Raw genomic sequence first — 57,671 nt, forward strand, 5'->3', positions numbered from 1 at the left:
TCCTGGGATGGTGTGGCAGCCGCGCGCCGCGCGGCCAGCAGCTTCACCGCGCGCAGCAGTTGGCGGGTGCGGATGCGCGGGGCGACGAAGTCCCACAGCAGCACGACCACGAACACGAGGTAGGCGGCCAGCACGTAACTTCCGTAGGTCATCGCGGCGCCTCCACCAGTTTGCGCACCCAGTCCTTGCCGGCCTCGCGGTGCAGGTTGTCGGCGCGCGCGCGCGCCAACAGCGAGCCGACGAACCACAGCTTGGTGCCGACCAGCATCCAGATCAACGGCGGCAGCATGCTGGCGTCCATCGACGACTCGCCGATCACGCGGATGGTCTGGCCCTGGTGCAGCGAGTTCCACCACACCACCGAATAGCGGATCACCGGCAGCAGCGCCACGCCGACGATCGCCAGCAGCCCGGCGGCGCGCGCGGCGGCGCGGCGATCATCGATCGCGCCGTAGAGGCCGATCACGCCCAGGTACAGGAACAGCAGGATCAGCTCCGTGGTCAGGCGCGGGTCCCAGTCCCACCAGGTGCCCCACATCGGCTTGCCCCAGATGCTGCCGGTGGCCAGGGTGATCACGGTGAAGGCGGCGCCGATCGGCGCGCAGGCCATCGCCAGGATCTCGCACAGCTTGATCCGCCAGACCAGGGCGATGGCGGCGTACAGCGCCATCAGCGCATACACCGCCAGGCTCATCCAGGCGCTCGGTACGTGGATGTAGAGGATCCGGAAGCTGTCGCCCTGCTGGTAGTCGGCCGGCACCACGAACAAGGCGCCGTAGGCGCCCCAGGCCATGGCCAGCAGGCCCAGCGCATAGGACCACGGCGCCCAGCGCGCGGCGAAGCGGTCGAAGGTGGGCGGCGAGCCGAGTTGGTGGAACCAGCGGAGGACGGGATTCATTCGTTTCTGTTCCCTCCGCCGCGCGGGCGAGGGTGGTTAGGGTCAGTTGAGGGCGATCCGGATCGCCGCCGCGGCGGCTGCCGGCGCCAGTACCAGCGCCAGCGCGAGGCCGGCGGCGAGCATCAGCAGGCCGCCGCCGGGGTCCTGTCCCTGCGCGGCGAGCGCGACGCTGCCGGCGCCGAACACCAGCACCGGCACGTACAGCGGCAACGCCAGCAGGGCCAACAGGATACCGGAGCGGCGCATGCCGACGGTTAATGCGGCCACCACGGCGCCGAGCAGGCTGAGCAGCGGCGTGCCCAGCGCCAGCCCCGCCAGCAGTGTCGGCAGCTGCGCCCGTGGCAATTGCAGCAGTTCGGCCAGCAGCGGCGTGGCCAGCAGCAGCGGCAGCGCGGTGGTGGCCCAGTGCAGTGCGGTGCGCACCAGCACCAGCCATGCCAGCGGTACCGGCGCCAGCATCCACTGCTCCAGCGAGCCGTCCTCGGCGTCGCCGCGGAACAGGGTGTCCAGCGCCAGCAGCCCGGACAGCAGTACCGCGACCCACAGCACCCCGGCGGCCACCCCGGCCAGGGTGTTGGCGTCGCCGCCCAGCGCCAGCGCGAACAGCACGATCACCAGCAGCGCGAACAGCGCCGGTTGCAGGGCGTCGCCGCGGCGGCGCCAGAGCAGGCGCAGGTCGCGGGCCGCCAGTGCGGCCGCGGCGCCGAGCAGCCCGGGGAGTATTCGGTCGTTCATGCGTAGGCCCCATGGCGGCGATCCGCGACCTCGATCCGGACTGCTGCTCTCCCCCCTTTGAAAAAGGGGGGCAGGGGAGATTTGTGCAGTGCCCGGCCAGGGCGAATGCCGGAGCAAATCGCTGCGCGATTCCCGGCCCCCGCGCAGCGCGCGGGGGCGCTCAAGCCGCCGCAAGCCTGCGGCTTGCAAGCGACGGCTTTCGCCCCCCTCAATCCCCCTTTTTCAAAGGGGGAAGCTGAAGCTTCGTCTCTGCGGCGTTTGCTGCCAGGCGGCCGCATGCCCACGTACGGGGCGCGCGTCATTGCGAATTCCCCAGCACCAGTTCCCGCGTCCGCACCGGCGGAGCGGCGTACGCCCCGTGGGTGGTCACCAGCGCGGCGCCGCCGGTGCCCAGGTGCGCCTGCACCATGCGGTTGACCAGTTCGATGCCCTCCAGATCGAGATTGGCGTAGGGCTCGTCCAGCAGCCACAGCGGCATCGGCGACAGCCACAGCCGCGCCAGCGACAGGCGCTTCCTCTGTCCCGCCGAGAGTTGCCGCGCCAGCGTGTCCTCGTAGCCGGCCAGGCCGACGCTGGCCAGCGCCTGCTCCGGCCGCCGTTCCTGGCGACGACCGTGCAGTCCGCACAGGAAGTTCAGGTTCTCCAGCGCGCTCAGGTCGGCCTTGAACGCGGGCAAGTGCCCGAGATAGGCGATCGCGCGCGCGCGCAGGGCGGTGCCGGTGCGGCGGCCGTCGATCTCCACCTCGCCGGCATCCGCGCGCAGCAGCCCGGCCAGCACCCGCAGCAGCGTGGTCTTGCCGGCGCCGTTGTCACCGCGTACCAGCAGCGCCTCGCCGGCCTCGACCGCGAAGTCCAGCGGACCGAACACGGCCGCGTCGTTGCGCGAGAAGCACAGGCCACGTGCGGCCAGCAGCGGCGGGGGGGCGGAAGCGGCGACGGGCATCTGAGGGTTGGAAGTGAGTGGAGAGGAGTGAGAAACGAGTAAGAGCAAGCGCTTCCCTCGGTCGCTCTTGACGGGGAAACACTCGTTTCTCACTCCTCCACACTCGTTTCTCGCCCTATTGTATCCAGTCGACGTACGGGTGCGGCGGCAACGAAGCCGGCCGCGTCGCGTCCATCCGCAGCCGCACCGGTTCGCCGCGCGGCCAGTGCAGCGTGCCGAGCTGGCCGAAGCGCCGCGCCAGCGCGTCGAGCGCGGGGACGTCGATGTCGAGCACGATCCAGCTCGGTTCGCGCCAGCTGCGGTCCGGCGCCGAGGCGAACGCGTGCACGCCTTTCCAGCCCTCAGCGTGGATCGCGGCGTACAAGCGTTCGTCGTCGGCGCGATTGACCTCCTCGGCGCGCGGCGCGGAATGCGGATTCCAGGCCGACAGCAGGCCGAAGCGTCGCGCCAGCGGGAATGCGCGTTCGATCTCCGGTGCCGGTTCGCCGATGTGGATCGCGTGCCAATGGCCGCGTAGCCGCCAGCGATAGATGGCGGCAAGATAGCTGCGCTGCAGTTCGGACAGCGTGTCGTCGTCGAGTGTCACGGCGGCGGTTAAACTCCGGATGGCTCCCCCCTTTGCAGGTTAGCGAAACGCGATGAAACCCGATACCAAGCTGCCGAAGGTCGGCACCACGATCTTCACGGTGATGTCGCAGCTGGCGGCCGAGCACGAAGCGGTCAACCTCGGCCAGGGGTTTCCCGACTTTCCGGTGCCGGCGCGGCTGGTGGAGGAACTCGACCGCGCCACGCGCGCGGGCCACAACCAATACGCGCCGATGACCGGAATTCCCGCCCTGCGCCAGGCGATCGCGGCCAAGACCGCGCGCGTGTACGGGGTGCGGCCCGATCCGGACGCCGAGATCACCGTCACCAGCGGCGCGACCGAGGCGATCTTCAACGCCGTGCAGGCGGTGGTGCGCGCCGGCGACGAGGTGATCGTGCTCGATCCGGCCTACGACAGCTACGAGCCGGCGATCGAGCTGGCCGGCGCGCGCGCGGTGCACGTGCCGCTGGATCCGCAGACGTTCGCGCCGGACTGGCAGCGCATCGGCGATGCGATCGGGCCCAAGACCAGCATGCTGATGATCAATTCACCGCACAATCCCTCCGGTGCGATGCTGTCGGCCGAAGACATGGACACGCTGGCCGACTTGCTGCGCGACAGCGGCGTCTGGCTGCTTTCGGACGAGGTCTACGAACACATCGTCTTCGACGGCGCGCGCCACGAGTCGGTACTGCGCCATCCGGAACTGCGCGCGCGCGCGTTCGTGGTGTCGAGCTTCGGCAAGACCTACCACTGCACCGGCTGGAAGCTGGGCTACTGCATCGCGCCGCCGGCGCTGTCGGCCGAGTTCCGCAAGGTGCACCAGTACAACGTGTTCTGCACCTTCGCCCCGGCCCAGCATGCGTTCGCGGCGATGCTGGAGGCGGAACCGGAGCACTACGAGCAACTGGGCGCGTTCTACCAGGCCAAGCGCGACCGCTTCCGCGAGCAGCTGCTGACCACGAAGCTGCGACCGTTGCCGGTCCCGGGCGGTTACTTCCAGTTGGTCGACTATTCCGCCGTCAGCGATCTCGACGATGCCGCCTTCTGCCGCTGGCTGACGCGCGAGCGGGGCGTGGCGGCGATCCCGCTGTCGCCGTTCTACGAAACGCCGCCGGCCGGCCAGCGCCTGGCGCGGCTGTGCTTCGCCAAGAACGCCGCGACCCTGGATGCCGCGATCGAGCGGTTGCAGCGGCTTTGACGGGATTGGTGATTCGTGATTCGTGATTTGTGATTCGCAAAAGCAATAATCTTGCCCTGCGGCGCTTACCAATCACCGGCCACCGATCGCCAACACCAATCACCAATCACCAATCACGAACCTTCACGGCTCTCCAATGAACAACCTGCGCATCTCCCTGGTCCAGGGCATCACCCGCTGGCGCGATCCGGCCGGTAACCGCGACTACTACGGCGACCTCATCGGTCCGCTGCACGGGATCACCGACGTGGTGATCCTGCCGGAAACCTTCACCAGCGGCTTCTCCAACGACGCCATCGACGAGGCCGAGACCATGGACGGGCCGACCGTTGCATGGATGCGTGAGCAGTCGGTCGCGCTGGACGCCGCGGTCACCGGCAGCGTGCAGCTGCGCACCGATGCCGGCGTGTTCAACCGCATGCTGTGGGCGACGCCGGACGGCGACCTGCAGTGCTACGACAAGCGCCACCTGTTCCGCTACGCGCGCGAGCACGAGCGCTACAGCGCCGGCCGCGAACGGCTCACGGTGGAATGGAAGGGCTGGCGGATCTGTCCGCTGGTCTGCTACGACCTGCGTTTCCCGGCGTTCGCACGCAATCGCTACGACGTCGAGCGCGCGGGTGCGCTCGACTACGACCTGCAGATCTATGTCGCCAACTGGCCGGCGGCGCGTGCCTACGCCTGGAAGACCCTGCTGCGCGCGCGCGCGATCGAGAACCTGTGCTACGTCGCCGGGCTCAACCGCGTGGGCCGCGACGGCAACGACATCGACTACGCCGGCGACAGCGCGGTGATCGACTTCCTCGGCCATGCGGTCAGTGAATCGACCGACGAGGAGGTCGTGACCACGACCACGCTGCTGGCGCAGGAACTCGCCGCATACCGTGAGCGCTTCCCGGCGATGCTCGACGGTGACGCGTTCGAGCTGAAGTAGGCGAAAGCGCCGCCCGGGCTACGGGTGTTTTCGCCGTTCTTCCAAACGACGACGGTGGGCTGAAGCCCACCCTGTGCCTATGCCTGGTATTCGCAATAGGGTGGGCCTTGGCCCACCGTTAGGCGTGCGCATCGCGATTCCGCCGTACAGACGGGGTAAGCCCGCAGGCACGTCTTGCCACCGTTTTTACGGAACATGCGGTTCACTGACGCTCCGGACGGATCGCGTCGCCCCATCGGGGGATGGGCATGACATTGAACGCACGGGCGTGCTGCCTGCTCCTGCTGCTCGGGCTGGCATCGGCGCTGTTTGCCGCGCAACGGGAGGCCCCGCCGCCTGCCAACGGTGGCGTGCTGCTGATCGACATCAAGGGCGGGATCGGCCCGGCCACCAGTGACCATGTGCGGCGCGGGCTGGAGCAGGCGGCAGAGGAAGGCGCGGGCGCATTGGTATTGCGCATCGACACCCCGGGCGGGCTCGATGCCGCCACCCGCGACATCAACCAGGCGATCCTGGCGGCCGAGGTGCCGGTGATTGCCTGGGTGGCACCGTCCGGCGCACGCGCCGCCAGCGCCGGCACCTACATCGTCTACGCCAGCCATCTCGCGGCCATGGCGCCGGCCACCGCGCTGGGCGCGGCGACGCCGGTCGCGCTGGGCGGAGGCGCGCCGCCGGGCGGCGCCGAGGACGACGGGGCGAAGCCCGACGACGGCCAGGAAGACGAGGGCCGGAACGAGGACGATGGGCCACAGGAGGACGCGCAGGAGCGCGCGCGTGGCGCCGGCTCCGCTTCCGAGCGCAAGGCCATCAACGACTCGGTAGCCTACCTGCGCAGTCTGGCCGAACTGCGCGGCCGCGACGTCGATTTCGCCGAGGAGGCGGTGCGCGATGCCGCCACCCTGACCGCGCGCCAGGCGCGCGCGCGCGGCGTCGTCGAGATCGTCGCCGCCGATCTCGACGCATTGCTCGCGCAGGCAGACGGCCGTGAAGTCGCGCTCGCCGGCGGCGCTGTCACGCTAGCGGTCGCCGGGGCATCCGTCACCGAAATCACGCCGGACTGGCGCGTCAAGCTGCTGTCGGTGCTCACCGAGCCCACGGTCGCCTACCTGCTGTTGCTGGTCGGTCTGTACGGACTGCTGTTCGAAGGCTACAGCCCCGGCGCGATCGTGCCCGGCGTGATCGGCGGCATCAGCCTGCTGTTGGGGCTGTATGCGCTGCAGGTGCTGCCGGTGAACTACGCTGGCGTCGCGCTGATCGTGCTCGGCGTGGCGCTGATGACCGCGGAACTGGCGGTGCCAAGTTTCGGCGCGCTTGGCATCGGCGGCTTGGCGGCGCTGATGGTGGGCTCGGTGATCCTGTTCGAGGACGCGCCCGGTTTCGGCGTGCCGGGCCGGTTGATCGCCTCGATCGGCGTCACCAGCGGCTTGGCGTTCATGGGCGTGCTGTGGCTGGCGGTGCGTGCGCGCCGCAGGCCGGTGGTCAGCGGCCGCGAGGAACTGGTCGGCCACGAGGCCGTCGCCGCCGATGATTTCTCCGGCCGCGGGCGGGTGCGCATCCGCGGCGAACTGTGGCAGGCCGATGCCGCCGGACCGGTACGCGCGGGACAGCGCGTGCGCGTGCTGGCGATCGACGGCCTGGTGTTGCGTGTCGCTCCGCTCGACGGCGGCGACGGACCAGACGAACGACTTTCCGAACCGAGCGAGGCCGCGTCATGAACCTGATCGCCCTGTTTCCCGTCATCCTGATCGTGGTGGTCGCGCTGTTCAGCGCGATCAAGATCCTGCGCGAGTACGAGCGCGGGGTGGTGTTCCAGCTCGGACGCTTCTGGAAGGTCAAGGGACCGGGCCTGATCATCCTGATCCCGGTGGTGCAGACGATGGAGCGGATCGACCTGCGCACCATCGTGATGGACGTGCCGTCGCAGGACCTGATCACGCGCGACAACGTCTCGGTGAAGGTCAACGCCGTGGTGTACTTCCGCGTGGTGGACCCGCAGAAGGCGATCATCAACGTCGAGCACTTCTACGACGCCATCAGCCAGCTCGCGCAGACCACGCTGCGCTCGGTGCTGGGCCAGCACGACCTGGACGAGTTGCTGTCCGAGCGCGACAAGCTCAACAACGACATCCAGACCATCCTCGACCAGCAGACCGACGCCTGGGGCGTGAAGGTCGCCAACGTCGAGATCAAGCACGTCGACATCAACGAGACCATGGTGCGGGCGATGGCGCGCCAGGCCGAGGCCGAGCGCCAGCGCCGCGCCAAGGTGATCCACGCCGAGGGCGAGCAGCAGGCCGCGCAGAAACTGGTCGAGGCGGCCAAGCTGTTGGGTGCGGACCCGCGCGCGATCCAGCTACGCTACCTGTCGACGTTGACCGACATCGCCGGCGACAAGAACTCGACGATCGTGTTCCCGCTGCCGATTGACTTCATCGAAACGCTGATCAAGCGTGGCGACGCTTCCTGATCCGGACGCGGAGGAACTTTCATGGGACAGTTCGCCGAGCAGGTCTATACCCGGCAGGAAGACATCGCGCGGATCGAAGCCAGCGCCACACAGCTGCACGACGAGGCCTGGGTGGCGCTGACGCTGGAAGACGGCGGCACCGTCGAGGGCGTGGTGGCGGTGCGGCCGGTCGTGCAGACCTTTCGCGACCCGCAGGGTCGGGAGGGGATCAATGCCGTGGTGCGCATCGACGACGCCGGGGATCAGGCCGTGGCGCATTACATCTGGCTCGATCGCATCCGCGAGATCCGGCACCTCGGAAGTTCCTAGGTGGTGGGCCGAGGCCCACCCTGTGCCCGGTATTCGCGACGGTGGCCCGAGGCCCACCCTATGGCCGGTATTCGCGACGGTGGGCCAAGGCCCACCCTATGGCTGGTATTCACGATACGGTTGGCCTTGGTCCGCCGTATGCGCATACGTGAGAGGGAGGTCGATAGACATGGTCGAGACGCAAGCGATCCTTCGCAAGTGGTCGGGGCGCATCCGGACAACCGATCGGCAGGCGTATGTCGCCTATGTCGTGGACACGGGAGCGGGGGACTACGAAAAGACACCCGGCAACCTCGGTTACCAGATCCTGCTCAGGGATCTGGGCAACGGGACCACGGAGGTGACGACGCTGAGCTGGTGGGAATCAATGGACGCGATCCGCCACTTCGCGGGTCCCGAGCCCGGGATTGCGCGCTACTACCCGGACGACGACCGGTTCCTGCTCGATCGCCCGGAGCATGTCGAGCACCACACTGTGGTTGCAGGGCAGGTCCACGCGGTGCGCGCGGCATCCTGAAGGCGGTGGATGTACTTCGAGGAGAGGTGTGCCGCTTACGAGCCATAGGCCCGCGCACGCATGAACGCCTCGGTGGGCCTTGGCCCACCGCACGGGGTTGCTTGGGAGAAATCAGCGGTTGCCGCTGCCACCGCCACCGCCGCGTGGCCCACGCGGTCCACGTGGGCCGGGACCGGCGCCGGCACCGGGACGGCGGTTGCCGCCGCTGCGCGGGCCGCGCGAACGGTCCCCTGCGGGCTTGCCCGCTCCCGGAGTGGCATGGTCGGAAGGGAAGTTCGGCGCGCTGTCGGGATGGCCATAGGGCTTGGCGGCCCGCGGATTGCGCTTCTTCCCGGGACCGCCCCCGGGGCCTCCGGGGCCGCGTCCCGGCCCCTGACCCTGGCCGGCCCCTTGCCCCGGTGGACGCTTCTTGCCGTAGGGCTTCTTCGGCCCGCGGCCGTCGGCGTTGCGATGGCCGCTCGGGCCGGTGTCCACGCCCTCGGGCACGTACCAGCTGCGGAACGCGGCCGGGTTGCCGTCCGGCAACGGCTTCGGTCCTTTTTGCGTCCGCTGCTTGAACGGCTTCTGCGACTGCTTGGCGGCCGACTCGCCGCTGACGGTCAGCCCGCCGTGCGGCTTGGCGCGCCCGCGGCCACGGCCGCGATCCTCGCGCACGTGGTCGAAGCGGCGCAGCTCGCGGCCTTCGTCCGCGCTGTCGTGGCCGTTGACGTAGGCGTTGCCGCGCGACTCCCGCGAGATATGCACGGTCGACTTGGCGGCCTTGCGCTGGCCGATGACCGGCTGCAGCGTCAGCGCCGGCGGCGGCCCCGCTTCGAGCTTCAGTTCGCGGCGCAGCGCTTCCACGCGCGTGGCGGGAAGCTCCTGCGACTGCCCGCGCAACAGCGGCTGCGGCAGCGTCACCGAACCGTAGCGCACGCGCTTGAGGCGGCTGACCTGGCAACCCTGCGATTCCCACAGCCGGCGCACCTCGCGGTTGCGGCCTTCCTTCACCAGCACCCGGAACCAGTCGTGCGAATCGGTGCCGCCGATGCGTTCGATCTCGTCGAACTTGGCAGGGCCGTCTTCCAGCGCCACGCCGCGGCTCAGGCGGTCGACGGTTTTCTCCGAGACGATCTCCTCGCCCTCCGGTGCACGCACGCGGCACACGTATTCGCGATCGAGTTCGTGCGAGGGATGCATCATCGCGTTGGCCAGCTCACCGTCGGTGGTCAGCAGCAACAGCCCGGTGGTATTGATGTCGAGGCGGCCGATGGCGATCCAGCGCGCGCCCTTGAGCGCGGGCAGCGATTCGAAGATCGTCGGCCGGCCCTCGGGATCCTCGCGGGTGGTCACTTCGCCCTCGGGCTTGTTGTAGAGCAGCACGCGTGCCGGCTCGGTCAGCGCGGTGGCGACGAAGCTGCGGCCATCGATCTCGATGCGGTCGCCGCTGCCCACGCTCATGCCGACCTGGGCGGTCTCGCCGTTGACCTTGACCAGGCCTTCGGCGATGCGCTGTTCCAGCGCGCGGCGCGAGCCGAGGCCGGCCTGCGCCAGCACCTTGTGGAGGCGTTCTTCCAGGCGCGCGGTGGTCGCGGCGCCATCGCCCTCGCGCTTGAGCGAAAGCTTGCGGCTGCCGCCCTTGTCTTTGCCGCCTTTGTCGTTGTGCTTGGGCTGTTCTTTCATCGTGTACTCCGTTCGCTGTCGCCGTCTTCGGCGAGGGCGGTGTCATTCGTATCGTTGTCGTGGGGGAGATGTAGCTCGTCGCCGGGTTCGGCGTCGGCGGCTGCGGTATCGGTCGCGTCGGGATCGGGGTCGGGAGCGGCCGCTTGCTCGGGTTCGGGATCGTCTTCGGTGTCGTCGCCGCTATCGCGGTCGGCATCGGCGTCGGCAGGTGCGTCCGGCACGGCTGCGGCTTCGGGTGCCGCAGCCGCATCGGCATCGACGGGCGCAGCGGCGTCGGGCGAAGCGTCGCTGTCGTTCGCGCCGTCGGTGCCATCGGCGTCCGCGCCATCCGCCCCGGTCGCGACGTCACCGACCGGCAGCGTCCCGTCGGCCGGCGCGGTGTCGGGATCGAACTTGAACTGCGGCTCCAGTTCGCCGAAGTCCTTCAGCTCCGACAGCGGCGGCAGTTCGTCGAGCCGCTTGAGCCCGAAATAGTCGAGGAACGCCTTGGTGGTGCCCAGCAGCTCCGGGCGGCCGGGGATGTCGCGATGGCCGACCACGCGGATCCACTCGCGCTCCTCCAGGGCCTTGATGATGTTGCTGTTGGTGGCCACGCCGCGCACCTGCTCGATCTCGCCGCGAGTGATCGGCTGGCGGTAGGCGATCAGCGCCAGCGTCTCCAGCGTGGCGCGGGTGTACTTGGTCTGGCGCTCGGTCCACAGGCGCGCGACCCAGGCATGCACGTCGGCCTTGACCTGGAAGCGCCAGCCGGAGGCGACCTCCACCAGCTCGACGCCGCGTTCGGTGCAATCGGCCTGCAGGGCTTCCAGGGCCTTCTCGACGCCGCCCTCGGGGGCCGGCTGGTCGAGCGGGAACAGGCCGCGCAGCTGCACCAGGGTGAGCGGCTGGCTGGACGCCAGCAGGGCGGCCTCGACGATGCGGTTGATCAGTGGTTGGTCCATGGAGACTCGTCAGGCACGGGTTCTAAGTTGTGGGTGGTGTTGCTGTCACGCGGTCCGCCGGATGTCCTTTCCCTTCCGCCGCTTCCAGCAAGTCGCCGCCGCGGCGGCGGGACATGGCGCCGGTCAGGGCGTGTCCGCGGCTTGCGGACCGGTCACGTCGTCTTCGTCGTCGAACTCGCTGGACAGCTCGACCGTGTCGTCGCCGCCGCTGTCGCGCGTGGCCAGCGACTTGACGTAGATCGGCGGCAGCGGCGGCCGCTCGCCGGGGCGGGGCGGCTCGGCCTGCTCCTGCACGATTTCGAGCAGGCGCTCCTTGGCCAGTTCCAGCAGCGAGAGCAGGGTGACCACCACGCCGAGCTTGCCTTCGCGCGGCTCGAACAGCGACTCGAAGCTGTGGAAGGCGCCGTCCTCCAGCCGGGTCAGCACCTCGCCCATGCGCTGGCGCACGCTGAGGGCGTCGCGCTTGATGGCATGGCCGGTGAACAGCTCGGCGCGCTTGAGCACGTCGTGCAGGGCCATCAGCATCTCGCGCAGTTCCACCGGCGGCGGCTCCCGCACCGCGGTGCGATCCGGCAGTGCGGCCGCGACCGGGCTGGTGTCGCGATCCATCCGCGGCAGTGCGTCGACGTCTTCGGCGGCCTGCTTGAAGCGTTCGTACTCCTGCAGCCGGCGCACCAGCTCGGCGCGCGGGTCGTCTTCCTCGCCTTCCTCGCTGGGCGGCCGCGGCAGCAGCATCCGCGACTTGATCTCGGCCAGGATCGCGGCCATCACCAGGTACTCGGCCGCCAGCTCGAAGCGCAGGTCCTGCATCACCCCGATGTAGTCGACGTACTGGCGCGTGATCTCGGCGACCGGGATGTCGAGGATGTCGAGGTTCTGCCGCCGTATCAGGTATAGCAGCAGGTCGAGCGGGCCTTCGAAGGCCTCGAGGATGATTTCCAGCGCATCCGGCGGGATGTACAGGTCCTGCGGGATCTGCAGCACCGGCTGCCCGTGCACGACCGCCAGCGGCATTTCCTGCTGCTGCGGGTGCGGCGGCATCGGCTGGGCGTCTTCCGCAACGGGCACGGCGTCGGGAGCGTCGGATATGGCTTGTATCATTCGCGGTGCGGCCCCCTCCGGGCCTGCAGGAACTGCGGATGGCACACGAACGTCGCGTGCCGGATCTTGCCTGTTCACGGTGCCGGGCGGCGCTGCGTCCGTTCCGTATCTCCGGATCGGGGCCATCACGACATCGGCCGGATACCACATGCGACGGCCGCCGCGGCGTGTTGCGGCGATGACGGCGGAAAAGGCATCGGGCGGGCCGGGCGGGGGCAGCGATTCGGGCGTCGGCGTCGACGGCCGCTGCATTCCGGCCTGTAACTGCCAGTTAGGTTACGGGCTTGCTCGGCGGCTGTCCAGCGGCCGCGCACCGCGGGCCCGCTACAATTCATCCTTCTTCCGGATCGAGGACGCGCGGGCATGTGGTACGCAATCGAGGGCCATGACGGCGACGACGTGCTGGCGCTGCGCCGGCAGGCCCGGGCACGGCACCTGGCACGGCTGGAGGCGCTGCGCGACGCCGGGCGGCTGCTATTGGCCGGCCCGTGCCCGCGTACCGACGCCGAGGACCCGGGCCCGGCTGGTTTCAGCGGCAGCATCGTGATCGCCGAGTTCGCCTCGCTCGACGAGGCCCGCTGCTGGGCCGATGCCGACCCCTACGTCGAGGCCGGCGTCTACACCCGGGTCGACGTGCGGCCGTTCCGACCGGTGCTGCCGTGAGCGGCCCGGCCGGCGCCTTGCCGCGCGAGCAGCGCGCACCCGCCATCCGCGCCGCGCTCGAGGCGGCGTTCGCGCCCGACCGGCTCGAGATCCGCGACGACAGCCACCGCCATGCCGGCCATGTCGGCGCACAGGACGGGCGCGGGCACTTCCACGTCGAGATCGTCAGTGCCGCCTTTGCCGGCATGACGTCGATCCAGCGCCATCGCGCGGTCTATGCCGCGCTGGGGCCGCTGATGACCACCGACATCCACGCATTGCAGATCCGCGCGCTGGCGCCGACAGAACCGGAATAGGCCGGTCGGCGCACCTGCCATCCGGCGCATCCCACCGGAATACCCCGGTCCGGCGGTGTCTTCCCTCCCGTGGTTCCGTGACCCATTCCGCCGCGGCCTGCATTCGCCGCTGAAAACGATTACATTCTCGCTTCGAACCGCCGAGCCGTGGAGGGCAGTGGAGGTGACGGCATGATGAGACATTCCGCGATCGAATACGGGCTGGCGTTGCTGTTCGCCGCGGCCTTCGTCCTGACCACGGGACCCGCGGCCGCGCAGCGCAAGGCGCCGCCGCGCAACGTGGTCTTCATCCTCAGCGACGACCACCGCTACGACTTCATGGGTTTCATGGACGGCGCGCCCGAATGGCTGGAGACGCCGGCGCTGGACCGCATGGCCGCGGGCGGCGCGCACGTCGAAAACGCATTCGTCACCACCTCGCTGTGCTCGCCGAGCCGCGGCTCGATCCTGACCGGCCAGTACGCGCATCGGCACGAGATCGTCGACAACACCTCGCCGATCCCTGAGGGCACGCGGTTCTTCCCGGAATTTCTGCAGGACGCCGGCTACCGCACCGCCTACGTCGGCAAATGGCACATGGGCGAAGTGGACGATGCGCCGCAGCCGGGCTTCGACCATTGGGTCAGCTTCCAGGGGCAGGGCGTCTATTACGACCCGGTGCTGAACATCAACGGCAAGCGCGCACGGGAGCAGGGCTACACCACCGACCTGCTGACCGAACATGCGCTCGACTGGCTGAAACGGCACCAGGCGCAGGAGCCGGACACGCCGTTCTTCCTGTACCTGTCGCACAAGGCGGTGCACGCGGAGTTTTCACCTGCGCAGCGCCACCAGGGCCGCTACAAGGACCAGCCGATCCCATATCCGCCGACCATGGCCGAGAGCGAGAACCGCGACAAGCCCGACTGGGTGCGCGCGCAGCGCAACAGCTGGCACGGTGTCGATTACATGTACCACGGCGACATGGAGTTCGACGGGTTCTACCGCGCCTACACGGAAACCCTGCTGGCGCTGGACGAGAGCGTCGGCCAGGTGCTCGATTACCTGGAGGAAGCCGGCCTGGCGGACTCGACCCTGGTGGTCTACATGGGCGACAACGGCTTCCTGCTCGGCGAGCATGGCCTGATCGACAAGCGCAACGCCTACGAGGAGTCGATGCGCGTGCCGATGCTCGCCTGGGCGCCGGGCTTCATCGCGCCCGGATCGACCATCGCGCCGATGGTGCGCAACATCGACATCGCGCCGACCCTCCTGGAACTGGCGAACGCCCGCTCACCGGTCGCGATGGACGGGCGCTCGGTGCTGCCGCTGCTGCGCGGCGAGCCGGTAAGCTGGCCGCTGGAGATGCTGTACGAGTACTACTGGGAAGACGCGTTCCCGCACACGCCGACGGTGTTCGCGCTGCGCGACCAGCGCTACAAGTACGTCTACTACCACGGCGTCTGGGACAGCGACGAGTTGTACGACCTCGAGGCCGATCCGGAGGAGCGCCGCAACCTGATCCGCGATCCGGCCCACCAGGCGCGTGCGGCGGCGATGAAGGACCGCATGTGGGACCTGCTGCAGGAGACCGACGGCATGCGCATCCCGCTGAAGCGGGCGGGCAAGTGGCGGGCCGACCAGCGGAGACCGGAATGAAGCACATGAGCCGACGATTCGATCGATCCGGAGCGAGCGGCGGCATCCCGCGTTCGCAATGGTTGCCGGTGCTGGCCGCGGTTGCGGCGGCGGCGTTCCTGATCGGCTGGCTGGCGACGGCGCGCGGGCCGGACGCGGCCGCGCCGCCGGCCGACGTCGCCGCACCGGAAGGCATGATCTACGTGCCGGGCGGGACGACGCGGATCGGTGCCGAAGACGGTACGCCGGCCGAGCAGCCGGTGTTCGACGCACAGGTCGCGCCGTTCTTCATGGACGTCCATCCGGTGACCGTTGGCGAGTTCCGCGCCTTCGTCGAAGCGACAGGCCACGTGACCGAGGCCGAACGCCTCGGCGATGCCGGCGTCTACGACCCGGACACCGGCGGCTGGCAGCTCCTGCCCGGCGCCGACTGGCGCCGGCCGATGGGACCGGGGGCGTCGCCGGCGCCCGACGATCACCCCGTCACCCAGGTGTCGTGGAACGATGCCGTCGCCTACGCGGAGTGGGCCGGCAAGCGGCTGCCGACCGAGATCGAGTGGGAGCATGCCGCGCGCAACGCGCGCAACGCGGACGGCCCCTACCCCTGGGGCGATGCGCTGGTCGAGGACGGCGAGCATCGCGCGAACACCTGGCAGGGCCCGTTCCCCGGCGGCAACACCGGCGAGGACGGCCACCTGTTCACTTCTCCGGTCGGCGCCTACGGCGCCACCGAGCTGGGCCTGACCGACATGGGCGGCAACGTCTGGGAGTGGACTGCCGACTGGTTCCGCCCCTACGCCGAACGCGACCGGTCGTTCACGCCGGATGCGAGCAGCGAGAAGGCCCAGCGCGGCGGTTCGTTCCTGTGTCACGTCAGCTATTGCCACGGCTATCGCGTGTCCGCGCGCAGCCGTTCCACGCCGGACACGGCGCTGTTCCACGTCGGATTCCGGCTGGTGCAGGACCTGGACGCACGCGCCCCGTAGGAGCGCGTCATGCGCGCGATGCCGCGGGCACTTGCGCCGCCGGCGAATTCCACTGACCGGGGCGCCTGCCGGTCCGGAATCACGGCATCGACCGGATCCTGCCGGCACCCGCGGCATCGCGCGCATGGCGCGCTCCTACGGAGGTGGCCGGCAAAGCAGCGAGATGCGGCGTGATGGTCGCCCGGCGGCATGGACCGAACTCGCGACCCGGCGTCACACGGGTCGAAATACCGGCCGTCGAAGAGTCCGTGCCGTCACAATCAGCCCGTTCTGGCCAACCGCGATAGGTTCGGGGAGCGATTGATCTTGGCCCGAGACTTCTCCCACCGCGTCCTAACTTATGTTGTCCTGCAACATGAAACCGGTTGTGAAAACGATTACAGTCCGGCGCAGGCCGACGTAGCCGTGGAGGGTGGGTGAGCGTCACGATCAAAGATGTCGCACGTGAAGCCAACGTTTCGGTTGCCACTGTCTCGCGGGCGCTCAACGGACACGACAACGTGGCCGAAGAGGTGCGCCAGCGTGTGCTCGGTGTCGCCGATCGCCTGCGCTACAGCCCGCACCACGCCGCCCGCAGCCTCAGCAGCCGCCGTACCCAGACCATCGGCGTGGTGCTGCCGGACCTGTACGGCGAGTTCTTTTCCGAGCTGATGCGCGGCATCGATGTAGTCGCGCGCGAGCGCGGGCTGCACCTGCTGGTCTCCAGCTACCACGGCGATCCGGAGGAGCAGGGCGCCGCGCTGCGCGCCATGCGCGGCCGGGTGGACGGGCTGCTGGTGATGTCGCCGTTCGTCGGCGAGCGCGGCTTCCTCGAACGCAGCCTCACGCCCGTGCTGCCCGCGGTGCTGATCAACAGCGGCGACGCCGAGGACCATCCCGTGATCCGCGTCGACAGCTACGGCGGCGCCCGGGCGATGGTCCGCCACCTGGCCGAGGCCGGCCATCGCCGCATCGCTTTCATCGCAGGCCCGGACGGCAACTTCGACGCCCGCGAACGCCTGCGCGGCTATCGCGACGCCCTGGCCGAGAGGCTGCCCGAAGCTGAGCCTTGGGTGTTGCCCGGCGACTTCGATGAGGCCTCCGGCCATCGCGCCGGGCGTGAACTGCTGGCGGCCGATGCGCGCCCGGATGCGGTGTTCGCGGCCAACGACATGATGGCGCTGGGCTGCCTGTTCGCCTTCAGCCAGGCCGGCGTGCGCGTCCCCGACGACATCGCGCTCGCCGGCTTCGACGACATCCCGCTGGCGCGCTACGTGCATCCGGGCCTCACCACCATGCGGGTGGATATCGCCGAGCTCGGCGGTGCGGCGCTGCGCGCGTTGCTGCAGGGAGACGGCAACGCGAGCGTGACGGCGCTGGTGCCGGAGCTGGTGGTTCGCGAATCCAGCCGGGCGTCGCGTGGCTGACGGCAAGGAGCCGCTTTTTATTTCCGTGCGGATGTAAACGATTTCACGCGACATAGATCTTGCTGACTTGCCGATAACCGAGTGCCTGGGGAGGAACCGATGAACAAGTCCAACGCCACCGTACGCAAATGCAATCGCACGCTGCTCAGTTGCGCGCTGGGCGCGTGCCTGGCCATGGCCGCGCCCGCCGTCCTGGCGCAGTCGACCGCGGCGACACTGCGGGGGCAGGTATCGGTAGATTCGGCGCCGGCCGGCGACGCGCGCATCACCGCGACCAATCTGGCCACCGGCCTCAGTCGCAGCGTCCAGGCCGGTGCCAACGGCAGCTACAACCTGGCCGGCCTGCCGCCCGGGACCTATCGCGTCGACGTGACTGCGGACGGGCAGGCCAGCTCGCGCACGGTGTCCTTGCAGGTGGGCCAGACCGCCACGCTGAACCTCGGCGTGGGCGGCGTTGCCGAGACCGGGCCGCAGGAAGCGACGGACCTGGAAGCGATCACGGTGACCGGAACGCAGCTGTTCGAAACCCGGACTTCCGAAGTCGCCACCTACGTCTCGCAGAAGCAGATCGAGGCGCTGCCGCAGAGCTCGCGCAACTTCCTCGGCTTCGCCGACATCGTGCCGGGAATCGTCGTCAATCGCTCCGGCGTCGATGAGACGGTTTCACTGCGAAGCGGATCCCAGATTTCCAACGCGGTGAACGTGTTCATCGACGGCGTGGGTCAGAAGGATTACGTGCTCAAGGGCGGCGTCACCGGACAGGACTCGACTGCCGGCAATCCATTCCCGCAATTGGCGGTCGCCGAGTACAAGGTCATCACGTCCAACTACAAGGCCGAATACGACCAGCTCAGCAGTGCGGCGATCACCGCGGCCACCAAGTCCGGCACCAACGAGTTTCAGGGCAGCTTCTTCTGGGACTACACCTCGGACGAATGGACGGCTCGTACGCCTGCCGAAATAGAAGACGGCAGCCGGGAGGAAAGGAACGCGGAACAGTATGGCGCTTCGTTCAGTGGTCCGATCATTCGCGACCAACTGCACTTCTTCGTCACCTACGAGGGCAAGGAAATCATGCGCCCGCGCCACCTCGTTCCCGGGCGCGATATTCTGGTCGAGGAACTGCCGGATCAACTCCAAGAGTTGGCGCGCAACACGACCAGTTCGCCGTTCAACGAGGACCTGTGGTTCGGCAAGCTCAGCTGGACGCCGGGCGATGCCCACCTGTTCGAGTTCACCGCCAAGCGGCGCGAGGAAGGGCAGCTGAACGTCCCCGCCAGAGGGGTCTCCGAATACGGTACGACCCGCAATGGCGAAGAAACGCGCCTGGACCTGCGCCACCAGTACAGCGCCGACAACTGGCTCAATGACGCGCACGTCACGTACGAGGATGCGACCTTCGGCCCGCGCCCGGCGACGATCGCGCCAGGTTACAACCTGCGGATTCCGAAGGAAGGGCAGGAGCAAGAGAACAACCCCGAGATGGATGTCGTACTCAATGCCGGCGGCGGCCCCGACCAGCAGGACAAGGGACAGAAGGGCTATGCCTTCCAGAACGACTTCACTTGGTTCGGTTTCGAGGGCCACACCATCAAGGCCGGTATCAAGTACAAGAAGATCGATGTCAGCGCGATCCAGCGCCAGCCGCCCAACCCGCAGTTCCGCTACGACATGAACCAGAGTTTCACGGTGCCGTACGAAGTGGAATTCACCGGCTCAGGGCTAGGGACCGCCGGTCCGGTCGAGTCCGAGAACAGCCAGCTCGGCGTTTACATCCAGGACGACTGGGAGGTCAACGACCATCTGACCCTGAACCTCGGCATCCGTTGGGACTACGAGAAGACGCCGAGCTTCGAGGATCACATTACGCCGCCTGACGTGGTCGAGGCGCTGCGGAATTACGCTCCGATCAACAGCCCCGGTGTCGACTACGACTACAACGACTTCATCAGCACGGGCAACAATCGCAGTGCGTTCAAGGACGCCTGGCAGCCGCGGGTCGGCTTTTCCTATGACATCAACGCCGATCAGCGGCACGTGATCTTCGGCGGTGCCGGCCGTGCCTACAACCGCAACCAGTTCGACTTCATGGCGCGCGAGAGCTACGGGCTGGCGTTCCAGAGCTACACCTACAAATTCAACACGCCGGGCCATGACTGCACTACATCGACACCGGCAACCTGTCTGGAATGGGACCCAGCGTATTTCGATCAGGAGGTGCTGGATGCGCTGGCCGCAGGAAACCCCAATCGTGGCACTCAGGTCGTATTGATCGACAACGAGATCAAGACGCCGTACTCCGACCAGTTCAGCCTCGGCATGCGCAATGCGTTCTCGATGTTCGGGCACGACTGGAACTCGACCACGACCCTGCTGCACGTGCTCAGCCACGACGGCATCATTTTCTCGACCGGAAACCGCCGCGAGGGCGGCGCCTATTTCGAACCGGGCTGGAGCCGCGGCAACCTGCCGCCCGCCGACCTGCCCGGCTTCGGACGCCTGAACATCGGCCGCAATGGTGTCGAGACGCGCTTGAATTCGCTGCTGCTGTCGCTGGAGAAGCCCTACACGCAGGACTCCGGCTGGAGTACCACGATCGCCTACACCTACAGCGACGCCAAGGAGAACCGCGCCGGCCACGACTCGTTCTCGTTCGATTATCCGAGTCTGGACGACGTGGCGTTTACGCGCTCGATCGGTGTGGCGAGACATCGCCTTGTGGCGACCGGCGTCTATGACCTCGGGGCCGGCATCACGCTGTCCGGTAAGTTGACGGCGGAGACACCGAGGGCGATCAATTCCTCCAACTGCATCGAAGTGGACACTCGGAACTGTTTCTTCGACCCGTACTTCCCCAATACCACGATTGGCTTCAAGCAGTTCGACTTGGCCGTGCATAAGAGCTGGGACACCGGGACCAAGCTGTCGCCGTGGGCACGTGTCGATGTGCTCAACGTCTTCAACTGGCGCAACTGGATCAGCTATGAAAGCAACCGCGGCAGCGGCCGCGATCCGACGGATCCGGACAGCGTGGCCAAGCCCAATCCCGACTTCGGCGAACGCAACGGCCTGGCGATCGCCTATCCGACGCGGACGCTGAAGATCTCCATGGGCTTCAACTGGTAAGGGCGTACTCCGCAGGGGGCGGAGGGATGTCCGAGCACGTAGCAGCATGTTCCAGACGACAACAAGAGAACCCCCCTGTAAACGACTGATCGAGGGCATTCCCCCATGAAACATTCCCCCGTTCCATCGAAGAAAATCTCCCGCTCGCTACTCAGCTGCGCGCTGGCAGGTTGCCTGGCGCTCGCCGCCCCTGCTGCCCTGGCGCAGGCCACCTCCGCGACCCTGCGCGGTCGCGTCCTGACCGACTCCGAGCCGGCCGCGGGCGCGCAGGTCACCGCGACCAACGTCAACACCGGCCTCAGCCGGAGCGTGCAATCGACCGCCGCGGGCGGCTACAACCTCGCCGGCCTGCCGCCGGGTACCTATCGCGTGCAGGTGACCGCAAACGGGCAGGCCACGACCGAGACCGTGACCCTGCAGGTCGGCCAAACCGCCACCCTGAACCTCGGCGTCGGCGGTGTCGAAGAGGCCGCCCCGGCCCCCGAGGCCACCGAACTGGAGACGGTGACGGTGACCGGCACCATGCTGGCCGAGACCCGGACGTCCGAGATCGCGACCTACGTGTCGCCCAAGCAGATCGAGGCATTGCCGCAGGGCACGCGCAACTTCCTGGCCTTCGCCGATACCGTGCCCGGCGTGCAGTTCGTGCAGGACGCGAACGGCAATACCCGGCTGCGGTCCGGCACGCAGAGCGCCAGCAACGTCAACGTATACATCGACGGCGTAGGGCAGAAGAGCTACACGCTGCCCGGCGGCGTGGCGGGGCAGGATTCCACGCGCGGCAACCCGTTCCCGCAATCGGCGATCGGCGAGTACAAGGTCATCACCCAGAACTACAAGGCCGAGTTCGACCAGATCAGCAGCGCGGCGGTCGTCGCAGCGACCCGCTCGGGCACCAACGAGTTCGAAGGCAACTTCTTCTGGGACCACACATCCTCGGACTGGCGCAAGGCAACGCCAGCCGAAGAGGAGGATGGCGAGAAGACCTATTCCAAGGAGGAGCAGTACGGCGCCTCGCTTGCCGGACCGATCATTCCAGACCGGTTGCACTTCTTCGTTGCCTACGAGGCAAAGGATTACGTGACGCCGAAGACGGTGGAGCTCGGGCAAGAGGGTCGCTACGACGTCGACGACGTGCCGGACGAGTTGCTGGCGCAGCTCGGGCCGACGAATTCTCCGTTCAACCAGGACATGTACTTCGGCAAGCTGAGCTGGTCGATCAACGACTCCAACTTTCTGGAATTCACGGCGCAGGTGCGCGAGGAAGAGGAGATCATCGGGGTTGGCGATCAGAACGCACCGGAACGGGCGGTGTCGAATGCGAACGAGGTGACGCGATACGATCTGCGGTACCAGTTCAACAGCGAGCGCTGGCTCAACGATGCGCACGTCACTTTCGAGGACACCACTTTCGCGCCGCGAGGCGTGTCTCCGGAAGTCGGCTACGGTCTGCGGGTCTCCGACCTGTCACCGAACGAACGCCAGCAGACGGAGACGATCCTCAACGTCGGCGGCAATCCCAACAATCAGGACAAGGGGCAGCGCGGCTGGGGCTTCCAGAACGATCTGACCTTCTTCGGCTGGGAGGGGCACACCCTCAAGATGGGCGTCAAGTACAAGGACGTCGAGGTCGAGGCCACCGAGCGGCACTTCTCCAATCCGCAGTTCTACTACGACATCGGCGTCAGCACCGAACAGCCCTACCAGGTGGAGTTTGGTGTCGGCATCCCGGGCACCTCGGAAGGCTTCACCACCTCCAGCAACAAGCAGTTCGGCATCTACATCCAGGATGACTGGGAAGTCAACCAACACCTCACCCTGAACCTCGGCGTGCGCTGGGACTACGAGGAGACACCGACGTACGAGGACTATGTGACGCCGGCGGCGGTCGCAGATGCGTTGCGCGCCTGGCCGAACCTGCAGGGCCCGAATGTCGACTACGACATCGAGAACTACATCAGCGACGGCAGCAACCGCGACGCCTTCAAGGGCGCGTGGCAGCCGCGGGTGGGCTTCTCGTACGACGTCAACGCCGATGAGCGTTTCGTGGTCTTCGGCGGCGCTGGCCGCGCCTACGACCGCAACCTGTTCGACTACCTGCAGGTCGAGGTCAACCGTGCGTCGTTCGCGCGCTACAACGCATTCTTCGTCGAGGACGACGGCCAATGCAGGAACGAAGCGGGCTGCATCACGTGGGATCCGGCGTACTACGATCCTGACGTACTGGCAGACCTCGCTCAGACGCTGACGACCGGGCGCGAGTGGTACCTGAACAACAATGACCTGAAGGTTCCCTACTCGGACCAGTTCAGCCTCGGCGTGCGCAACATATTCGAGATGTTCGGCCACGAATGGAACAGCGAAGTTACGGTCTCGCACGTGCGCAGCCATGATGGAATCGTGTTCCGGCTCGGCAATCGCCGGGAGGACGGCAGTTTCTTCGAGAATCCGGGCGACACCTCGGGGGCGCCGTGGGGCTTCGCCTCGCCGGTCGGCAACATCCTGCTGGTCGACAACATGGCGGAGACCAAGACCAACTCGCTGCTGCTTAAGCTCGACAAGCCCTTCAGCGAGGACTCCGGCTGGGGCACGACGTTCGCCTATACCTATACCGACGGCGAGCAGAACATCCCGCCCGAGGGCTGGCCCGAGATTTTCTCGCGCCCGGACACCGACCACGTCGGCTGGCTGCCCGCGCGCAATGTCGCCGAGCACCGCTTCGTCGGCACGGCTATCTGGGACGGGCCATGGGGCATCACCTGGTCGGGCAAGCTGACGCTGGAAAGCCCCAAGCGCCAGATTTCGGAAAATTGCCTCGCGGGGCCGAATCTGTGCCAATGGGATTCCTTCACCCCCGACGGTACGATCGGACTCAAAAGGTTCGACCTTGCGGCGACCAAGACTTGGGATACCGGCACAGACATCAACTTCTACGTCCGCGCCGATCTGCTCAACGTGTTCAACTGGCGCAATTGGAGAGCTTTCGAGGACTACTGGGGCGATGTCGATGACGGACCCAATCCTGATCTTGGCGCCCACAGACTCGACATTTATGAGCCGATGCGCTCGTTCAAGCTCTCCTTCGGCGTGAACTGGTAAGCCTTGCTCCGCCGGCCGCCCTCGCAAGCGGGCGGCCGATTTTTTTTAAACTGCCCGTGTAAACGATTACAGAAAGGTTGTCATGATACGAATCGGTCGACGTTGCTGGATTCCCGCCTGCCTGGCCCTGCTGGGCCTGGCGCTGCTCGGCGGCTGCAAGCGGGAGGCGCCCGAGGTCGAGCCGCCGCGTCCCGGACCGATCGCGCAGGTGCCCGAACCCGAGCCGGAACCGCGGCCGGAGGACGCCGAGCCGGCGGGTCCGCCGGAACTGACGCCGCTGTTCCGCGACATCGAGAAGCGCACGTTCCAGTTCTTCTGGGACACCACCAACGAACTGAACGGACTGACGCCGGATCGTTTTCCGTCGCGCCCGTTCTCCAGCATCGCCGCGGTGGGCTTTGCGTTGACCGCCTATCCGATTGGGCTCGAGAACGGCTGGATCAGTCGCGAGCAGGCGGTGGAGCGCACGCTGACCACGCTGCGGTTCTTCCGCGACGCGGAGATGGGCCCCCAGGCCGAGGGCCGCACCGGCTACAAGGGGTTCTACTACCACTTCATCGACATGGACGACGGCCACCGCTACGAGCCGTGGGTGGAACTATCGAGCGTTGATACCGGCCTGCTGATGATGGGCGTGCTGTTCGCGCAGAGCTACTACGACGGCGACGGCGAGCGCGAGCAGGAGATCCGCGAGATCGCCGACGAGTTGTACCGGCGCGTGGAGTGGCCGTGGCTGCAGCAGCGGCCGCCGCTGATCTCGATGGGCTGGTATCCGGGGCGCGGGTTCATCCAGCACGACTGGACCGGCTACGACGAGGCGATGCTGGTCTACATCCTGGCGCTGGGCTCGCCCACGCACCCGGTCGAGCCCGAGGCGTGGGAGGCGTGGACGCGCACCTACGAGGAGAGCTGGGGCGTGTTCCAGGGCCAGGAGTACCTGAGCTTCGCCCCGCATTTCGGCCACCAGTACTCGCAGACCTGGGTGGATTTCCGCGGCATCCGCGACGCCTACATGCGCGAGCGCGGGATCGACTATTTCGAGAACAGCCGCCGCGCCACCTACGCGCAACGCCAGTACGCGATCGAGAACCCGATGCGGTGGAAGGACTACGGCGAGAACGTGTGGGGGCTGACCGCGAGCGACGGCCCGCAGCGCACCGACCAAGAGTACGAGGGCGAAGAGCGCCAGTTCCGCCACTACAGCGCCCGCGGCGCCGGCCTGCGCGTGGCCTTCGACGACGGCACCATTGCGCCCACGGCGGCGGTGGCCTCGATCGCGTTCGCGCCCGAGATCGTGATTCCGGCGACCGAGGAGATGCACCGGCGCTACGGCGAGCACCTGTTCTCCAGCTATGGCTTCCTCGACGCGTTCAATCCCAGTTTCGGCTACGACGTGCCGCTGAAGACCGGACGCATCGTGCCCGACATGGGCTGGGTGGCCAGCGATTACATCTCCATCGACCAAGGGCCGATTTTGGCGATGATCGCCAACTACCGCAACGAGTTCGTCTGGAAGGTCATGCGCAAGAACCCGTACATCCGCGAAGGCCTGCGTCGCGCCGGCTTCACCGGGGGCTGGCTGGAGGAGGCCGCGCAGGCGGAGGCGGGTGCCTCCGGGGAGGAGGGCAACGAACCGGAGGCAGAGGGTGGCGACCGCGTGGACGAAGAGGCGGCCGAAGCGGCGCCGCCGCCAGAGGCGCGGCCGCAGTAGGCTGTGGCGATGCTGTCGAAGCCGACAATGTGTTGCCACCAGCGCCGTACCGTAGGAGCGGCTTCAGCCGCGACCGCGCCGGGCGGCAGCATCGGTTCCCGCATCGATGAACGCGCCGCCGCGCGTTGCGAAGGGAAACTGCGGTGGACACGGTCGGCCGTCGGCTCGGTTGTGCCTGTCGGGCATTTTCGCGGCCTGTCGCGGCTGAAGCCGCTCCTACAGGGGGTGCTGCTGCTGGCAGTGCTGTGCGGCTGCGCGCGCACGACGGATCAGACCGTGATCCGGTTCTGGGCGATGGGGCGGGAAGCGGAGGTGGTGTCGGAGTTGATCGCCGATTTCGAGCGCGAGAACCCGGGGATCCGCGTGCGCGTGCAGCAGGTGCCGTGGACCTCGGCGCACGAGAAGCTGCTGACGGCGTTCGCCGCGGATGCGCTGCCGGACCTGTGCCAGCTCGGCAACACCTGGGTGCCGGAATTCGCGGTGCTGGGCGCGCTGGAGCCGCTGCAACCCTACGTCGGCAGGTCCGCCGTGGTGGAGCAGGGCGATTACTTCGAAGGCATCTGGAACACCAACGTCATCGACGGACAGCTGCTCGGTGTGCCCTGGTACGTGGATACGCGGCTGCTGTTCTATCGCAAGGACATTCTGGCCGACGCCGGCTTCGATGCGCCGCCAAGCTCCTGGGACGAGTGGGAGGCGGCGATGGCCGCGGTCGAGCGCGAGGTCGGCCCCGGGCGCTACGCCGCGATGCTGCCGCTCAACGAATTCGAACAGTTGCTGTCGCTGGGTCTGCAACAGGATGATCCACTGTTGCGCGACGACGCCACCCGCGGCAACTTCCGCAGCGACGGCTTTCGCCGCGCGCTGGCCTTCTACGCCAACACTTTCGAACAGGGCTGGGCGCCGCCGATGTCGGAGACGCAGATTTCCAACGTCTGGGACGAGTTCGGGCGCGGTTTCTTCACGTTCTACGTCTCCGGCCCCTGGAACATCCGCGAGTTCCGCAACCGCCTGCCGGCGGACGTGCAGGACGACTGGAGCACGGCGCCGCTGCCGGGACCAGACGGCCCGGGCGCGGGCATCGCCGGCGGTACCAGTCTGGTGATCTCGCGGCAGTCGGAACACAAGGCCGAGAGCTGGAAGCTGATCGAGTTCCTGTCGCGCCCCGATATCCAGCAGCGTTTCCATGCCCTGATCGGCAACCTGCCGCCGCGGCGCAGTACCTGGGAATATCCGGAGCTGCAGCAGGACGAGTACGCGCAGGCCTTCCGTGATCAGCTCGAACGGGTGAAGCCGACGCCCAAGGTGCTGGAGTGGGAGCGGATCATGCAGGAGATGCGCCTGGCCAGCGAACGCGTGGTGCGTGGTGGCCTGTCGCAGGATGCGGCGGTGCGCCAACTTGATGCGCGCGTCGATGCGCTGCTGGAGAAACGCCGCTGGGTGCGCGAGCAGGGCGCCGCGCCATGAAGGCCCATCCTACTGTCGTGTGCGGTTCCGGGGGCCGCCCGCACCGTCATCCCGGCGGAAGCCGGGATCCAGCTCGCTCCGGTCCGGCCATAAGCTGGATCCCGGCTTTCGCCGGGATGACGGGTCGTCGGCATCTCGCCGGAACGGTCTCGCCGCCGCCGGAGGCATGGCGTCATGCGCGCTAGTCTTGCCGGCTGGATGTTCGCTGCGCCGGCGCTGGTGGTGCTGGGCGTGTTCTTCGCCATCCCGGTCGCCTCAGCGCTGCTGCTCAGCCTGACCGACTTCGATCTCTATGCGCTGGCCGACCTGGACAACCTGCGGTTCGTGGCGTTGGACAACTACCTCGAGCTGCTGCGCACGCCGCTGTTCTGGAAGTCGCTGGGCAACACCGCGTACTTCGTCGTCGTCGGCGTGCCGCTGTCGATCGCGGTGTCGCTGGGCGCGGCGATGCTGCTCAACGCCAGGGTGGCGCGTTTCAAGCCGCTGTTCCGCACCGCACTGTTCGCGCCGGTAGTGACCACGCTGGTCGCGGTAGCGGTGATCTGGCGCTATCTGTTCCACACCAGCTACGGCCTGGTGAACTGGGCGCTCGGCCACGTCGGCATCGCACCGGTCGACTGGCTGGGCGATCCGCGCTGGGCGATGCCGACCATCATCCTGTTCGCGGTGTGGAAGAACTTCGGCTACAACATGGTGATCTTCCTCGCCGGCCTGCAGGCAATCCCGCAGGACCTGTACGAGGCCGCGCGCATCGACGGCGCCTCGCGCTGGAAGCAATTCCTGCACGTGACCCTGCCGATGCTCGGGCCGGTGCTGCTGGTAGTGGGGGTGATCACCATTTCCGGCTATTTCCAGCTGTTCGCCGAACCCTACGTGATGACCCGCGGCGATCCGCTGCAGAGCACGGTCAGCGTGCTGTACTTCATGTACGAGGAAGGCTTCATGTGGTGGAACCTGGGGCGCGCCTCGGCGGTGGCGTTCCTGCTGTTCCTGATCATCCTCGCGGTGACCACGGTGCTGCTGCGTTTCGGCCGTCGCAGGCGGATGGTATGAACCGCGACGTCGGCACCAGCCGTTTGTCCGTGTTCGCCGTCAACGGTGCACTGGTGGCGCTGGCGTTGGTCGCGCTGGCGCCGCTGGCGTGGATGCTGTCGGTCTCGTTCATGCCGCAGGGCGAGGCCAGCGGGTTTCCGCCGCCGTTGCTGCCCTCGGCGCTCACCACCGGCAACTACGAGGCGTTGTTCGCGCGCGCCGGCATGGGCCGCTATTTCGTCAACAGTCTGATCGTGTCCGGGGCGATCACCCTGGGCGCGTTGCTGGTGAACACCCTGGCCGGCTACGCCTTCGCCAAGCTGCGCTTCCGCGGTCGCGAGCGGATCTTCCGGTGGCTGCTGGCGGCGCTGGTGATCCCGGCGCAGGTGGCGATGCTGCCGCTGTTCCTGATGATGAAGGGCCTCGGTCTGGTCAACAGTTTCGGCGCGGTGATCATCCCGGCGCTGGCGACGGTGTTCGGCATCTTCCTGGTGCGGCAGTACGCGCGCTCGATCCCGGACGAGCTGTTGGAGGCGGCGCGGATCGACGGCGCCGGGGAGCTGCGGATCTTCTTCCAGATCGTGCTGCCGATGCTCAAGCCGGTACTGGTCACACTGACCATCTTCACCTTCATGGCGGCCTGGAACGATTTCATGTGGCCGTTGATCGTGCTGACGGACCAGGACAACTACACCCTGCCGGTCGCGATCGCCGCGCTGTCGCGCGAACACGTGCAGGACGTGGAGCTGATGATGGCCGGCGCGGTGGTCACCGTGGTTCCGGTGCTGCTGCTGTTCCTGCTGCTGCAGCGGTATTACATCCAGGGTCTGCTGCTGGGGAGCGTCAAGGGGTGACAATGCGGTTTCCCGTAGGAGCGCCCCACGGGCGCGATACCGCGGGTGCTGGCCGGATCCGGTGGACGCCGCGATTCTGGACCGGCAGGTGCGTCGGTCACCGGGATTTGCGGGCGGTGCAATGTCCGCGGCATCGCGCCCATGGGGCGCTCCTACGGATGCGATCGTGCGTTAACCTGCCGCGGACCGTCTGGAGGCCGTGCGCATGTCCCGTCCCCCGATCCCCCTCTGGCCCGTTCCGCTCGCGATCGCGGTCACCCTGGTGGTGGCGGCGCACTGGGCGTGGTGGCTGTCGGTGCAGGCCGGGTACGTCCCGTTCTGCGTGCCCTATCTGGAAGGCTGCACCTCGATCAGCCGTGCGGCGCGGCATGGGCTGGGCAATCACGTGTTCCGGCTGCTGGTGCTGCCGTGCGCATTGCTGGTCGGCATCCACTGGTGGCTGGCGGCACGCTGGCTGCGCGAACGTGCCGGGACGTCCGCGGGAATCGCCGAGATGGGCGCGATCGGGGCGGTGGCGCTGGCGGTCTACGCCGCCTTTCTCGGCAGCGAGGGCGAGATGTACCGGTTCCTGCGCCGCTATGGCGTGATCGTCTATTTCGGCTGCAGCTATCTGGCGCAGCTGCTGTTCCTGCGGCTGGCGCGCCGGGCGGGCGGACTCGACCGCCTCACCGCGACGACAATGCTGACCGTCTGTGTCGCGATGCTCGTTCTGGGGATCACCAACGTCGTCGCCACCGCGCTGGCGGGCGGTACCGAGTTGCAGGATCGGCTGGAGAACGTGCTGGAATGGCACCTCGGGGTACTACTGGTCGGCTGGTTCCTGGCGCACGCGTGGCTGTGGTGGCGCGAGGGCTACCGATTGACCGAGGCCGGCCCGCCACCCCCGTAGGAGCGCCCCATGGGCGCGATACCGCGGGTGTCGGCAGGATCCGGTGGATGGCGCGATTCCGGGCCGGCAGGCACGTCGGTCACCGGAATTCGCGGGCGGCGAAATACCCGCGGTATCGCGCCCATGGGGCGCTCCTACGCGTGTAGATCGGCCCGGAGCCGGCGCGGTCTACAGGGGACGGCCGCGTACGCCCTCGACGATGGCGGCGGCCTTGGCGGCGCTGGCGGTGATCTTGTCGAACTCGCCGGCGTCGATCCACGCCTTCGGCACCATCCACGAGCCGCCGATGCAGACCACGTTAGGCTGCGCCAGGTAGTCCGCGGCATCATGCTCGCCGATGCCGCCGGTCGGGCACAGCTTCAGCCCGGCGAGCGGCCCGGCCAGGCCCTTGAGCATCGCCAGGCCGCCGACCGCGCTGGCGGGGAACAGCTTGCAGACGCGGAAGCCGCGCGCCATCAGCGCCAACAGTTCGGTCGGCGTGGCGGCGCCCGGCACCACCGGCAGCGGCGCTCGCGCCAGCGCGTCGGCCAGCGCCGGCGGCGTACCGGGCGTGACCAGGAAATCGGCACCGGCGTCGATCGACTGTCGGACCTGCGTCTCGTCAAGTACCGTGCCGGCGCCGATGACGATGTCCGGCAGCTCGTTCTTCAGCGCCGCCAGGGTTTCCAGTGCCGCCGACGTGCGCAGCGTCAGTTCCAGCGTGCGCAGGCCGCCAGACAGCAGCGCCTCGGCGATGCGGCGGCCCTGGTCGATGCTGTCGACGGTGATCACCGGCAGGATCCCGGCGGTGTGCAGCAGGCGTTCGGCTTCGGCTTGGTGCTGGTCGATGGTCATGGCGGTCCGTTGGAGCGAGAAGTGAGTGAAGAGGAGCGAGGAGTGAGAAACGAGAGAAAGCTAAAAGCGAGGGAGTGAGAGTGAGAAGCGAGAGGTGCGAGCGCTGGGTGGAATCCGTGCCGTTGCATTTACTCGTTTCTCACTCCTCTCCACTCACTCCTCGCTCCTGCTTCAAGCATCCTTCGAAGCATGCGGCGCCGCCGCGGCATCGGCGCTCTCGCCGAGTTCGTACTCGGCATCGTATTCCCACCAGTTGGCGCCGTCGTGCTGCGGCGGGCCGCAGGAGATCGAGAGCGCGCCCTGGTCGGCGCGGCCGACGACTTCGCGGTTGACCGCGAACAGGTTGCGGCCGATGTCCCAGGCCGGCGGCGTGGTATTGGCCTGCAGCGGCCGCGCGTCCCATTCGGCCGCGTCGACCAGCGCCTCCAGCGTGCCGCCTTCGCCGTCGAGGCGGACGAGGTCGCCGTCGCGCAGACGCGCCAGCGGGCCGCCGTGCGCCGCTTCCGGCGTGACGTGGATGGCGGCCGGGATCTTGCCGGAGGCGCCAGACAGGCGCCCGTCGGTGACCAGCGCCACGCGATGCCCGCGGTTCTGCAGCATGCCCAGCAACGGCGCCAGCGAGTGCAGCTCCGGCATGCCGTTGGCGCGCGGGCCCTGGTAGCGCACCACGGCGACGAAGTCGTGCGGCAGCGCGCCGGCCTTGTGCAGCCGGTTCAATGCCTGCGGCGTGTCGACCACGACCGCCGGGGCCTCGATGTGGCGGAATTCCGGCTTCACCGCCGACAGCTTGATCAGCGCACGGCCGAGATTGCCGCGCAGTAGGCGCAGACCGCCCTGCGCCTCGAACGGCGCGGAGACCGGCCGCACCACCGACTCGTCGGCGCTCGCCGCCACGCCCGGCGCGTAGTCGAGCGCGCCGTCGATCACGCGCGGCTCGTCGCAATAGGCGCGCATGCCACCCGGCACCACCGTGGGAATGTCGTCGTGCATCAGGCCGGCGTCGAGCAGTTCGCGGAACACGTAGGCGATGCCGCCGGCGGCGGCGAAATGGTTCACGTCGGCCTCGCCATTGGGATACACGCGCGCCAGCAACGGCACGATCTGCGACAGCGCGTCCATGTCGTCCCAGGTCAGCACGACGCCGGCGGCGCGCGCCACCGCGATCCAGTGGATGGTGTGGTTGGTGGAGCCGCCGGTCGCCATCAGCGCGACCAGCGCGTTGACGATCGCGCGCTCGTCGATCATCTGCCCGATCGGGCGGTAGTCGGCGCCGAGCGCGGTGATGCGCAGCGCGCGCTCGACCGCGGCGCGGGTGAGCGCATCGCGCAGCGGCGTGCCGGGATTGACGAACGACGAGCCGGGAAGCTGCACGCCCATCGCCTCCAGCAGTACCTGGTTGGAGTTGGCGGTGCCGTAGAAGGTGCAGGTGCCGGGCGAGTGATAGGAGCCGGCCTCGGCTTCCAGCAGTTCCTCGCGGGTGGCCTCGCCGGCGGCGTAGCGCTCGCGCACCTCGGCCTTCTGCTTGTTGGGGATGCCGGAAGGCATCGGCCCGCCGGGCACGAATATCGAGGGCAGGTGGCCGAAGGCCAGCGCGCCGATCAGCAGGCCGGGCACGATCTTGTCGCAGATGCCCAGGTACACGGCGCTGTCGAACATGTCGTGCGACAGCGAGATCGCGGTCGCCTGCGCGATCACGTCGCGCGAGAACAGCGACAGCTCCATGCCGGCGCGGCCCTGGGTGACGCCGTCGCACATCGCCGGCACGCCGCCGGCGACCTGGGCGGTGGCGCCGAGCTCGCGCGCGGTCTTGCGGATCAGCTCCGGGTAGTGCTCGTAGGGATGGTGCGCCGAGAGCATGTCGTTGTAGGCGGTGACGATGCCGAGGTTGGGCGTGGCCTCGCCGCGCAGGCGCGACTTGTCGGTCGGGCCGCAGGCGGCAAAGCCGTGGGCGAGGTTGGCGCAGCTCAGATGGCCGCGTAGCGGCCCGGCGGCGTGCATGGCCTCGATGCCATCGAGATAGGCGCGCCGCGAGTCGCGGCTGCGCTCGCGGATGCGTTCGGTGATGTCGTGGAATCGTGGGTGCAGGGTCATGGGGATCGCTGTGGGGAGGTAGGTTCGATCATGTCGCAACGCCCGTAGGAGCGCGCCATGCGCGCGATACCGCGGGCGCATGGCCGCCACGGGATTTCCGGACACCGGCGCGCCTTCCGGCTCGCGCAGGGGCCGTCAATGGGCCAACACCGGAAACGCCCGCGGTATCGCGCGCATGGCGCTCCTACGGGCACCAGTGCACGTGCAAGGGTGCGCCCGGCGTGGTGAAAGCGATGCGTGCGGGATACTCGTACGGGTCGTCGCCGTCGAGCACGCGGTCGAGCAGCTCGCGCTTCTTCTGTCCGCGAATCAGCAGCAGGCGGGTGTGCGCGGGGCGCAATCCGGCCGGGGTCAGGCTGATGCGCCGCAGCCAGGTTCCGGCGCCGGCGCAGCCGCTGGCATCGACCGCGACGTAGGCCGCGGAGGTCTCCAGCGCCAGGTCGAGGTCGCGCATGCGCGGGAACAGCGAGGCGGTGTGTCCGTCCTCGCCCATGCCCAGCACCACGACATCGGGCGGCTGCCGGGCGTGCATGTTGGCGGTGGCGACCGCTTCCTCGATGCCGCGACCGGGGCGGGTCAAGGTCTCGAAGCGGGCCGCGGCGGCGTTGCGCTGGAGCAACGATTCCCGGACCAGCCGGGCGTTGCTGTCCTGGTCGTCGGGCAGCAGCCAGCGCTCGTCGACCAGGGCGACGTCGATGTGCTGCCAGTCGAGCGGCGCCTTCGACAGGGCGGTATAGACCGCGGCTGGCGTGGTGCCGCCCGACAGCAGCAGGCGTGCCCGCGCCTGTCCCTGCAGGCTGCGACCGAGCGCCGAGGAAATCGACACCGCCGCCCCCCAGACCCACTGCGTCACGGAATCGTAGACATGCAGGCGCACCTGCGAGCCTTCCGCCGCCGTGGAGGTCTCGATGATCGGCGGGCGCTCGTCGTTCACGCCGCCTGCTCCCGCGGAGAAGTGCGCCCGGCGAGGGCGGCGGCGCCGAGCAGGCCGGCATGCGGGTGCAGCACCGCCACCGACGGCACCCGCGCCATGTTCGACGAGAACCGCCCCTTGTGCTCGAAGCGCTGGCGGAACCCGGAGTGGCGCAGTTCCTCGAGCATCTTCGGCACCAGGCCGCCGGTCAGGAACACGCCGTCCCAGGCGCCGAGGGTGAGCGCGAGGTCGCCGGCGATGGCGCCGAACACCGCGCAGAACACGTCGACCGTGCGCATGCTGCGCGGATCGCCGGCGCGCGCGCGCAGGGTGATGTCGACCGGCTGCACCGGCCCCGGATCCTCGCCGGCGATCTCCGACAGCGCGCGGTAGATGTTGACCAGGCCGGGCCCGCAGATCAGGCGCTCGTTGGAGACACGGCCGAATTGCCGCGACAGGTGGTCGAGAATCGCCAGTTCCTCGGGCGTGCCCGGCGGAAAGCTGACGTGGCCGCCTTCGGTCTCCAGCGGATAGTGGTGGCCGTCGCGGATCAGCAGCCCGCCGACGCCGAGCCCGGTGCCGGGGCCGATCACGGCATAGGTGCAGTCACCGTCGCCGTCGTGCGGACGCCAGGGGGCGCCGCCGACCAGGGCGACGTCGCCGGCGCGCAGCAGTGGAATCGCCATCGACTGCGCGGCGAAATCGTTGATCAGCGTTGCCTGCCCGAGCCCGAGCTGCGTGCGCAGGCGGGTGCGCGAGATCACCCAGGGATGGTTGGTGATGCGCGCCTCGTCGTCCTCGACCCGGCCGGCGACCGCGAACACGCCGTCACGCACTTCGGCGCCGGTCTGTTCCAGGTAATGCCGCGCGGCGTCAGCCAGCGAGGGGAACTCGGTGACGGTGTACTCGCGGATGCTGTCGTCGAGCAGGGGCATCGGTGCGGCCGTGTCCGCCAACGCGAAGCGCGCGTTGGTGCCGCCGATGTCGGCCAGCAGGACGTGGGCGGCGGTGGCGCTCATCCCTTGCGCTTCCCGTTGCCGGACAGCGTTGTCGGCAGGAAAGGCGCCGCGGCCGGCGGCCCCCATGATCCGGCCGGATACGGTTGGGTGCCGACGCCGGCCTCGCGCCAGGCGTCGCTGACGCTGTCGATCCAGCGCCAGGCCGCCTCGACCTCGTCGTCGCGCACGAACAGCGTCTGGTCGCCCTTGAGCGCATCGATCATCAGCCGCTCGTAGGCGATCCGGCGCTTGGGCGTCGGCGACATGGTCAGGTCCAGCGACATCGGCTGCAGTTCGGTCGCGCCCCATTCGGGCGCCGCCAGGCTGCCCATCAGGCCGAGCTCGATCGTCTCCTGGGGCTGCAGGCGCATGCGCATGCGATTGGGCGGCGCGCGCTCGGCGCTGGGGCGGTCGAACAGCCAGTGCGAGACCGGCCGGAACGACACCACCACCTCGGTGGCGCGTGCCGGCATCCGCTTGCCGGTGACCAGGCGGAACGGCACTCCCGACCAGCGCCAGTTGTCGATCCAGGCGCGCAGCGCGACGAAGGTGCCGACGTCGCTGTCGTGCTGGAAGCCCTTGACCGCGACACCGTCGACCACGCCGTCGCCGTAGCGGCCGCGCACGCTGTCGCGGGCGGCGTCGGCGGCGGTCATCGGGCGCAGTGCGCGCAGCACCTTGCGCTTCTCGTCGCGGATGCTGTCGGCGTCGATCTCCGAGGGCGGTTCCATGGCGATGAGCGCGAGCAGCTGCAACATGTGGTTCTGCACCATGTCGCGCAGCGCGCCGTAGCCGGCATAATAGCCTTCGCGTCCATCGACGCCGGCGGTCTCGGCGACGATGATGTCGACCGATTCGATCCAGCGCCGTTCCCACACCGCCTCGAGCAGGGTGTTGCCGAAGCGCAGCGCCAGCAGGTTCTGCACCGGCGCCTTGCCCAGGTAATGGTCGATGCGGAAGATGCGCGACTCGTCGAGGCTGGCGCGCAGCGTGGCGTTGATCGCGCGTGCCGAGGCGAGATCGTGGCCGATCGGCTTTTCCAGCACCAGCCGCGAAGGCGCCTCGAGCAGGCCGGCCGCCTTCAGGCCCAGACACGCCGGCGCGAACAGGTTGGGCGGCGTCGACAGGTAGCTCACCGCCGGGCGGTCGGCATAGCGCGACAGCGCCGCCTTCATCGCGTCGGCGTCGTTGAGATCGATCGAGTGATAGACGATACGTTGCAGCAGGTCGTCGAGCGCAACGTTGTCGCTGCGCTCGCCGTCGTCCATGCGCTCGCGCAACCAGCCGCGGAAGCCGTCGTCGTCGTGCTCGCTGCGCCCGATCGCGATCACGCGGAAGGACGCCGGCAGCAGGCGGTCGCGCATCAGGTGGAGCAGCGAAGGAAACAGGTAGCGTTGGGCGAGGTCGCCGGTGGCGCCGAACAACAGCAGGGTGTCGTGCATCGCTACTCCGAGGGGGGAGGTGATCTCAGTCCGGCAGGGGATCGGCCAGGTGCCTGCCGTGGCTGGCGATCACGCGGCCATACCAGAGCGCACTGTCCTTCGGGGTGCGCTGCTGGCTGTCGTAATTTACATGAACAATACCAAAGCGCTTGGAATAGCCCAATGACCATTCCAGGTTGTCCAGCAGCGACCAGGCCATATAGCCGCGCACGTCGACCCCGGACGCGATCGCATCGTGGATCGCCCGCAGGTGCTTGCGCAGGTAGTCGATGCGCAGCGGATCGCGGATCCGGCCTTCCTCGGCCACCGGTGGATCGAAGAACGCCGCGCCGTTCTCGGTGATGTAGACCGGGATGTCGCCATAGGTGTTCTTGAACCAGAGCAGCAGGTCGGTGAGTCCCTGTGGGAATACCTCCCAACCGGTTTCGGAATAGGTGCCCAGCGGTTGTCGCACCGCGCCGGCGTTGAGCGGATAGCTGTCGTCGGCACGGGTGACGCTGCGGGTGTAGTAGTTGATGCCGACGAAATCGAGCGGCTGCCGGATCAGGTCGAAATCCGCGTCCGGCCACTGCGGCCAGGCGTCGCCGAAGATCTCCTGCAACTGGACCGGATAGCGCCCCAGCAGTGCCGGATGCAGGTACTGCTCGTTCATGTACGCATGCGCGCGGGCTACCGCCGCCGCATCGGCGGCCGAGTCGCTGGCCGGGTACTTCGGCTCGATGTTCACCACCAGACCGATCTCGTGCTTGCCTTCGGCCCGGTACGCCTGTACCGCGGCGCCGTGCGCGCGCATCAGGTTGTGCGAGGCGATCGGCGCTTCGTACTTGCTGCGATGCCCGGGTGCCAGCGCGCCATGCAGGTAGCCGCCGTCGGTGACCACCCATGGCTCGTTCAGCGTCACCCACTTCTTCACCCGGCCGTCGAGGGCGCGATAGAGCACGCTGCCGTACTCGGCGAACCAGTCGGCGCTGTCGCGGTTGAGCCAACCGCCGCGATCGTCGAGCGCCGCCGGCAGGTCCCAGTGGTAGAGCGTCAACAGCGGCTCGATGCCGTTCTCCAGCAATGCATCGACCAGGCGCGAGTAGAAATCGAGGCCGGCCTGGTTCACCCGGCCGCTGCCCTCGGGCAGGATCCGCGACCAGGACACGCTGAACCGATAGGCCTGCAGGCCGAGCTCGCGCATCAGTTTCACGTCGTCCTGCCAGCGCCGGTAGTGATCGCAGGCGACGTCGCCGGTATCGCCGTTCATGGTCATGCCGGGCGTGTGGGCGAAGCGGGTCCAGATGCTGGGTCCGGCTCCGTCGGCCAGGGGCGAACCTTCGATCTGGTGGGCGGCGGTCGCCGCGCCCCAGAGGAATCCTTTCGGAAACTGGAAATCCTTGCCCGGTCCATTCATCGGCTGACGCCCTCCTGCTGCGGTATGAAAACGATTACATGGCAGAATACCGCATGCATCCGGCGAGTGTAATTGCCCGGTGCCACAGAACGGGCCGGGCGTATTCGTATGCTGCCGGACGGTGCGTGGACAGCGAACGGAGGGGTGATGGCGAAAGTGCAGCTGGACGGGATACGCAAGGTCTATCCGGACGGCTTCGTCGCCGTGCAGGGGGCCAGCTTCGAGGTCGCCGACGGCGAGCTGCTGGTGCTGGTGGGCCCTTCGGGCTGCGGCAAGTCGACCCTGCTGCGGATGATCGCCGGACTGGAGTCGATCACTGCCGGCACCCTGCGTATCGGCGATCGCGTGGTCAACGACGTCGCGCCCAAGGACCGCGACATCGCCATGGTGTTCCAGAGCTACGCGCTGTACCCGCACATGACGGTGGCCGAGAACCTCGCCTTCGGATTGAAGCTGCGCGGCCACGACAAGGCCGCGATCGGCGAACGCGTGGCCGAGGCGGCGAAGACGCTGGAGCTGGACGCGCTGCTCGAACGCCGGCCGGCCGCGCTGTCCGGCGGCCAGCGCCAGCGCGTGGCACTGGGCCGGGCGCTGGTGCGGCACCCGCAGGTGTTCCTGCTCGACGAGCCGCTGTCCAACCTCGACGCCAAGCTGCGGATGTCGATGCGGGTGGAGATCGCGCGCCTGCACCGGCGCCTGGGCGCCACCATGGTCTACGTCACCCACGACCAGATCGAGGCGATGACGCTCGGCCAGCGCATCGTGGTGCTCGACGCCGGCGAGATCCAGCAGATCGACACGCCGATGGCGCTGTACGAGAAGCCGGCCAACCGGTTCGTCGCCACCTTCCTCGGCAGCCCGGCGATGAACCTGCTGCGCGGGACCCTGGTGCGCGAGGACGGCCTGGTGCTGGTGCTCGGCGACGGCGCGCGGCTGCCGCTGGACGGCGACGACGTGCCGGAGGCCTGGATGGGGTGCGAGGTCGACGTGGGCATCCGCCCCGAGGACCTGCGGCGCGACGGCGGCGCGGGTGCCGCTTTCGCGCCGACGGTGGAGGTGGTGGAGCCGGTCGGCAACGAGGTCTTCGTCAACCTGCAGCAGGGGCCGCTGGCGCTGATCGCGCGGCTGCCGCCCGGCGAGCTGCCCGAGCCGGGCGCACGGCTGCCGCTGCGCGCCACGGCCGGACGGCTCCACGTGTTCGACCCGGGCACGGGCGAGCGCCTGCCGGGCTGACGCCCGCGGCCGTCTTCGCCCCCGTAGGAGCGCGCCATGCGCGCGATGCCGCGGGCATCTCGCCGCCAACGGGATTCCGGACACCGACGCGCCTTCCGGCTCGCGCAGGAGCCGCCCGATGGCCGGAACCGGACGCGCCCGCGGCATCGCGCGCATGGCGCGCTCCTACGGATGCGCCGAAGGCTGGCGGCCAACGGCGATGCCAATCTGTATATAGCCAGGTCCGTCACGATGGACCAACGCGTCATCATTCCTTGGCTGAGATGCGGGTCATTCACTGCATCGCCCGAGGCGACGGGGGCCGCTTTGTTGCAGTGGAAAGGGCGGCCTGGCGCGGCATCGCGCGCATCGCGCGCGATCGGTGTCGCGGCGTCGGCTCAGGGAAGGACCGGCTGCAGGCCCACGCCGAGCCGGTTCCAGGCATTGATCGTGGCCACCGCCATGGTCAGTTCGGCGATCTCGTGCTCGTCGAAGTGGCCGGTCAGGGTCTCGTAGACGGCGTCCTCGGGCGCCCCCGACGGCAGCGTGGTCAACGCCTCGGCCCAGGCCAGGGCCGCGCCTTCGCGGGCATCGAAGAACCGGCTGTCGCGCCATGCGGCGAGGGTGTCGAGCTTGCGTGGCGCGATGCCGCCCTTGCGCAGCGCGGCGGCATGCATGTCCAGGCAGAACGCGCAGCCGTTGATCTGCGAGACCCGCTGGAACACGAGCAGCAGCAATTCTTCGCCCAGGCGGCCGCCGTGCAGGCCTTCGCTGATGGCGTACAGGCCGCGGAAGGCCTCGGGGACGTATTTCGGGTACTCGACGCGTCGGTATTGCATGTCTGTGGTTTCCATGGCGGCCGCCGTGGCCGCCTTCACCACAAGGACGCGGCAGTACCGGGCGGCGTGACACCCGGCGCCAGCTTGTCGGGGTTGGACAGGTGGAGCAGCTCCACGATCCGCTCGCCGTCGGTGACGATGACCATGACCGCTTCCAGCGTTCCGCCGCGGTGGCGCAGGATCGCCGGCTCGCCGTTGACCCTGCCGATGCGCCATTCGAGCGCCGGATCGGGGCGCCTGTACGCGGCCCAGAACAGCCGCGCGATGCGTTCGCCGCCCTGCAGCGGGCGGATCGCCGCGGGCGCCTTGCCGCCGCCGTCCGACAGCAGCCGCGCGTCCTCGCGCAACAGCGCCGTGATCGCGCGTCTGTCGCCGATGCGAGCGGCCTGCATGAAGCGCTCCAGCAGCACGCGATGGCGTTCGGGTTCCACCGCGAAGCGTGTCCGGCCGGACTGCACGCGCGACCGCGCACGGTGCACCATCTGCCGGCAATTGGCCTCGCTGTGGCCGAGCAGCAGCGCGATCCGCGCGTAGTCGTAATCGAAGGCTTCCTTCAGCAGATAGGCCGCGCGTTCCTCCGGACCCAGGCGTTCCAGCACCGCCAGGAACGCCAGCGAGACCTGCTCGGCGATCGCCGTCGCGTCCTCGGGGCCGGGCGCCTCGTCGATCTCGGCGGGCTCGGGTAGCCATGGGCCGACATAGTGTTCGCGCTGGCTGCGGGCGGCGCGCAGACGATCGATCCCCAGCCGCGTGGTGGCGGTGACCAGCCAGGCCTCGGCATCGCGGATCCCTATCGTGTCCGCCTGGCGCCAGCGCAGCCAGGCGTCCTGGACCACGTCCTCGGCGTCGGTGCGGCTGCCGAGCAGGCGGTAGGCCAGGGCGAACAGGCGCGGGCGGTGGGTTTCGAAGATGCGATCGTCCGGGCTCATATCGTTGGGGACGGGGCAGGGCGGCGAGACGTGACAGGATGTCCGAATCCGGCGTCCCCGCGCAGGAGCGCGCCATGCGCGCGATGCCGTGGGCGCATCTGGCGCCGGCCATCGCGCGGCTCCTGCGCGAGCCGGAAGGCGCGTCGGTGCCCGGAATCCCGCGGCGGCGAACCGCCCGCGGCATCGCGCGCATGGCGCGCTCCTACGGATGCGCCGAAGGCGGGCGGCGGCGGACGGTGCGGTAAAATGGTGGCTGCAGACGCCACCCCACAGGCAGCCGTGACCAGTACCGCGACCGTCGTCCGCCAGGACGACTTCATCCAGAGCGTCGCCGACGCCCTGCAGTACATCAGCTACTACCACCCCGTCGACTACATCCGGAATCTCGCCGCCGCCTGGGAGCGCGAGGAGAGCCCGGCGGCGAAGGACGCGATCGCGCAGATCCTGATCAACTCGCGCATGTGCGCCGAGGGCCATCGCCCGATCTGCCAGGACACCGGCATCGTCACCGTGTTCCTCAGGATCGGCATGGACATACGCTGGGACGCGACCATGGGTGTCGAGGACATGGTCAACGAGGGCGTGCGCCGCGCCTACAACCACCCCGACAACAAGCTGCGCGCCTCGGTGCTGGCCGATCCGGCCGGGCGCCGCCGCAACACCGGCGACAACACGCCCGCGGTGGTGAACATGTCGGTGGTGCACGGCAACACCGTGGACGTGATCGTCGCCGCCAAGGGCGGCGGTTCCGAGGCCAAGTCGAAGTTCGCGATGCTCAACCCGTCGGACTCGATCGTCGACTGGGTGCTGAAGACGGTGCCGACCATGGGCGCCGGCTGGTGCCCGCCGGGCATGCTCGGCATCGGCATCGGCGGCACCGCCGAGAAGGCGATGCTGCTGGCCAAGGAAGCGCTGATGGAGCCGATCGATATCGTCGACCTGAAGGCGCGCGGCCCGTCGAACCGGATCGAGGAGCTGCGGCTGGAGCTGTTCGACAAGGTCAACGCGCTCGGCATCGGCGCCCAGGGCCTGGGCGGCCTGACCACCGTGCTCGACATCAAGATCCGCGACTATCCGACCCACGCGGCCAACCTGCCGGTGGCGTTGATCCCGAACTGCGCGGCCACCCGCCACGCGCACTTCGTGCTCGACGGTTCCGGCCCGGTGGCGCTGGAGCCGCCGTCGCTGGAGGACTGGCCGAAGCTCACCTACGACGCGTCCAAGGGCCGCCGCGTGGACCTGGACACCGTCACTCGCGAGGAAGTCGCCGGCTGGAAGCCCGGCGACGTGCTGCTGCTCAACGGCAAATTGCTGACCGGGCGCGACGCGGCGCACAAGCGCATGGTGGAGATGCTCGATCGCGGCGAAACGCTGCCGGTCGATTTCGCCGGGCGTTTCATCTACTACGTCGGCCCGGTCGATCCGGTGCGCGACGAAGTGGTGGGACCGGCCGGCCCGACCACGGCGACGCGCATGGACAAGTTCACCCGGCAGATGCTGGAGCAGACCGGCCTGCTGGGCATGGTCGGCAAGGCCGAGCGCGGGCCGGCGGCGATCGAGGCGATCCGCGACCACCGCGCGGTGTACCTGATGGCGGTCGGCGGTTCGGCCTATCTCGTCTCCAAGGCGATCCGCGCCGCGCGCGTGGTCGCGTTCGAGGACCTGGGCATGGAGGCGATCTACGAGTTCGAGGTCCGGGACATGCCGGTGACCGTGGCCGTCGACGTCACCGGCGAGTCCGTGCACGTCACCGGCCCGCGCGAATGGCAGGCGCGGATCGGCGGCATTCCGGTGGTGGTCGAGGCGGCCTGAACGCGCCTGCGCCTGCGGCCGCGGTTCCGGTCCGGCGCCGTCCCGGAGGCGAGATGGGAGCGCAGGCATAATTCGCGTTCCTTCCCCGAGGCGAAGCTCCGATGGCCGCAACCCTCTACTACGCTCCCAGTACCGCCGCTCTGGTGGTGCACTGGCTGCTGATCGAACTGCAGGTACCGCACGAACTGCAGGCGCTCGATTTCGACCGGCACGAGCAGAAGTCGTCCGAGTACCTCAGGCTCAATCCTGCTGGCGTGGTGCCGACCCTGGTGCTCGACGGCGAGGTGCTGACCGAATCGACCGCCATCGTCCTGCACCTGGCCGACCTGCACCCGCAGGCGCAGCTGGCGCCTGCGCCGGGCACGGTGGAGCGCGCGCGCTACTACGTCTGGATCTGCTTCTGTGCCAACACGTTGCTGCCGGCCTATCGCGCCTGGTTCTACCCCGACGAGCCCGCCGGCGAGGCCGCCCAGGTCAACGCGAAGGCCTACGCGCGCGAACGCATCGAGTCGGCCTGGCAGCGCGTGGCAGACCATCTGCAGGCGGGCGGCCCGTACCTGCTGGGCGAGCACCTGTCGGCCGCCGACTTCCTGCTCACCATGCTGATGCGCTGGTCGCGCAACATGCCGCGGCCCAGCGACGAATGGCCGGCGCTGCACGCGCATGCGCAGCGGATGAAGGCGCGGCCGGCGTTCCAGGAGGCCTGCCGCCGCGAGGGCATCACCGACTGGCTTTGAAGTATCTTTGCGGTGGGCCTTGGCCCACCGTTGTCGTCGGCGCCTCAGCCGAGAAACTGCAGCCGCGCCAGATCCGCGTACAGGCCGCCCTGCGCCAGCAGCTCCTCGTGGGTGCCCTCGGCGACGATGCGGCCCTGGTCCATCACCACGATGCGGTCGGCCTTGAGCACAGTGGCCAGGCGATGGGCGATGACCAGGGTGGTGCGGCCCTGCATCAGGTTCTCCAGCGCGTGCTGCACCGCGCGTTCGCTCTGCGCGTCGAGCGCCGAGGTGGCCTCGTCGAGCAGCAGGATCGGCGCATCACGCAGCAGCGCCCGGGCGATGACCACGCGCTGCTGCTGGCCGCCGGACAGGCGCGCGCCGCGCTCGCCCAGCTGCTCGTCGTAGCCCTGGGGCAGGGCGGCGATGAAGGCGTGCGCCTCGGCGGATGCCGCCGCGGCCTCGACCTCGGCATCGCTCGCCTCCAGCCGGCCGTAGCGGATGTTGTCGCGGGCGCTGGCGGCGAAGATCGTCGGCTGCTGCGGCACCAGCGCGATGTGTTCCCGCAGGGCGACGGGGTCGAGCGCGCGCACGTCGACGCCGTCGACACGTATCGCGCCGGCCTGCGGATCATGGAAGCGCAGCAGCAGCGCGAACACCGTGCTCTTGCCGGCGCCGGAGGGCCCGACCAGGGCGACGGTCTCGCCGGGCTGCACGTGCAGCGAGAAATCCTCCAGCGCCGGTGCGTCGGCGCGCGCAGGATAGTGGAAGGTCACCTGGTCGAATTGCAGTTCGCCGCGCACCCGGGTCGGCAATGCTTGTGCGTGTTCGGGCGCCTGCAGCGTCGAGGTCTCGACCAGCAGCTCGTTGATCCGGCCCATGCCGCCGGCCGCGCGCTGCAGCTCGTTCCAGACCTCGGCCAGGGCGCCGACCGAGCCGCCGCCGAGCAGCGCGTACAGCACGAACTGGCCCAGCGTGCCCGGGCTCAACGTGCCGGCGGCGACGTCGTGCGCGCCCGACCACAGCACGATGGTGATCGCGCCGAAGATCGCGGTAATCGCCACCGCGGTGACGATCGCCTGCACGCCGATGCGTTTGCGCGCGGTCGCCACCGAGCGCGCCACGGCCTCGGCGAAGCGGCTCTGTTCCCAGGCTTCGCGCGCATGCGCCTGCACGGTGCGGATCGCGCCGAGGGTCTCGGCGGCCAGCGTGTTGGCGTCGGCGACGCGATCCTGCGCGCTGCGCGAGATCTTCTGCAGCCGGCGCCCGCCGAGCACCAGCGGCAGCACGAACACCGGAATGCCGATCAGGGTGTAGGCCGCCAGGCGCGGGCTGGTGACCACCAGCATCGTCATGCTGCCGAGCACCATCACCACGCTGCGCAGCGCCACCGACATGCCGGACCCGACCACGCTGCGCAGCAGTTCGGTGTCGGCGGACAGGCGCGAGACCAGCTCGCCGCTGCGGGTCCGCTCGTAGAACGCCTGGTCGAGGCCGACCAGGTGGGCGTACAGGCGGGTGCGCAGGTCGGCGATCACGCGTTCGCCCAGCAGCGAAACGAAGAAGAACCGCGCCGCGGTGGCGACCGCCAGCGCCACCGCCACCAGGAACAGCAGCGCGAACGCGGCGTCGATGTTGCTGCCGCTGCTGAAGCCGCGGTCGATCATCATCCGCACCGCCACCGGCAGGCTGAGCGTGGCCGCGGACGAGGCCGCCAACGCCAGCAGCCAGGCGACGAGCAGGCCGCGCTGGCGCAGCACGAACGGCCACAGCGTGCGCAGGGTGCCGATCGGCGCCTTGGTGCCGGATGGAGCCGTGGCTTCCCGCCCGGGAGCGGTGTCGGGAGTGTCGGTCATGATCGGAGGACGCGTCCTGCGCCTGGAACGGATGGAGCGTGCGAGCTTACGGGGACAGGCCCGTGACCGACAGTGCGGCGCCGACGGAGACGCGCGGTCACGACTTCCATCGCTCCCACGGTGGCGATGTCATTCCAGGTCCGATGGACGCCCGCGATTTCCTGGGAGTGGCGGCAGCATGCTGCCGCCGGGAAGTCGCGACGCCGCCGCCGGGAAAGGGCGCGGCAGCGGATCGCCCCGGTCAAGCGTCGCCGTCGAAGCGCACGCGGTCGCGGGTGGCGTCGCGCAGATGCGTCTTCAAGTCGTCGGCGCGCAGTTCGGGCAGGCGCAGGCGAAACCGCGCGCCTTCGGCAGCGAAGGTCTCGTCGAGCTTTTCCGCGGCGAACGCCTCCAGCGCGGTGTGGACCGCCCCGAGGTCGTCGAAGCCCGCGTGCAGGACGAGTTCCACCCGCGCCACCAGCGGCAGGCGTTCGGCCAGGCGCAGGCACTCGGCCGCCGCACCGCCGTAGGCGCGCACCAGTCCTCCGGCCCCCAGCTTGATGCCGCCGAACCAGCGCGTGACCACCACCGCTACCCGGTCGAAGCCCTGGCCATCGATGACGGACAGGATTGGCCGTCCGGCAGTGCCGGCGGGCTCGCCATCGTCGCTGGAGCGGTAATCGCCGCCGATGCGCCAGGCCCAGCAGTTGTGGTTCGCATTGGCGATCGCGACCTCCTGCAGCCAGGCCTGCGCGGCCGCGACGGTCTCGACGGCGGTCGCCCTTGCCTGGAAACGGCTGTGCCTGACCTCGATCGCGTGCGAGGCGGGGGCGGCGAGCGTATCCAGGCTCATTCCTCGAGCAGCCCGGACAGGTCCTCGGGCAGTTCGACCTCAGGATGGCGGCGATGGAACTCGCGCAGGCTTTCGCGCGCGGCCTCGTGTTCGCCATCCGCATGCAGTTCGCGGATGCGCGCCAGCCAGGCCTTGTGCACTTCCGGCGAGTCCGCGGTGGCCGGCGGCCGGTCGTCGAGCGGCTGATCGAGGAACGGATCCCGTTCCGCGCCCGCGGAGGACGCCGCAGGCAGGGGGGCGCCGGTGACCTCGGTGCGTTCGCGCGCATCACGTTGCGGCCGCGCGACCGCATCCGCTTGCGCGGCCGCACGCTGTTGCACGCTTCGGCGGCCGATCGCGGTCTCGACCGGCGGTGGCGATGGCACGAACGCCGGCTCGGCGGGCGGCAGCGGGGCCGGGGCGGGCGCCGGCACCGGCGCATCCAACACGATCGCGGATTCGTGCTGCCGTTCTCTGGTGCGGCGACTGGCCTCGTCCGCCTGTGCCTTCGCCTGGGCGGCTTCCGTCGCCTGCGGCGCGGTTTTGCGGACAGGGGCGGTATCCGCCTCCATCCCAACGCTGGCGCCCTCGGATGCCGGCTGCGATCGGGGCTGCTGCGGTGGCGCGAGCCCGCGTTCCGGAGCGGCCTGTTGCGCGGCGACCGGTCGCCGCGCGGACGCGTCGCGCGCATCGGCAGGGGTTGCCGGCACGTCCGTGATCGCTTGCGCGGCGGATTCGGCCGGGCGCGACGGAGGGGCAACCGACACCGGTGCCTCGGAAGCCGGCGGTGGCACCTGTTGCGGAAGCGGCCGCAACTGCCAGGCGATACCCACGGCCAGTGCCAGCGAGGCGGCGATCCCGAGCGTCGCGGGCCAGCGGCGGCGGCGCGGTCGCGCCGTGACCGTCGTTGTTTCCGTCGCCGCTGCGCGCGCCGCCGCCAGGATCCGCGCGTCCAGCGCCGGCGACGGCTCCGCGCGCGGCGAGGTCCGCGCCAGCCGCTCGGCGAGTGCGCGTTCCTCCGGGGTCAGTGGGTCGCGATCGTGGGTCATGCGCCGAGTCCTGCCCGCAGTTTTTCCATCGCGTAGCGCAGCCGCGACTTCACAGTCTCGCGGCCGACGCCGGTGATCGCGCCGATTTCCTCCAGGCTCAATTCCTGCTCCAGCCGCAGCATGATCACCTCGCGCTGCTCTTCGGGCAGCTCGTCCAGTGCCAGTTGCAGTCGCCGCCGCTGCTCGAACTCTGACAGGCTACGCTCCGGGGTGTCGTCGTCCGGTACACGCGCCACCCGGGCATCGGCATCGTCCGGCGCCGGCGGGCGGTGCCGCTGCGCGCGCCAGTGATCGTTGAGGCGGTTGCGGGCGATCCGGTACAGCCAGGTGGCGAACTGTGCTTCCGGCTTCCAGCGCGTGCGCGCCGCGATCACGCGCTGCCAGGTGTCCTGGAAGGCCTCGTCGACCAGGGCGGCATCGCGCAGCTGCCGCAGCAAAAACCGATACAGCCGGGTGCGATGGCGCGCGTACAAGTGCTCGAACGCCACGGCGTCGCCGCCGGCCCAGGCCAGCATCAGCGCTTCGTCGCTGGTTTCCTCTTGATCCTGGCGGGCGGCGTCGTTCACCGCCGGCAGGTTAAGCGCTGGCGGCAGGCAGGTGAAGCCCGTCCGCGGCAGGCATGGGATGCGGGCGTGCCGGAAGCAGGGTGCATGCGTCATGCAGCGGCCAACGGCCGGCACGGCCGTTCGGGGTCGAAACTGCCTGCGCCGGCGGGTTCTGCCGTTATGCTGGCGCCAGGGGATCGGACCGCGACGGAGCAGGTGTGGACGGAATTGGGCAACGGTTGCTGGCCGCGGCAGCAGTGCCCGCGGCCGGTCCGGAGGCGCTGGTCGAATTGCTGGGCGGCCTGTTGCCGGCGGGTTCGGCGTTGGCGGTGTGCTGGCGCGACCCGCGCCTGGGCAGCGGCGCCGCCGCGACCGAAACGGCCGGCGAGGCGCTGCTGGCGCGCGCCGCCGAAGGCCTGGCCGGCGTGACCGCCGGCATTCCGGCGCGAACCGCAGACCTGCCGTGGGAGCAGGGCGACACCCGGGTGTTCGTGGCGGTCGATCCGGCGGTCGCGATCGCCGCGCCGACCTGGTGCAGGCTGGCGACACGGATGATCGCTGCCGTGATGCAGTCGGAACTGTCGCGTGCCCAGGTGCGCTCGTTGCAGAAATCGGAACGCCTGCAGCAGGCGCTGTACGAGATCGCCGACCTGTCCGGTTCGTCGCTGGAGATGCGCGAGATGCTGGCGCGGATCCACCGCGTGGTCGCGGCGCTGATGTCGGCCGAGAACTTCTACATCGTGCTGCATGACGATGCGCGCGGGACCATCCGCTTCCTGTACTTTGCCGACCAGAACGACCCCTGGCGTCCCGATCCCGAGCGCGACCTGGCGCTGGACGAGATGCCCAACAGCATCACCGTGGCGCTGCTGCGCCATGGCCGGCCGATGATGGGGCCTTCGGCGCGGATCCGTGGCGAACTCGGCGTTCCGCGCGATCCGGTGCATGGCCCCGACAGCGCCGACTGGCTGGGCGTGCCGATGCGCCGCGACAGCCGCGTCTGCGGTGCGATCGTGGTGCAGAACTACGATCGCGCCGAGAGCTACAGCCAGGAGGACCGCGTGCTGCTCGAGTACGTGGCCCAGCACATCCTCACCGCGCTGGACCGCAAGCACGCGCAGGCGGAGCTCGAACGCCGCGTCGACGAACGCACGCTGGAACTGCAGCGCGCCAACCAGGTCCTGCAGGCGGAAGTGGAGGAACGGCAGCGCACCGAGCGGCTGCAGCGGGCATTGTTCCGGATCAGCGAGATGTCGGTGACCGCCGGCAGCCTGGAGCGCTTCTACGCCGACGTGCACGAGGTGGTCGGCGGGCTGCTGTACGCGGCGAACTTCTACATCGCGATGCTTGGCGCCGACGGCGAGCGTATCGAGTTCCCTTATTCCGTCGACGAACGCGATCCGGTGCGGCAACCGCGCAGGACCGGTAAGGGGCTGACAGAGTTCGTCATCACCAGCGGCCGGCCGCTGCTCGCCGACCGCGAGGCGATCGACCGGCTCGAATCGGAGGCCGGCGTGCGCAGCCGCGGTGCGCGCGCGGACTGCTGGCTGGGCGTGCCGCTGGTGCGCGACGGCAGCGTGATCGGCGCGCTCGTGGTGCAGAGCTACGCCGACGACATCGGCTTCGACGCGCGCGACCAGGCGCTGCTGACCTTCGTCGCGCACCGTATCGGCGGCGCGTTGTCGCGCAAGCGTGCGCAGGAGTCGCTGAAGACCGCCCATGCCGAACTCGAATTCAGGGTCGAGGCGCGCACCCAGGAGTTGAAGGACGCCAACCGCGAGCTGCGTGCGCAGATCGGCGAACGCCTGCGCGCCGAGCAGCGGCTGATTCATCAGGCGCGCCACGACCAACTCACCGGCCTGCCCAACCGCGAGCACCTGCTGGAGAAGCTCGATGCCTCGATCGCGCGCATGCACGAGCCGGAAATGGCGCGTTTCGCGGTGCTGTTCCTCGACCTGGACCGCTTCAAGCTGGTGAACGACAGCGTCGGCCATGCCGCCGGCGACGACATGCTGATCGAAATCGGGCGCCGCGTGCGCCACGCACTGGCGGTCAAGGACACCGTGGCGCGGCTGGGCGGCGACGAGTTCGCGATCCTGCTCGAGGATGTGGCGACGCCGGCGCTCGCCGAGACCGTCGCCGCGCGGGTGCTGGTCGAACTGTCCAAGCCGATGTGGATCGCCGGGCGCGAGCTGTTCCCCGCGGCCAGCATCGGCATTGCGATATGGCAACCGCGCTACCGCTACGGCGAGGAACTGCTGCGCGATGCCGACGCGGCGATGTATCGCGCCAAGGCGCGCGGCGGCGATCGCAGTGCGTTGTTCGACGAAGCGATGCGCGCCGAGGCGATACGACTGCTCGACCTGGAGGCCGACCTGCGTCGGGCGATCATGCACGACGCCTTCGAGCCGCATTTCCAGCCGATCGTGCGCCTGTCCGACGGCGAAGTGATCGGGCACGAGGCGCTGCTGCGCTGGAACCACGAACTGCGCGGTCCACTGGTCCCGGCGGACTTCATCGGCGTCGGCGAGGGCAGCGGCCTGATCGAGCAGGTGGACTGGCTGCTGTACCGGCACGTGGTGCGCTGGCTCCGCACCTGTCCCCACGGCTATGTCTCGATCAACGTCTCGCCGCGGCACTTCCATTCCGACGACTTCGCCGAGCGGCTGCTGCGGCTGATCGACGAGGCCGGCGCCGACCCCGGCCGCCTGCGGATCGAGCTGACCGAAGTGGCGCTGCTCGACGACGCGCCGCGCGTGCTGCGCATGCTCAACATCCTGCGCGAGCATGGGGTGCTGGCGTTGCTGGACGATTTCGGCACCGGCTTCTCGGCGCTGTCGTACCTGCACCGGTTCCCGATCCAGTCGCTGAAGATCGACCAGAGTTTCGTCGCCGGCCTCGACGGCGAGACCCGGACCGAAAGCCTGGCGCTGGTGCGCGCGATCCTGGCGCTGGCCGGCACCCTCGGCATTGAGACCATCGGCGAAGGCGTCGAGACCGAGCAGCAGCGCCAGGTGCTGATGGAGTTGGGCTGCCAGTACGGCCAGGGCTTCCTGTACGGGCATCCGCGTCCCGCCTCCTGATTCTTCCGGCAATGGGCCTGTTCCGCCGCCCTCGATGCGGTTCGGTGGAACGAAGCCACGGCGCCGGCATCACCGGAAGTCACGGCCGTTTCACGGTGCCGGGCGCAGCCTTGCGACACGCATCCTAGGGATTCCACGGAGACCGGCCATGCCGACGTCTTCCGTCACCGCCGCCCGCGATGCCCGGCGCCCGTGGTCGGGGCTGGGGCGGCTACTGCGCCTGCTGGGAATCGCACTGGTGTTCGGCCCGGTTGCGGCCACGGCGCAGCAGGATTCGCGCGTCGATGACGACGATGCCGCGGCGCAGCGCATGCGGATGGTCGAACGGCAGATCGAGGCGCGCGGCGTGCGCGACGCGCGTGTGCTCGAGGCCATGCGTGCGGTGCCGCGGCATCGCTTCGTGCCGCCGGAGCGGGCGGCGCAGGCCTATCGCGACCATCCGTTGCCGATCGGCCACGGCCAGACCATCTCGCAGCCATACATCGTGGCGACAATGACCGAACTGCTGCAACCTAAGCGGGGCGATCGTGTGCTGGAGATCGGCACCGGCTCGGGCTACCAGGCCGCGGTGCTGTCGGGGCTGGTGGCGGAGGTCTACAGCATCGAGATCGTCGAACCGCTGGCGCGCCGGGCGGAGGCGATGCTGAAGGAACTCGGATACGACAACGTGACGGTGCGCGCCGGCGACGGCTACGCCGGTTGGCCGGAGCATGCCCCGTTCGACGCGATCATCGTGACGGCGGCGCCGGAACGGGTGCCGCAGGCGCTGATCGATCAGTTGAAGCCCGGCGGACGCATGGTGATCCCGGTGGGCCCGGTGCATGCGCTGCAGGAGCTGCGGCTGATCGAGAAGACGGCGAGCGGCGAGTTGCGCGACCGCCGCATCGCGCCGGTGCGGTTCGTGCCGATGACCGGAGACGATGGCGGTTGAGGTGGAGCTGAGGCTCGCGACGCCGGGCGGAACGCCGCCGCTTCGGTGGGCCAAGCCCACCCTATACCCCGCATAGGGTGGGCCTTGGCCCACCGTCATCGTCCGCGATGACCGCCGCCCATCCTCCGCGCCACCTCGGCCCGGCCCTTGCGCAGGGCGAAAAGGCGTGCAGGCGAGCGCGAGCCAACGGCTCGCAAGCAACGCGCCTTTACCCCCAAAGGGAGAAGGAAAATGCGTCTGCCGCCTTCGGGCGGCGCATGCTCAGAACCGGAAATCCACCTTGGCGTAGTAGTAGCCGCCGTTGATCCCGAACGGCAACGTCTCCCAGCCGTACAGGAAGCCGAGGTCCTGGAAGTCCGCCGACTTCCACTTGTCGGGGTAGGTGTCGAACAGGTTGTTGGCGCCGACGGTGAAGCGCAGGTTGTCGCGCGCCTGCCAGCCGACGGCGGCGTCGAACAGGGTCTGCCCGTCCCATTTCTGCTTGTCGCCGGGGGTGAAGCCCTCGCCGGCAACCGAGCCGAAATAGTTGGCGCGCAGGGTCCAGTCCCAGTCGCCGGTGCGGTACACGCTCTGCAGCATGTAGCGGTTGCCGGGTTGGCCTTCCTCGACCAGGGTCACCTGGGTGTCGTCGAACAGCGCCTCCGGCGACAGGATGTCCGACTGCGAGCGGCGATCGGTGACCTCGGTGCGGTTCCAGTGCAGCAGTGCGGTCAGTTCGAGAATGCCGCCGGCGGCCTCGGTATTGAAATCGGTGACCACGTCGACGCCCTCGGTGCGGGTGTCGATGGCATTGGTGAAGAACAGCACCTGGCCGACGCCGATGGGGTCGAGAATGGCGCGGATCGGGCAATTGCCATTGTCCGGGGCGCAGGGAGCGCCGTCATTTCCCGTGCTCTCGGGCTGGATGTTGCTGGAGAAGATGATGCGGTCGTCGATGTCGATACGGAATACGTCGACGGTGAGCGCGAAGCGATCGTTCGGCTTCCAGGCGATGCCGAGGGTGCCGCTGATCGATTCCTCTTCTTTCAAGGGTTCGATGCCGAAGGTGCGGGTGATATCGCTGTCCTGGCGGGCGGTCAGCGTGTCGGTCAATTCGCCCTCGGCATTGAGGTTGGTCGAGCGCTGGCCGTAGAACAGCTGTTGCACGCCGGGCGCACGGAAGCCGCTGGCGAGGGTGCCGCGGACGGCGAAGGTGTCGGTGGCATCGAAGCGCGCCGAGAGCTTGCCGGTGGTGGTGTTGCCGAAATCGGAATACTTCTCGTAGCGTACCGCCGCGCCGAGCAGGAGCTTCTCGCCGAACCGGGACTCGGCGTCGAGATAGGCGGCGTAGCTGTGGCGGCCCTCATCGACCGCCTCGTTCGGCGAGAATCCGGGAAAGCCCTGGATGCCGGGCTGCGCGACGTCGCCGGTCTGGCCGAAGATGGGAATGCTGCGGTCGTTGGTGCGGCCGTAGGTGTAGGACACCGGGTCGCCGGCCTCGATCGCATAGCCTTCGCGGCGGTACTCCAGGCCGGTGGCGAGATACAGCGGCTCGCTGCCGAAACCCCAGTCGATCGGGCCGCGGACGTCGAGGTTGACCGTGGTCTGGTCGAACTCGAGTGCGCCGGTATGGGCCGCGACGGGCGATTCGTTGTAGCGCGGCCCGGTCGGGTCGGCCGGATCCAGCGGCTCGTACCACCAGCTGACGTTGACCGAATTGCGCTCGTCGAACTCGAAACGGCTGCGGCCGTGGTTGACCGACAGGTCCCATTCCCAATGCTCGCCCAACGGCGCACGGTAGCCGGCGGCCAGCGAGGCGTCCTCGGCGGTGGTGATGATGTTGGGCAGGAAGCCTTCGGGATACAGGTCCGGCACGCTGCGGTTGTCGCCGGCGCTGCGGAAGAAGCCGGACGAGTCGCCTTCCCGGCGCGAAAGTCCGCCGAACCAGTACAGCTCACCGGCTGCGACCGGCAGGCCGCCGTTGAGCCAGAAGTAGGCGTCCTTGGCGTCGGCGTCGCCGAGCCGCTGGGTCACCCGTGGTGGGTCGGTACGTGCCCGATCCGGACCGGCGCGGTTGGTCTCCTCGCGATCGCGATACTCGACAGTGAGATTGAGGAAGCCGTCGGTCCCCAGCGCGAAGCCGGTATTGAGGCCGCCGTGCAGCATGGTGCCGTCGCCCTCGTAGGTCTGGCCGGCCTCGAAGCTGCCGGTGGTCACGCCGGTGCTGTTCTTCAGCACGATGTTGATCACGCCCGCGATCGCATCCGAGCCGTACTGCGCCGCGGCGCCGTCGCGCAGCACCTCGATGCGCTCGATCGCTGAAATCGGGATGGCGTTGATGTCGGTACCGGCCGAACCGCGGCCGATGGTCTGCTGCACGTTGACCAGTGCCTGCTGGTGGCGGCGCTTGCCGTTGACCAGCACCAGCACCTGGTCCGGCCCGAGCGCGCGCAGCGTGGCCGGGCGGATGATGTCGGTGCCGTCGCTGACGAAGGTGCGCGAGAAGTTGAAGCTGGGTTCCAGCACCTGCAGCATCTGGCCGATCTCCTGCACGCCGGCCCGTTCCAGCTGTTCGCGGCTGATCACGTCCACCGGCGCGGCGGTCTCGGCGGCGGTGCGCCCGCGCACGCGCGAGCCGACGACCTGGACGGTATCGAGCGTGGTGGCTTCTGGCTGCTCGGCGGCGGTGCCGGGCCGCTCCTGGGCCTTGGCCGGGATGGCGGCGAGCAGGGCAGCGGCGAGGCAGGAGGTCGGCAGCAGACGCGGAAGCGGCGGGAGCGGGAGCGTGCGTGAGCGCGAAACCTGCCCGTTCGGGCGTGCGATACGGCGATACATGGTTGTTTCCCCAGGAAAACGTAAAAAAACCCGTCCGTCGACGGCACTGTCCCCCTGTGAGCGGTAATGACATTTTTATGACCGCCGTCCGCCTTGTAGCACCGTCCCGAAGACGATGGGAAGGAATTTGTGTGGCAGGTCCAGGAACTACGCACCCCGTCGCAAAACGCTGTGTATGGGAACGTTTTCAGCCACGACCTTGCGGGCACGGGCTGTGGCTACTCCCTCTTAAAAAGGGGCTGGGGATTCGTTGAGCGGCCGGTCGAGCCACAGCCAAAGCAAATCGCTTCGCGATTCCCGGCCCGCGCCAGCGGCGCGGGCGCTCAGCGGCACGCGCGCCAGTGACGCGCAAGCCGTGCCGCTTCGCCCCCCTCAATCCCCCTTTTTCAAAGGGGGAAGGCAGGCGCCGGGAAATGTGGGGGGGAGGCATCCGCGTCAGGAGCGGATCACCAGCAGCCGCTGCTCGGTCATGTCCTCGATCGCGTAGCGCACGCCCTCGCGGCCGAGGCCGGACTGCTTGATGCCGCCGTAGGGCATGTTGTCGACGCGGAAGCTGGGCACGTCGCCGACGATCACGCCGCCGACCTCGAGTGCGTCCCAGGCGCGCATGGCGTGGGCGAGGCTGCCGGTGAACACCCCCGCCTGCAGGCCGAAATCGCTGGCGTTGACGGTGGCCAGCGCCTCCTCGAAATCGTCGAACGGCTGCAGGCAGGCGACCGGGCCGAAGACCTCCTGCCGGTACAGGTCGCTGTCCTTCGGCACCTGTTCCAGCAGCATGGCGGGCAGCATGTTGCCCTTGCGCTTGCCGCCGGCGATGCGCTTGGCGCCGCCCTCGAGCGCGGCGTCGACCCAGGACTCGATGCGCTTGGCGGCGTCCTCGTCGATGACCGGGCCGATGAAGGTCTTCTCGTCGCGCGGATCGCCCATGCGCAGCGCGGACACCTTGGCCTTAAGCTTCCTGCGCACGCGCTCGTAGAGGTCGCGGTGGACCAGGATGTGCTGCACGCTGATGCAGCTCTGGCCGGACTGGTAGTAGGCGCCGAACACCAGCCGGTCGACGACATGGTCGAGGTCGGCGCCGGGATCGGCGTCGACGATGCAGGCGGCGTTGCCGCCGAGCTCCAGGATCACTTTCTTGCGCCCGGCGCGGGCCTTGAGCTCCCAGCCGACCAGACCACCGGTGAAGCTGAGCAGGGCGATGCGCTCGTCCTCGGTCAGCGCGGCGGCGTCCTCGTTGCTGCACGGCACCACCGAGAACGCGCCCCTGGGCAGGTCGGTCTCGGCCAGCACCTCGCCGATGATCAGCGCGCCGACCGGGGTCTTGGCCGCCGGCTTGAGCACGAACGGGCAGCCGGCGGCAATCGCCGGCGCCACCTTGTGTGCGACCAGGTTGAGCGGGAAGTTGAACGGCGTGATGAAGCTGCACACACCGATCGGCACCCGCTTGACCATGCCGCGGTAGCCGCGCGTGCGTTCGGAGATCTGCAGCTCGATCACCTCACCGTCGATGCGGGTGGCCTCGCCGGCGGCGATGCGGAAGGTGTCGATCAGGCGCGTGACCTCGCCGCGCGAGTCGGCGATCGGCTTGCCGGCCTCGATGCACAGGGCGAGCGCCAACTCCTCGAAGCGCTCTTCGAAGCGGCGCACGCAGTGCTCCAGCACGTCGCGGCGCTTGTCGGGCGGAAATGCGGCCATCGCCTCGCTCGCCTTGTGCGCGGCCACGATCGCCTTGCGGATCGTGGCCGCGTCGCCGAAGGCGGTGCGGGTGGCGATCCTGCCGGAATACTTGTCGCGCACTTCCAGGTCGGTATTGGCCGCGACCGGGCGGTTCGCCAGGTAGTACGGATAACTGCGGGCGAGCTCGCCACGCTTCCCGGATTTCGCTTGCTTGGCGGCTTTGGCGGTCTTTGCCATTGGCGGTTCCCGATACGGTGATCGATGCAGCGCAGGTTAGGCGCCGCGGCGTGAGTGGGCGGTCATCGCACCGCGGCGCTGAGGCGGGGGATGTCCTGGTTGAGGATGCGATCGTCGTCGCCGTAGTCCAGCGGCACGTCGATCAGGTCGATGCCCGGGGTATCCAGCGCCGTGCGCAGCAGCGGCAGGAATTCATCGGCCGAGCGCGGACGATGGCCACGCGCGCCGTAGGCCTCGGCGTACTTCACGAAGTCCGGATTGCCCAGGTCCATGCCGAAGTTGGGGTAGTTCTCGTGCTTCTGCTTCCACTTGATCATGCCGTAGGCGTCGTCGCGCAGCACCAGCACGGTCAGGTCGATGCCCAGGCGCACCGCGGTCTCGAGTTCCTGCGAGTTCATCATGAAGCCGCCGTCGCCGCAGACCGCGACGACCTTGCGGTCCGGGTGCACGATGCGCGCGGCGATCGCCGACGGCAACCCGGCGCCCATGGTCGCCAGCGCGTTGTCGAGCAGCAGCGTGTTCGGCCTGCGGCAGCGGAAGTTGCGCGCGAACCAGATCTTGTACAGGCCGTTGTCGAGGCAGACGATGTCCTCGGGCCCGAGCGCCGCGGCGACGTCGGCGACGATGCGCTGCGAGGCCATCGGGAAGCGGTCGTCGTCGGCGCGGTCTCCAAGGTGTTCGAGCATCGCCGTGCGCACGCGTTCGAAGAAGGCGAAATCCCAGTGCGGTTGCGGCTCCAGCGCCTCGGTCAGCTGCCAGACCGCGTTGGCGATGTCGCCGACCACCTCGATCTGCGGGAAGTACACCGGGTCGACCTCGGCGCCGTCGTAGTTGACGTGGATCACCGTGCGCCGGCCCTCGCGCATGAAGAACGGTGGCTTCTCGATCACGTCGTGGCCGATGTTGATGATGCAGTCGGCGGCGTCGATCGCGCGGTGCACGAAATCGTGGTCCGACAGCGCCGCGTTGCCCAGCCACAGCGGTGCGGTCTCGTCCAGCACGCCCTTGCCCATCTGGGTGCTGAAGAACGGGATCTTCAGCTTGTCGATGAAGGTGCAGAGCATCTTGGCGGTGGTCTTGCGGTTGGCGCCGGCGCCGAGCATCAACAGCGGATGCTTCGCGCTGGCGATGGCATGGGCGGCGGCGTCGATGGCCTTGTGCTCGGCCAGTGGCCGCCGCGACAGCGAGCGCGGGATCAGCCGGGCGTCGGTGTCGTCGCCGGCGATGTCCTGCGGCAGTTCCAGGTGGGTGGCGCCTGGGCGTTCCTGCTCGGCGCGGCGGACCGCCTCGCGCAACCGGCCGGGGATGCTGTCGGCGGAGACCAGTTGCCGCGTGTACTTGGTCAGCGGTCGCAACGTATCGACCACGTCGACGATCTGGAAGTGGCCCTGCTTGCTGGTGCGGATGGGCTTCTGCCCGGTGATCATCAGCATCGGCATGGCGCCGAGCTGCGCGTAGGCCGCGGCGGTGACCAGGTTGGTGGCGCCCGGCCCGAGCGTGGACAGGCAGACGCCGGCCTTGCCGGTGAGCCGTCCGTAGGTCGCGGCCATGAAGCCGGCGGCTTGCTCGTGCCGGGTCAGCACCAGTTCGATCGTCGAGTCGCGCAGCGATTCGAGCAAGTCGAGGTTCTCCTCGCCGGGAATGCCGAACACGTACTCCACGCCTTCGGCTTCGAGGGCGGCGACGAACAGGTCGGAGGCTTTGGTCATGTGGTGGTCACACTATGGATTCGAGTGGAGGCACGAGCCGGCCGGTACTGCCGTGCGGATGCGCGGGGGCGGCCTTCCGATGCGGTTTCGACCAAGCGAGTATCGGGAAGCGACTCGAAACCGCATCGGAAGGCCGCTGCGAACTTCGCGAGCGGTGTCTTGGGAGCAGAAGCAGAAGAGCAGGCTAGCGACGGCAGCGCAGGCATGGCGTGATGTTACGCCTCAGTCGTCGCGCGATTCGACCCGCACGCGCAACTGTCCGTCGCCGAGGCGGGCGTCGAGGTGATCGCCGACGGCGGCCTGATGAACGCTGCGCACCACGCTTCCGTCGTGTTGC

48 protein-coding genes (2 of these 48 only partly in view) are annotated in these 57,671 nt (G+C 68.8%); 24 read left to right on the plus strand and 24 right to left on the minus strand.

The features are described 5' to 3' along the window. The 5 genes from ccmD to FXO19_RS01300 all read right to left on the minus strand — a co-directional run. On the minus strand, positions 1 to 152 hold the 5' portion of the coding sequence (gene ccmD, locus FXO19_RS01280) for a heme exporter protein CcmD (RefSeq protein ID WP_149193243.1). Its footprint begins 13 nt before the window's first position; only the first 152 of its 165 coding nucleotides appear in the window; it begins with the start codon at positions 150 to 152; the stop codon falls past the left edge of the window. Further along, positions 149 to 898: a heme ABC transporter permease CcmC gene (ccmC, locus tag FXO19_RS01285; protein ID WP_149193244.1), complete on the minus strand. Its 750-nt coding sequence runs from the start codon at positions 896 to 898 to the stop codon at positions 149 to 151. Before ccmC ends, ccmD begins: the two co-directional genes overlap by 4 nt. Before the next feature lie 42 nt (positions 899 to 940). Next, positions 941 to 1,633: a heme exporter protein CcmB gene (ccmB, locus tag FXO19_RS01290; protein WP_149193245.1), complete on the minus strand. Its 693-nt coding sequence runs from the start codon at positions 1,631 to 1,633 to the stop codon at positions 941 to 943. A 298-nt stretch (positions 1,634 to 1,931) separates the two neighbouring features. Continuing rightward, positions 1,932 to 2,576, minus strand: coding sequence for a heme ABC exporter ATP-binding protein CcmA (gene ccmA / locus FXO19_RS01295; RefSeq protein ID WP_149193246.1), 645 nt, complete (start codon positions 2,574 to 2,576; stop codon positions 1,932 to 1,934). A 115-nt stretch (positions 2,577 to 2,691) separates the two neighbouring features. Beyond that, the gene (locus FXO19_RS01300) at positions 2,692 to 3,162 is read right to left on the minus strand and encodes a DUF3293 domain-containing protein (protein WP_187775578.1); all 471 of its coding nucleotides are present in this window, start codon (positions 3,160 to 3,162) and stop codon (positions 2,692 to 2,694) included. A 52-nt stretch (positions 3,163 to 3,214) separates the two neighbouring features. Here FXO19_RS01300 and FXO19_RS01305 point away from each other — a divergent pair, with 52 nt between their 5' ends. The 6 genes from FXO19_RS01305 (at position 3,215) to FXO19_RS01330 (ending at position 8,590) form a co-directional block, all read left to right on the plus strand. Beyond that, positions 3,215 to 4,363, plus strand: a complete 1,149-nt coding sequence (locus tag FXO19_RS01305) for a pyridoxal phosphate-dependent aminotransferase (protein WP_149193248.1) — start codon at positions 3,215 to 3,217, stop codon at positions 4,361 to 4,363. 136 nt (positions 4,364 to 4,499) lie between these two features. Then, positions 4,500 to 5,297, plus strand: coding sequence for an amidohydrolase (locus FXO19_RS01310; RefSeq protein ID WP_149193249.1), 798 nt, complete (start codon positions 4,500 to 4,502; stop codon positions 5,295 to 5,297). 248 nt (positions 5,298 to 5,545) lie between these two features. Further along, a complete protein-coding gene (locus FXO19_RS01315; RefSeq protein WP_149193250.1) occupies positions 5,546 to 7,012 on the plus strand; it encodes an NfeD family protein in 1,467 nt (488 codons plus the stop codon). Further along, positions 7,009 to 7,764 carry a slipin family protein gene (locus FXO19_RS01320; protein WP_149193251.1) on the plus strand — a complete coding sequence of 252 codons (756 nt, stop codon included), beginning with the start codon at positions 7,009 to 7,011 and terminating at the stop codon, positions 7,762 to 7,764. Before FXO19_RS01315 ends, FXO19_RS01320 begins: the two co-directional genes overlap by 4 nt. Before the next feature lie 21 nt (positions 7,765 to 7,785). Further along, positions 7,786 to 8,073 carry a DUF3247 family protein gene (locus FXO19_RS01325; protein WP_149193252.1) on the plus strand — a complete coding sequence of 96 codons (288 nt, stop codon included), beginning with the start codon at positions 7,786 to 7,788 and terminating at the stop codon, positions 8,071 to 8,073. A 169-nt stretch (positions 8,074 to 8,242) separates the two neighbouring features. Beyond that, entirely contained in the window at positions 8,243 to 8,590 is a 348-nt protein-coding gene (locus FXO19_RS01330) for an antibiotic biosynthesis monooxygenase family protein (RefSeq protein WP_149193253.1), read from the plus strand. A gap of 111 nt (positions 8,591 to 8,701) precedes the next feature. Here FXO19_RS01330 and FXO19_RS01335 read toward each other — a convergent pair whose 3' ends face one another. The 3 genes from FXO19_RS01335 to FXO19_RS01345 form a co-directional block, all read right to left on the minus strand. Next, entirely contained in the window at positions 8,702 to 10,252 is a 1,551-nt protein-coding gene (locus tag FXO19_RS01335) for a pseudouridine synthase (protein ID WP_149193254.1), read from the minus strand. After that, positions 10,249 to 11,193 (minus strand): SMC-Scp complex subunit ScpB, encoded by a 945-nt coding sequence (gene scpB / locus FXO19_RS01340; RefSeq protein ID WP_149193255.1) that lies wholly within the window; start codon positions 11,191 to 11,193, stop codon positions 10,249 to 10,251. The genes FXO19_RS01335 and scpB overlap by 4 nt, the downstream gene beginning before the upstream one ends. A gap of 123 nt (positions 11,194 to 11,316) precedes the next feature. Further along, positions 11,317 to 12,234: a segregation and condensation protein A gene (locus tag FXO19_RS01345; RefSeq protein WP_149193799.1), complete on the minus strand. Its 918-nt coding sequence runs from the start codon at positions 12,232 to 12,234 to the stop codon at positions 11,317 to 11,319. A 423-nt stretch (positions 12,235 to 12,657) separates the two neighbouring features. On the opposite strand from FXO19_RS01345, the gene FXO19_RS01350 reads away from it, so the two are divergent. The 12 genes from FXO19_RS01350 (at position 12,658) to FXO19_RS01405 (ending at position 29,440) form a co-directional block, all read left to right on the plus strand. After that, positions 12,658 to 12,957 (plus strand): YciI family protein, encoded by a 300-nt coding sequence (locus FXO19_RS01350; RefSeq protein ID WP_149193256.1) that lies wholly within the window; start codon positions 12,658 to 12,660, stop codon positions 12,955 to 12,957. Further along, on the plus strand, positions 12,954 to 13,253 hold the full coding sequence (locus tag FXO19_RS01355; RefSeq protein ID WP_149193257.1) for a BolA family protein: 300 nt from the start codon (positions 12,954 to 12,956) through the stop codon (positions 13,251 to 13,253). Before FXO19_RS01350 ends, FXO19_RS01355 begins: the two co-directional genes overlap by 4 nt. A 171-nt stretch (positions 13,254 to 13,424) precedes the next feature. Beyond that, positions 13,425 to 14,891: a sulfatase family protein gene (locus tag FXO19_RS01360; RefSeq protein ID WP_223115401.1), complete on the plus strand. Its 1,467-nt coding sequence runs from the start codon at positions 13,425 to 13,427 to the stop codon at positions 14,889 to 14,891. Between the two features lie 5 nt (positions 14,892 to 14,896). Continuing rightward, entirely contained in the window at positions 14,897 to 15,856 is a 960-nt protein-coding gene (locus FXO19_RS01365; RefSeq protein WP_223115402.1) for a formylglycine-generating enzyme family protein, read from the plus strand. A gap of 416 nt (positions 15,857 to 16,272) precedes the next feature. Continuing rightward, positions 16,273 to 17,262, plus strand: coding sequence for a LacI family DNA-binding transcriptional regulator (locus FXO19_RS01370; RefSeq protein WP_149193258.1), 990 nt, complete (start codon positions 16,273 to 16,275; stop codon positions 17,260 to 17,262). A 99-nt stretch (positions 17,263 to 17,361) separates the two neighbouring features. Then, positions 17,362 to 20,388, plus strand: coding sequence for a TonB-dependent receptor domain-containing protein (locus FXO19_RS01375; RefSeq protein ID WP_149193259.1), 3,027 nt, complete (start codon positions 17,362 to 17,364; stop codon positions 20,386 to 20,388). A gap of 105 nt (positions 20,389 to 20,493) precedes the next feature. Further along, entirely contained in the window at positions 20,494 to 23,487 is a 2,994-nt protein-coding gene (locus tag FXO19_RS01380) for a TonB-dependent receptor (RefSeq protein WP_149193260.1), read from the plus strand. Between the two features lie 82 nt (positions 23,488 to 23,569). After that, positions 23,570 to 25,198, plus strand: coding sequence for a glucoamylase family protein (locus tag FXO19_RS01385; protein WP_149193261.1), 1,629 nt, complete (start codon positions 23,570 to 23,572; stop codon positions 25,196 to 25,198). Positions 25,199 to 25,393: 195 nt separating this feature from the next. Then, a complete protein-coding gene (locus FXO19_RS01390; protein ID WP_255516281.1) occupies positions 25,394 to 26,665 on the plus strand; it encodes a sugar ABC transporter substrate-binding protein in 1,272 nt (423 codons plus the stop codon). A gap of 174 nt (positions 26,666 to 26,839) precedes the next feature. Continuing rightward, positions 26,840 to 27,718: a carbohydrate ABC transporter permease gene (locus FXO19_RS01395; protein ID WP_149193262.1), complete on the plus strand. Its 879-nt coding sequence runs from the start codon at positions 26,840 to 26,842 to the stop codon at positions 27,716 to 27,718. After that, entirely contained in the window at positions 27,715 to 28,551 is an 837-nt protein-coding gene (locus FXO19_RS01400) for a carbohydrate ABC transporter permease (protein WP_149193263.1), read from the plus strand. Before FXO19_RS01395 ends, FXO19_RS01400 begins: the two co-directional genes overlap by 4 nt. A gap of 205 nt (positions 28,552 to 28,756) precedes the next feature. Continuing rightward, the gene (locus tag FXO19_RS01405) at positions 28,757 to 29,440 is read left to right on the plus strand and encodes a hypothetical protein (RefSeq protein ID WP_149193264.1); all 684 of its coding nucleotides are present in this window, start codon (positions 28,757 to 28,759) and stop codon (positions 29,438 to 29,440) included. A gap of 168 nt (positions 29,441 to 29,608) precedes the next feature. On the opposite strand, the gene FXO19_RS01410 is transcribed toward FXO19_RS01405, so the two are convergent. The 6 genes from FXO19_RS01410 to FXO19_RS01435 all read right to left on the minus strand — a co-directional run bounded on the left by FXO19_RS01410 (position 29,609) and on the right by FXO19_RS01435 (position 37,114). After that, positions 29,609 to 30,274 (minus strand): bifunctional 4-hydroxy-2-oxoglutarate aldolase/2-dehydro-3-deoxy-phosphogluconate aldolase, encoded by a 666-nt coding sequence (locus tag FXO19_RS01410; protein ID WP_149193265.1) that lies wholly within the window; start codon positions 30,272 to 30,274, stop codon positions 29,609 to 29,611. Between the two features lie 171 nt (positions 30,275 to 30,445). Then, positions 30,446 to 32,365 carry a phosphogluconate dehydratase gene (gene edd / locus FXO19_RS01415; protein ID WP_149193266.1) on the minus strand — a complete coding sequence of 640 codons (1,920 nt, stop codon included), beginning with the start codon at positions 32,363 to 32,365 and terminating at the stop codon, positions 30,446 to 30,448. A 184-nt stretch (positions 32,366 to 32,549) separates the two neighbouring features. Then, positions 32,550 to 33,299, minus strand: coding sequence for a 6-phosphogluconolactonase (gene pgl, locus FXO19_RS01420; RefSeq protein WP_255516218.1), 750 nt, complete (start codon positions 33,297 to 33,299; stop codon positions 32,550 to 32,552). Beyond that, positions 33,296 to 34,297, minus strand: a complete 1,002-nt coding sequence (gene glk / locus FXO19_RS01425) for a glucokinase (RefSeq protein ID WP_149193267.1) — start codon at positions 34,295 to 34,297, stop codon at positions 33,296 to 33,298. The genes pgl and glk overlap by 4 nt, the downstream gene beginning before the upstream one ends. Further along, complete coding sequence (zwf, locus tag FXO19_RS01430) at positions 34,294 to 35,718, minus strand: glucose-6-phosphate dehydrogenase (RefSeq protein WP_149193268.1); 1,425 nt, start codon at positions 35,716 to 35,718, stop codon at positions 34,294 to 34,296. The genes glk and zwf overlap by 4 nt, the downstream gene beginning before the upstream one ends. Before the next feature lie 25 nt (positions 35,719 to 35,743). Then, entirely contained in the window at positions 35,744 to 37,114 is a 1,371-nt protein-coding gene (locus FXO19_RS01435) for a GH1 family beta-glucosidase (RefSeq protein WP_149193269.1), read from the minus strand. Between the two features lie 147 nt (positions 37,115 to 37,261). Here FXO19_RS01435 and FXO19_RS01440 point away from each other — a divergent pair, with 147 nt between their 5' ends. Beyond that, on the plus strand, positions 37,262 to 38,347 hold the full coding sequence (locus tag FXO19_RS01440; protein WP_149193270.1) for an ABC transporter ATP-binding protein: 1,086 nt from the start codon (positions 37,262 to 37,264) through the stop codon (positions 38,345 to 38,347). A gap of 377 nt (positions 38,348 to 38,724) precedes the next feature. Here the strand turns inward: FXO19_RS01440 and FXO19_RS01445 are convergent, their stop codons facing one another. Both FXO19_RS01445 and FXO19_RS01450 read right to left on the minus strand, forming a co-directional pair. Beyond that, the gene (locus tag FXO19_RS01445) at positions 38,725 to 39,165 is read right to left on the minus strand and encodes a carboxymuconolactone decarboxylase family protein (protein ID WP_149193271.1); all 441 of its coding nucleotides are present in this window, start codon (positions 39,163 to 39,165) and stop codon (positions 38,725 to 38,727) included. 35 nt (positions 39,166 to 39,200) lie between these two features. Continuing rightward, on the minus strand, positions 39,201 to 40,094 hold the full coding sequence (locus FXO19_RS01450) for an RNA polymerase sigma-70 factor (protein ID WP_149193272.1): 894 nt from the start codon (positions 40,092 to 40,094) through the stop codon (positions 39,201 to 39,203). 74 nt (positions 40,095 to 40,168) lie between these two features. Between FXO19_RS01450 and FXO19_RS19060 the strand changes: the two genes are divergently transcribed. The 3 genes from FXO19_RS19060 (at position 40,169) to FXO19_RS01460 (ending at position 42,643) form a co-directional block, all read left to right on the plus strand. Next, positions 40,169 to 40,339, plus strand: a complete 171-nt coding sequence (locus tag FXO19_RS19060; RefSeq protein WP_187775580.1) for a hypothetical protein — start codon at positions 40,169 to 40,171, stop codon at positions 40,337 to 40,339. Between the two features lies 1 nt (position 40,340). Then, entirely contained in the window at positions 40,341 to 41,906 is a 1,566-nt protein-coding gene (locus tag FXO19_RS01455; RefSeq protein WP_149193273.1) for a fumarate hydratase, read from the plus strand. Between the two features lie 101 nt (positions 41,907 to 42,007). Beyond that, entirely contained in the window at positions 42,008 to 42,643 is a 636-nt protein-coding gene (locus FXO19_RS01460) for a glutathione S-transferase family protein (RefSeq protein ID WP_149193274.1), read from the plus strand. Between the two features lie 44 nt (positions 42,644 to 42,687). Here the strand turns inward: FXO19_RS01460 and FXO19_RS01465 are convergent, their stop codons facing one another. The 4 genes from FXO19_RS01465 to FXO19_RS01480 form a co-directional block, all read right to left on the minus strand. Continuing rightward, complete coding sequence (locus tag FXO19_RS01465) at positions 42,688 to 44,412, minus strand: ABC transporter transmembrane domain-containing protein (protein ID WP_425481432.1); 1,725 nt, start codon at positions 44,410 to 44,412, stop codon at positions 42,688 to 42,690. A 307-nt stretch (positions 44,413 to 44,719) separates the two neighbouring features. Next, a complete protein-coding gene (locus tag FXO19_RS01470; protein WP_149193276.1) occupies positions 44,720 to 45,310 on the minus strand; it encodes an IMPACT family protein in 591 nt (196 codons plus the stop codon). Then, positions 45,307 to 46,338, minus strand: a complete 1,032-nt coding sequence (locus tag FXO19_RS01475; protein WP_149193277.1) for a hypothetical protein — start codon at positions 46,336 to 46,338, stop codon at positions 45,307 to 45,309. The genes FXO19_RS01470 and FXO19_RS01475 overlap by 4 nt, the downstream gene beginning before the upstream one ends. After that, positions 46,335 to 46,997, minus strand: a complete 663-nt coding sequence (locus tag FXO19_RS01480; RefSeq protein WP_149193278.1) for an RNA polymerase sigma factor — start codon at positions 46,995 to 46,997, stop codon at positions 46,335 to 46,337. The genes FXO19_RS01475 and FXO19_RS01480 overlap by 4 nt, the downstream gene beginning before the upstream one ends. A gap of 104 nt (positions 46,998 to 47,101) precedes the next feature. On the opposite strand from FXO19_RS01480, the gene FXO19_RS01485 reads away from it, so the two are divergent. Together FXO19_RS01485 and FXO19_RS01490 are read left to right on the plus strand one after the other, a co-directional pair. Next, positions 47,102 to 49,966 (plus strand): EAL domain-containing protein, encoded by a 2,865-nt coding sequence (locus FXO19_RS01485; RefSeq protein WP_255516223.1) that lies wholly within the window; start codon positions 47,102 to 47,104, stop codon positions 49,964 to 49,966. Between the two features lie 148 nt (positions 49,967 to 50,114). After that, positions 50,115 to 50,897 (plus strand): protein-L-isoaspartate(D-aspartate) O-methyltransferase, encoded by a 783-nt coding sequence (locus FXO19_RS01490; RefSeq protein ID WP_149193280.1) that lies wholly within the window; start codon positions 50,115 to 50,117, stop codon positions 50,895 to 50,897. 261 nt (positions 50,898 to 51,158) lie between these two features. Here the strand turns inward: FXO19_RS01490 and FXO19_RS01495 are convergent, their stop codons facing one another. The 4 genes from FXO19_RS01495 to xseA all read right to left on the minus strand — a co-directional run. Further along, a complete protein-coding gene (locus FXO19_RS01495; RefSeq protein WP_149193281.1) occupies positions 51,159 to 53,711 on the minus strand; it encodes a TonB-dependent receptor plug domain-containing protein in 2,553 nt (850 codons plus the stop codon). Positions 53,712 to 54,146: 435 nt separating this feature from the next. Further along, positions 54,147 to 55,625: an aldehyde dehydrogenase family protein gene (locus FXO19_RS01500; protein ID WP_149193282.1), complete on the minus strand. Its 1,479-nt coding sequence runs from the start codon at positions 55,623 to 55,625 to the stop codon at positions 54,147 to 54,149. 62 nt (positions 55,626 to 55,687) lie between these two features. Continuing rightward, entirely contained in the window at positions 55,688 to 57,334 is a 1,647-nt protein-coding gene (locus FXO19_RS01505) for an acetolactate synthase large subunit (protein WP_149193283.1), read from the minus strand. A 222-nt stretch (positions 57,335 to 57,556) separates the two neighbouring features. Continuing rightward, positions 57,557 to 57,671: the 3' portion of an exodeoxyribonuclease VII large subunit gene (gene xseA, locus FXO19_RS01510; RefSeq protein ID WP_149193284.1), read on the minus strand. 1,223 nt of this gene lie beyond the right edge of the window; 115 of the gene's 1,338 nt are visible here — the last part of the coding sequence; its start codon lies off the right edge, out of view — the gene reads right to left on this strand; it ends in the stop codon at positions 57,557 to 57,559.

Source organism: Luteimonas suaedae (assembly GCF_008312895.1).
Classification (GTDB): domain Bacteria; phylum Pseudomonadota; class Gammaproteobacteria; order Xanthomonadales; family Xanthomonadaceae; genus Luteimonas; species Luteimonas suaedae.

Bases quoted from the DNA above. Each gene is read 5' to 3' on its own strand.
- ccmC (WP_149193244.1), bottom strand. From the start codon at position 898: ATGAATCCCGTCCTCCGCTGGTTCCACCAACTCGGCTCGCCGCCCACC.
- ccmB (WP_149193245.1), bottom strand. From the start codon at position 1,633: ATGAACGACCGAATACTCCCCGGGCTGCTCGGCGCCGCGGCCGCACTG.
- ccmA (WP_149193246.1), bottom strand. From the start codon at position 2,576: ATGCCCGTCGCCGCTTCCGCCCCCCCGCCGCTGCTGGCCGCACGTGGC.
- FXO19_RS01305 (WP_149193248.1), top strand. From the start codon at position 3,215: ATGAAACCCGATACCAAGCTGCCGAAGGTCGGCACCACGATCTTCACG.
- FXO19_RS01310 (WP_149193249.1), top strand. From the start codon at position 4,500: ATGAACAACCTGCGCATCTCCCTGGTCCAGGGCATCACCCGCTGGCGC.
- FXO19_RS01315 (WP_149193250.1), top strand. From the start codon at position 5,546: ATGACATTGAACGCACGGGCGTGCTGCCTGCTCCTGCTGCTCGGGCTG.
- FXO19_RS01320 (WP_149193251.1), top strand. From the start codon at position 7,009: ATGAACCTGATCGCCCTGTTTCCCGTCATCCTGATCGTGGTGGTCGCG.
- FXO19_RS01325 (WP_149193252.1), top strand. From the start codon at position 7,786: ATGGGACAGTTCGCCGAGCAGGTCTATACCCGGCAGGAAGACATCGCG.
- FXO19_RS01330 (WP_149193253.1), top strand. From the start codon at position 8,243: ATGGTCGAGACGCAAGCGATCCTTCGCAAGTGGTCGGGGCGCATCCGG.
- FXO19_RS01335 (WP_149193254.1), bottom strand. From the start codon at position 10,252: ATGAAAGAACAGCCCAAGCACAACGACAAAGGCGGCAAAGACAAGGGC.
- scpB (WP_149193255.1), bottom strand. From the start codon at position 11,193: ATGGACCAACCACTGATCAACCGCATCGTCGAGGCCGCCCTGCTGGCG.
- FXO19_RS01345 (WP_149193799.1), bottom strand. From the start codon at position 12,234: ATGCCGCCGCACCCGCAGCAGCAGGAAATGCCGCTGGCGGTCGTGCAC.
- FXO19_RS01350 (WP_149193256.1), top strand. From the start codon at position 12,658: ATGTGGTACGCAATCGAGGGCCATGACGGCGACGACGTGCTGGCGCTG.
- FXO19_RS01360 (WP_223115401.1), top strand. From the start codon at position 13,425: ATGATGAGACATTCCGCGATCGAATACGGGCTGGCGTTGCTGTTCGCC.
- FXO19_RS01365 (WP_223115402.1), top strand. From the start codon at position 14,897: ATGAGCCGACGATTCGATCGATCCGGAGCGAGCGGCGGCATCCCGCGT.
- FXO19_RS01375 (WP_149193259.1), top strand. From the start codon at position 17,362: ATGAACAAGTCCAACGCCACCGTACGCAAATGCAATCGCACGCTGCTC.
- FXO19_RS01380 (WP_149193260.1), top strand. From the start codon at position 20,494: ATGAAACATTCCCCCGTTCCATCGAAGAAAATCTCCCGCTCGCTACTC.
- FXO19_RS01385 (WP_149193261.1), top strand. From the start codon at position 23,570: ATGATACGAATCGGTCGACGTTGCTGGATTCCCGCCTGCCTGGCCCTG.
- FXO19_RS01395 (WP_149193262.1), top strand. From the start codon at position 26,840: ATGCGCGCTAGTCTTGCCGGCTGGATGTTCGCTGCGCCGGCGCTGGTG.
- FXO19_RS01400 (WP_149193263.1), top strand. From the start codon at position 27,715: ATGAACCGCGACGTCGGCACCAGCCGTTTGTCCGTGTTCGCCGTCAAC.
- FXO19_RS01405 (WP_149193264.1), top strand. From the start codon at position 28,757: ATGTCCCGTCCCCCGATCCCCCTCTGGCCCGTTCCGCTCGCGATCGCG.
- FXO19_RS01410 (WP_149193265.1), bottom strand. From the start codon at position 30,274: ATGACCATCGACCAGCACCAAGCCGAAGCCGAACGCCTGCTGCACACC.
- edd (WP_149193266.1), bottom strand. From the start codon at position 32,365: ATGACCCTGCACCCACGATTCCACGACATCACCGAACGCATCCGCGAG.
- glk (WP_149193267.1), bottom strand. From the start codon at position 34,297: ATGAGCGCCACCGCCGCCCACGTCCTGCTGGCCGACATCGGCGGCACC.
- zwf (WP_149193268.1), bottom strand. From the start codon at position 35,718: ATGCACGACACCCTGCTGTTGTTCGGCGCCACCGGCGACCTCGCCCAA.
- FXO19_RS01435 (WP_149193269.1), bottom strand. From the start codon at position 37,114: ATGAATGGACCGGGCAAGGATTTCCAGTTTCCGAAAGGATTCCTCTGG.
- FXO19_RS01440 (WP_149193270.1), top strand. From the start codon at position 37,262: ATGGCGAAAGTGCAGCTGGACGGGATACGCAAGGTCTATCCGGACGGC.
- FXO19_RS01445 (WP_149193271.1), bottom strand. From the start codon at position 39,165: ATGCAATACCGACGCGTCGAGTACCCGAAATACGTCCCCGAGGCCTTC.
- FXO19_RS01450 (WP_149193272.1), bottom strand. From the start codon at position 40,094: ATGAGCCCGGACGATCGCATCTTCGAAACCCACCGCCCGCGCCTGTTC.
- FXO19_RS19060 (WP_187775580.1), top strand. From the start codon at position 40,169: ATGCGCGCGATGCCGTGGGCGCATCTGGCGCCGGCCATCGCGCGGCTC.
- FXO19_RS01455 (WP_149193273.1), top strand. From the start codon at position 40,341: ATGGTGGCTGCAGACGCCACCCCACAGGCAGCCGTGACCAGTACCGCG.
- FXO19_RS01460 (WP_149193274.1), top strand. From the start codon at position 42,008: ATGGCCGCAACCCTCTACTACGCTCCCAGTACCGCCGCTCTGGTGGTG.
- FXO19_RS01470 (WP_149193276.1), bottom strand. From the start codon at position 45,310: ATGAGCCTGGATACGCTCGCCGCCCCCGCCTCGCACGCGATCGAGGTC.
- FXO19_RS01475 (WP_149193277.1), bottom strand. From the start codon at position 46,338: ATGACCCACGATCGCGACCCACTGACCCCGGAGGAACGCGCACTCGCC.
- FXO19_RS01480 (WP_149193278.1), bottom strand. From the start codon at position 46,997: ATGACGCATGCACCCTGCTTCCGGCACGCCCGCATCCCATGCCTGCCG.
- FXO19_RS01490 (WP_149193280.1), top strand. From the start codon at position 50,115: ATGCCGACGTCTTCCGTCACCGCCGCCCGCGATGCCCGGCGCCCGTGG.
- FXO19_RS01495 (WP_149193281.1), bottom strand. From the start codon at position 53,711: ATGTATCGCCGTATCGCACGCCCGAACGGGCAGGTTTCGCGCTCACGC.
- FXO19_RS01500 (WP_149193282.1), bottom strand. From the start codon at position 55,625: ATGGCAAAGACCGCCAAAGCCGCCAAGCAAGCGAAATCCGGGAAGCGT.
- FXO19_RS01505 (WP_149193283.1), bottom strand. From the start codon at position 57,334: ATGACCAAAGCCTCCGACCTGTTCGTCGCCGCCCTCGAAGCCGAAGGC.